The sequence below is a fragment of the Polyangium jinanense genome (assembly GCF_028435265.1).
Taxonomy (GTDB): domain Bacteria; phylum Myxococcota_A; class Polyangia; order Polyangiales; family Polyangiaceae; genus Polyangium; species Polyangium jinanense.
This window is the reverse complement of record NZ_JAGTJK010000019.1, coordinates 170,834-216,030: the sequence shown is the minus strand read 5'-3', so window position 1 is coordinate 216,030 and position 45,197 is coordinate 170,834. Positions and strand designations below refer to the sequence as shown.

Below are 45,197 nucleotides of genomic sequence, written 5' to 3'. Positions count from 1 at the left end.
GACTCGGCCTGTTCGATGAACTGCGCGTTGCGCAGTTCATCGACCCCGGGTCCAGCGCTTGCGCTGGTCCGGGTCCAGGGGCGGATAGCCCCTGGTGGGGCCTGGGGCAACGCCCCAGCGAAGCGCCTCTCAGGGCGCGTCCTCGAGGGGCGCCCTGCGCATCAGGGTGATGGCGCCGTGAATCGCGCCGGCGCAGAGAAGCCCGATCAGCGCGGCCGGAATGGCTCCGTAGGCCATCGTGAACACGAACGGCTTGCCGAAATAATCCCACGCCGCCTGCGCCAGGCTGAATCCGCGGTCGTGCTCGATCTGCGCGGCGCTCGCCAACGCGAGTGAAAATGCGGTGATCGCGAGGGTTGCGAGGCCGGCGAGTGGACCCCATGCCACGGCCGCGCCCCCGCGCTGCTCGATGGCGCGCCCCGCGAGTCCCCCGAGCCACCATACCGAGGCCCCGAGGCCGAGCAGCGTGGCCACGATGATCAGGCCGAAGCCGGGCTTGTACGGGATGCGGAAGTCGAACATCACGAGCACGAGGAGGAGCGTCGCCACGGCGAAGACCACCGTGACGGCGCGGCCGAGAAGGGTTCCGAGGGGGAGAGCGTCGTGGGGCTTCGTGGACGTCATGCCGCGTCGACATCGCAAGCGTGATGCCAACCCGCTCCGAGGCCGCGCGCCGCGGCCCAGCCGCTCTCCACGCGACCTGCCGTCAAGCTCGACTGTCCAGCGCGTGGACACCTCCCTCCAACGGCTGGACATCGCGGCCCGCGCTCGCGAGCGAATCCCGGGAGAACCGGCGTGGCACTGCCTTTGCGATGCGCCGCGGGGCAAAAGGAACCTGGGAGGGAACCGTGGGACGAATTCGCGTCACGTCGGAGGTCTGGAAGGGAGTCGCGCTCGGCGTGGCGACGCTCGTGGCCTACCTCGTCTTTTATGCCCTGTGGACCTTCTCGTACGGAGACACCGTCGGCGCGGATAGGGCTGAGCACCAGCAAACGGTCTCGTTCCTGGGGCGCATCCTGCTGGCCGCACTCCTGCCCGCGGCGCTCGTCGGAGGGCTGCTCGGCGCGCTGGCCCGAGACCTCCGCAAGGCACGCACCCTCACGCTCGCCGGGGCTGCGGTCTTCGGCTACTTCGGGGTGATGGCCGTGACGTTCGCACTCCTGTTCCTGTGGGAGGGCGAGCCCCTGCAGGGGGCGTGGTTCGGGTTCGTGCTGGGCCTCGTGCTCACCCCGTCCCTCGCACCGTTCGCGCTCGTCGCGGCGGTGATCCTCGAGCGCTGGACCCGCCCCGGCCGGCCGAGGGGAGCGCGCGGATAGCGCCTCCGTCAGCGCAGGCCGTATCGATCCAGCTTGTTCAGCAGACCCTGGCGTGACAGCCCGAGCCGCTGCGCGGCCTGGCTCCGGTTGCCCTGGCATTCGGCAAGGGCACGCGTGATCTCTGCGCGCTCCAGGCGCTCGATCTTCTGCTCCAGCGTGAGCGACGTGTCCTCCGCGGGCGCCTCGATGGCCGCTGCCGACCGCGAGCGACGGAGCGCCGGGGAGAGGTCCGCTTCGAGGATCTCCGAGCGGCCGGCCGCCATCACGAGGGCCCGCTGCATCTCATGCCGCAGCTCGCGGAGGTTGCCCGGCCAATCGTGGTCTTCGAGCCGCCGAAGGGCCTCTTTCGACAGCGTCGTGGGCCCGGCGCCCGGCACGAGCGCACGCGCCTCGTTGAGGAAATGCTGCGCCAGGACCGCGAGATCCCCGGTCCGATCGACGAGGCTCGGCAGCGTGATTTCGATCCCCCGGATGCGCCAGTAGAGGTCCTCGCGAAAGGTGCCCGTGCGGACCATCTGTTCCAGCGGCCGATGCGTCGCCGACACGATGCGGACGTCGACGCGGACCGGTTTTCCGGCGCCCACGGGCAAAACCTCGCCCGATTCGAGCGCGCGGAGGAGTTTGACCTGGAGCGCGAGCTCGAGATCGCCGATCTCGTCGAGGAAAAGCGTCCCGCCGTCCGCCTCGACGAAGAGGCCACGCCCGTCCGCGATGGCGCCCGTGAACGCGCCTTTCTTGTGGCCGAAGAGCGTCGATTCGAGCAGCGAAGGCGCGAGCGCCCCACAATTGACGGCCACGAACGGCCCCTCGCGGCGGCGGCTCCGCGCATGCACGCGCCGGGCGAAAAGCTCTTTCCCGGTGCCCGATGCTCCGGTGACGAGCACGGGTAGATCGGCCGGCGCGGCGCGCTCGGCAATGGAAAGCGCCTCGACGAAGGCCGGAGAGCTGCCGAGCAGGCCGGCTTCGCCCGTCGCCGCGAGCCTGTCTTCGAGCTCGGTGACGCGATCCTCGAGATCGAGCCGCGCCCGGGCCCGCGCGAGGACGGCGAGCAGCACATCGGGGTCGACCGGCTTTTCGATGAAGTCGTAGGCCCCCCGCCGCACGAGATCGAGCGCGAGCTGCGTCTCGCCCGTCCCCGACACCACCACGACCTTCACGCGTGGCTCGGCCGCGAGGAACACATCGAGCAGCGCGGCGCCCTCCTTCGGCAGGCCCGAGGGCGGCAGCATCAGGTCGAGCAGGACGAGGCGCGGGCGCTTCGCGAGGAACGTCGCGCGGGCCGGCTCGGCGGCGCCGGCCTCCAGCACCACGAGGCCCTCCGCTTCGAGGAGGGTGCGCCAGGCGCGCCGGAAGCCGGCGTCGTCGTCGACCACGAGAATCGAGGCGGAGGATCGGTTCATCGGGCGCGAGTCTGCTCCATGGGGGCGGCGTTGACCACGCGCGCCGTCCTCGGAAACCGGGCGATGAAGCGCGCGCCGCTGGCGCCTGGACGCTCGTGGCGGAGCGAGCCCCCGTGGCGCTCGGTCCAGCGCGCCGCGATCGCGAGGCCGAGGCCCGTGCCGGGGTGCGAGGCGTCGCGGCCGCGCCCCGTGACGAAGGGCTCGAAGAGGCGCGGCTCGATCTCGACGGGGACGCCGGGCCCGTCGTCGGTCACGCGTACGACGGCCTCGTCGCCCTCGCTTGCGACGTCGACGGTGACGCGACCGCCGGCGTCCGCGGTCGACAGGGCGACGAGCGCGTTGTGGACGAGCACCTTCACCACGTCGCCGAGCGCCGCGCGGTCGAGCTCGGCGCTCAGCGTGGCGTCGCCGGTGACGTCGACGGGCGCGGCGAGGTCGCCGAACGCGGCGCGCGCGGCCTCGGCGGCGCGTGTGACCTCGGCGAGCACCGGGGCGACGGCGAGATCGAGCGGGCGGGGCTTGCCGTAGCGCAGCAGATCGTCGAGGAAGCGCCGGGCGTTCGCGATTTCTTGCCGGAGCCCGGCGAGGGTCTCGGGGTCGGCGCCGCGGCGCTCGAGGATCTTGGCCTGCGCGAGCATGACGCCGAGGGGATTGCGGATTTCGTGGGCGACGGCGCTGACGATACGACCCATCTCGGCGAGCCGCTCGGCCTGGTCCGCGCGTGCTTCGCTGCGATCGACGGCCTCGGCGAGGTCACGCACGCCGATGGGGTTTTCGGCGACGCGCCGGCCGATCCCGTCGACGACGATCTGCCGCAGCGGATCGACCGGGAGGGCCGCGAAGAAGGTGACGGCGAGCGCGGCGGCGACGAACGTGATCGTCGATCCCTGCGCCGGCACGAGGTACGGCAGGGCGAACGCGTACGCCGTGACGAAGACCGTGGAGACGCTCGCTGTGATGACGGCGTAGACGATGCCGCTCCGCACGAGGGCCCTTGCTTTGCCCTGCTCGCGGCCGAGCGTCGCGTGCGCGGCGAGCAAGGTCGAGCCGAGCATGAGCGGGGCGGCGATCCAGAGGGGGCCGATGCCGAGGATGAAGGCGCTGATGGCCCCGCCGCCGCCGAGGCAGCCGAGGACCGCCGCGCCGAGCAGCGTGACGAGGGCGCGTCGCTCATCGCCGGCAGCGCTCTGCGCGCGGGCCGCGAGGTAGGCGAGCATCGCCACGGCCGCCGCGACGCCGAGGGCGGCGAAGGGGACGAAGGCCGGCCCCATGCCGCGTGCGCCGGGCCCGTAGAAGAGGCGAGGGGCCGCGGCGCCGAGTGTTGCGAACGCGCCGGTGGCCATCCAGGCGCCCGCGACGAGCTTGCGCCGGGGCTTCCCCGCGAGGGCCTCGGCGGCGTGGATGAAGCCCGCGCCCTGGACGATGCCCGACGGGAGCACGCGCTCGGCGATGTGGCTCGTGTTCGGCGTCGCGAACAGCACGAGGCCGGTCACCCAGACGCCTTGTGCGAAGCAGAGGAGCGGGAGCGCGTAGCCGCGCGAGCGGCCGAGGCGGAGCGAGACGAACCCGACGAGGAGGGCGAGGGCCCAGACGGGGTAGAAGGCGAAGGCGGAGAGGGCGCTCATGGGGGGCGGGGGCGCGACGATGCTATAGGCCCGCGCATCATGGAAGGGGGCGCCGGGGGCCGATGCCTAGAGCTCCGGATAGGCTGTCCAGATGCCCACGCGTTCGGGCGTGCGCACGGCGTAGACGACGCCGGGCTCGGGCCAGAAGAGCTCGCCGGATTCGGTGACGCCGGTATCGACGTCGAGCTGCTTTCCGGTGGCGGGGACCCAGGCCCCGAAGGTGCCTGCGCCGAGCGCGTCGTCCCAGTCGTGAATGTAGCGGAGGGTGCGCCCCTGGGTGACAAAGTCCGGGGTCATGCGGTGGACGCCCGGGATCCGGAGCGCTTCGGTCAGCGTCGTCGTGTCGAGCACGACGAGCGTCCCGAGATCCTCCTCGGGGTCCGTGAGCGTGGGGAAATAGCCCTTCATCCCTGCCCATCCATCCCAGAAGTTCTCGAGGAGCGGAGCAAAACCGCCCTCCGGCGTCCAGTTTCCAAGCGTGGCGGTCGCGCCGTCGTGATCGAGCTCGACCAGAAAGTCCTCCTTGCGCGGCCAAGCAAACCAGGTGGGGCTCGGATTCGTCCCGACGAGCATGGGCTCGCCGGCCCCCTGGATGGCCCAGAGCTCGCGCTTCTTCCCAGGCTCCTCGCGCTCGAAGAAGACCCACGACATCGTAATGTGGTTCGCGGCATACGCGGACGTGACCCCGCTGGAGAAGAGGCGTGTGTCCCCCGTCTCCCGGTCCAGAACCGCGAGCACGCCGGCCGCGCAGTCGTCCCGGTATATGAGCTTCAGCGGGGCCCCCCCCAAGCCGTATTGGGGTTTGCACGGCGCGGCCGTCGTGGGGATGGCGATGGGCCCGGGGTCCCCCGACTCGAGCACCCAGAGGCCCGTCGCATCCACATAAGCCGCCTCGTCTCCGGAATACGGGACCGCGACCTCGGTGACGCCCTCGCCCGCGGTTTGCAAGATGTTCCCATCGAGATCACGCACGACCAGGCGCCCGCCCTCGATCAACCAGAACTTGTCCTGCCGGTATTGCCAGAAGCTCGCGCTCTCGGCGATCGTGCGCACCGAGTCGGCCCAGGGATCGATCACCACGACCTCCCCGGACGTCGTCTGCGCGGTGTAGGCGCGGGGCGTGGACCCGCCGATGATCTGCACCGGCGCTTCGACCGAGGGCACGCGCATGCGCTCCACGCAGGACGCGTCGAAGACGCGCAGGTCCCCGCTCTCGGCCCCGAGCTCTCCTTCGAGCGTCAGGATACGTGTCGGGCGAGGGTCGACGAACGGCTCGCTCACGCCGAACTCGGGAGGGGGTTGCGGCTGGGCCGTGTGGTAAAAGAATGCCTTGCCCAGCGAGCAGGTGCGCTTTTCGCCCTCTGCGAGCGAGACCAGGACGAGCTCCTCATTCCCCGGCGCGAGCTCGTGCTGCGCCAGGACGAACGTCCCGTCGGGCTTCGATCCTCCGACGAAGAGCCCGCGATAGAGGCCGTCCGCGTGCATCGCGGGGCTGCGCTCGATCTCGACCTCAGCGCTGCACGCAGGGAGCAGCGCCGCGGCCAAGAAGCCGAAGGCGGCGAGCGCGCCCCGTCTCCGCGTTTCTCCCGACGCACCACACCAGAACCCTCGCGCCGTTCGTCCGTTCACCATGCGAAACCTCCACGGGAGCCATGAGTTGCCGCGGGGAGGGTGGTCATTCGAGTGCGCAGGAGGCGGGGGTGTGCTTTCGGGGGGCCACGGGGTCGTGGCCCCGACGTGGCGCGCGCGGGCCGATGCCTAGAGGTCCGGATAGGCTGTCCAGAGGCCCGCGCGTTCGGGCGCGCGCACGGCGTAGAGGATGCCGGGCTCGGGCCAGAAGATCTCGGTGAATTCGGTGACGCCCGTATCGACGTCGATCTGCTGTCCGTTGTAGGGGATCCAGACCCCGAGGGTGCCTGCCCCGAGCGCGTCGTCCCAGTCGTGGACGTAGCCGAGAGCGGCCACCTGGCGGGCAAAGGTCGGGGTCGAGCCGTGGACGCGCGGGACCCGGAGAGCTTCGGCCGCCGTCTGGCTGTCGTACACGACGAAAGTCCCGACATCCTCCTGCACGTCCGCGAGCGCGGTGAAATACTGGCTGTTCCATCCCCATGTCCCCGCGGAGTTCTCGAGGAGCGGAGAAAAACCGCCCTCCAGCGTCCAGGTTCCCAGCGTGCCGGCCGCGCCGTCGTGATCGAGGTCGAACAAAAAGCCCGCCGCGGACCGCCCAGGATACCAGTTGGGCCTCGGATTCGTCCCGACGAGCACGGGCTCGCCAGACCCCGGGACGGCCCATAGTTCGCGCTTCTTCCCAGGCTCCTCGCGCTCGAAGAAGATCCACGACATCGAAGGGTCGTAGCGGAAACGCGTGGACGTGACCTTATCGGAGAGGACGCGTGTGTCCCCGGTCGTCAGGTCCCGGACCGCGAGCACGCCGGCCGCGCAGTCGTCCCGGTAGGCGAGCTGTATCGAGCCCGTGTAGAAGTACTCGGGTTTGCACGGCGCGGCCGCCGTGGGGATGGCCGTGGGCTCGGGATCGCCCAGTTTCAGCACCCAGAGGCCTTTCGCATCCACATAAGCCACCTGGTCTCCGGAATACGTCGCGAGCTCGGTGACGCCCGAGCCTGCAGTTTGCAACGTTTTCCCATCGCGATCGCGCACGACCACGCTCCCGCCCTCGATCAGCCAGAATTTGTCGAGCATGTAGGTCGAGAAGCTCACGTTCTCGGCGATCGTGTGCACCGAGCCGGCCCAGGGATCGATCGTCACGACCTTCCCGGACGTCGTCCGCGCGGCGTAGCCCACGTGTTTGCCCTGGGCGCCGTAGAGCGGCCACAACCAGCCCTCGACCGAGGGCACGCGCATGCGCTCCACGCAGGACGCATCGAAGATGAGCAGGTCCCCGCTCTTGGCCCCGATGTCTCCTTCGAGCGTCAGGATACGTGCCGGGCGAGGGTCGACGGACGGCTCGTCATCGCCGTACCAGGGGGGTTGCGGCTGGAGCGTGGTGTACCAGGCTGCCTTGCCCAGCGAGCAGGTGCGCTTTTCGCCCTCTGCAAGCGAGACCAGGACCAGCTCTTCATCCCCCGGCGCGCGCTCGTGCAGCGCCAGGACGAACGCGCCGTCGGGCTCCGTTCCTCCGACGAGGAGGTGGCGATAGAGGCCGTCCGCATGCGTCGCGGTGCTGCGCTCGATCTCGACCTGGCAACCGCTGCACGCAGGGAGCAGCGCCGCGGAAAAGAAGCCAAGGGCGGCGAGAACGCCACGTGTCCGCTTTTCCCCCGACGCACCACACCAGAAGTTTCGCACCGTTCGTCCGTGCACCATGCGGCACCTCCACGGAGCCATGAGTTGCCGCGGGGGGGCTGGTCATTCGAGTGCGCAGGAGGCCTCACCCACCCCAACCCTCCCTCTCCACACAGTGGAGAGGGAGGGAGTTTTCGGCTTGAGCCAGCGCCTTTCGCCCCCTCTCCGCCGCGCGGAGAGGGGGTTGGGGGTGAGGTTGGTTCTGGGGAGCGGAGGCCGGCGACGCCTGTGGAACACCTTCTCACCCCAGGATCACGGCTCCCATTCCAACCCCCCTTGCCCCATTCGGGGTGGATCGTGGGTTTTCCCTCGACGAACCAATTCCACATTTGGTCGTTGAGTTTTCGCTCGCCTGACCCCGCCCCCGTTTGCGTTTGCGTTTGCGTTTGCGTTTGCGCCTCCGCCTCCGCCTCCGCCTCCGCCTCCGCACGCGCAAGCGCACGCGCCTCCGCCTCCGCCTCCGCACCCCCAGTCGTCCACGTGTCGGACACCGTCCGATTCGCGGAATTGACGCGTCGCTCGCCCGCTACGAAGGGGAAGACCGGCGGGCCCTCGCCGCGTTCCTCTTTGCTCTCACGACGCGTGCTGACCCCTCGATGTACGGAGGACCGTGATGCCCGACGACACCGCCCCGATCCCCGATGTCCACGAGGCGACGAGCGCCCCTGACGCACACACCCACCTCGGACGCCGCGTGCGAGGCATGTCGTGGTTCGTCGGCGCGGCGCTCCTCGGCCTCGCGGCTCGCGGCGTCCACCTGCAGATCGTGCACGGCGCAGAGCACGCGGCCCGCCTCGAAGCTGCCAGCGTGAAACGAGTGCGCCTCGCGCCGAGCCGCGGGGTGATCCGCGACGCGCGCGGCCGCGTCGTCGCCGAGGATCGCGTCGCCGTCGACGCCTACGTCGTCCCCGATCGGATGCTCGCCCGACCGGAGGAGAAGGTGCCCCGCCTCGCCGCCGCGCTCGGCCTCAGCGATGACGAGCAGAGCCGCCTCCGCCAGAAGCTCGACGCTGTGCCCGCAGCGAAGCGCGACCAGTTGCTCCTCGTGCGCCGCGACGTCCATCCCGAGCGACTTCAGGCGATCCGCGACGACCGCGCGCTCTCCTGGATCAAGCTCGTCGAACGAGCGGGGCGGCGCTACCCGTTCGGCCCCCTCGGCGCGCACGCGATCGGGTACATGAACGAGGTCTCGCCGGCCGACATCGCGAAAGATCCAGGCAAATTGCCGGGGGATCGCGTCGGCCGCACCGGCGTCGAGCGCGCGCGAGATCGCACCTTGCGCGGCTCGCCGGGCCACGCGTTCGTGGCCGCGTCGCGGCGGATCGTCGGCCCGGTGGCGCCCACGGGCGAGGCGCCGCGCGCCGGGCACGACGTGACGCTGACGCTCGACATGGATCTCGAGCGCGCGCTCGACGAGTCGTTCACTCGCCACGAGCAGCGCAAAGGCGCCGCGGTGCTGATCGACGTGCACACCGGCCGCGTGCTCGCGATCACGTCACGCCCCGCGTTCGATCCCAACCTGCTCGATCGCGGCGTGGCCGTCCCGGCGGGCTCCGAGCTCAACCGCGCGCTTCTGGAGAGTGAGCCGCCGGGCTCGACCATCAAGCCCTTCACGGCGCTGGCGGCGCTCGCCTCGGATCGCGCTGCCGCCGAGCATTCGGTCGAGTGCAAGGGTTATTACCCCCTCGGGCTCCGGTTGTTCCGCTGCACGCACACCCACGGTCGGGTCGATCTGGATCACGCTCTCGTCGAGAACTGTTCCGTGTGGCTCTACGATCAAGCCGCGCGCCTCGGGCTCGACGCCATCGTCGGCGAGGCCAGGCGATTCGGCCTCGGCGCGCCCACCGGCATCGAGATGGGCCGAGAGCTCGCCGGGCTCGTCCCGAGCCGCGCCTGGTTCGAGCGCGCCGATCCGGGCCCCTTTCGCGCGGGCCACAGCCTCAACGCCGCGATCGGGATAGGCGTCGTGCGGGTGACGCCGATCCAGCTCGCGGTGGCCTACGCGGCCCTCGCGAACGGCGGCACCGTGCGCACGCCGCAGATCGTCGTGAGCGACGTGCCAGCGCCCGCGCGGCAGGTGGACGTGGAAGCCGCGGATCTCGCGCGGGTCCGCGCCGCGCTGCGCGCCCGTGCGAGCGAGCTTCGCGGGTTGCAAGCCAACGTGGCCGGCACTCTAGGCGCGTCCGACTCGCGCGAGCTCTTCCTGATGCCCACGGCCTACATCGAAGCGGAGGACGCTCCACCGGACGACGAGCCGCCCGCGCGCCCCATCCGCATGCCGGAGACGAACGGCTGGTTCGCGGGCTTCGCGCCTGCGGACGCCCCCGAGGTGGCCATCGTCGTCCTCGTCCAGGGCCGGTCCTTCGCGGATCACCGCGTCGCGACCGCCATCGCGGACGACACGCTGCGCGCCTACTTCGCCGGCAAGGAAAGAGGCTCCCGATGATCCGCGCCGTGCGAAACCGTCCCCTCCTCGTCGTTGTCGGCGCCGCCGTCGCGCTCGCCGCCATCGGGCTCGCGACGGTGCGCTCGGCGGGGCTCGCCCTCCCCGAGCAAAGCGCACTCTGGCCCCGGCAGCTCGCGTGGCTCATCGTCGGTTCGGCCGCGGCGCTCGTTGTCGCGCGCGCGGATGTCCGCCGGCTCCAGGACCGCGGATCGCTGCTGATTCATGGCGCGCTGATCCTCGCCACGATCGCCACGTTCGCCGCGTCGGGGGTCCACGACGCGCACCGCTGGCTGCACCTCGGGCGCCTCAACGTGCAGCCGTCCGAGCCCCTCAAGCTCGGCCTCGTGCTCGCGCTTGCGAGCTGCTTTTCTCGTCCCGCCGAAGGCCCGCGACCGCTCCGCGATCTCGCGCTCCCGGCGGGGCTCCTCGCTTGCACGCTGATCCCCGTGCTGCTCCAGCCGGATCTCGGGACTGCGGTGGTGCTCGCGCTGATCGCCGCGTCGGCTCTTTCGCTCGAGCGCTTTTCGCGCGGCGCTCGGGTCACCCTGGCCATCGGCGCGATCGGCAGCCTCGCGACCGTGTTGCTCACCCTGCACGACTACCAGCGCGCGCGCCTCGCTGCGTTCGTTCACGGCGCCGATCCGATGACCACCGGCTACCAGAGCGACCACGCGTTGCGGCTCGTCGGCGCCGGCCGCCTCCTCGGCGCCAAGAGCTTCGCGGGGAGCGAGCCCTACCCGCTGCCCGAGGCCCACGGCGACTTCGCCTTCGCGGTCTGGGCGCACGAGCACGGCTTCGCCGGCACGGCGCTGGTGCTCGCGCTCTACCTCACGCTGGTGCTCGCCGCGCTGCGGATCGCCGCGGGCGCGCGCGACCGCTTCGAGGCCCGCGTCGCTGTGGGCGTCGCGGCGATCGTGTTCTGGCAGGCGGTGATCAACGCCGGCATGGTGATGGGCCTGCTCCCCGTGGTGGGCGTCACGCTGCCGCTGATCTCGTACGGCGGCTCGAGCGCGTTCACGTGCCTCGTGGGCGTCGGGCTGCTCGCGAGCGTGGCCCGGCGGCCCACCGCGGCGTAGGCAGGGCCCCTGAGCCTCGCCGGGCTGATCCGCCTCTCCACCACAGGCTCGGCGCGCTTGGGGTGAACAACCCGCCCATTTGACCTCGCGCACGAACACCGCCACCGCGACGCCACCGCCGCGGCAGTATCTTTGCACGGCGAGCACACCTATCGGACACACCGTCACGTCGATGGAAATACATGCCGCAGAAGCCACGCCCACGGCTTGCGGCGACCGTTCGCTTCAGGCACTCGACCTACCCCCTTCCTCAACAGCGGTCCGAGCGCTCAAGGCGTGGGGCACGTCGCCAAGCATTGCGACAAGCTTTTGCACGCGCTGTTTCCCTCCACGTGAATGCACGCGGATTGGAAATCGCTGCTTGCAACGCATGCGCCCTCGTCGCGCAGCGTTCCCTTGAGGCAAGCGACGCAAGTGTCCGTCTCGGGGCCTTGGCCGCCGCAGTACCTGCTATTGCTGCACGCGGATTCACACGGCATGCCCGCACCGCAGGCGCAGGCTTGGAAGAAGGGCACGGCATAGGTGCCCCCGGACGAACCCCTGCAGCAATCGGCGCAGGCGGCAGCCGAGCCCTTGAGGTAGCAAGCCTGCGATTTGCCCTGCTCGGTGCAATCGCTGCACGTGGTGAGATCGGGGCAGCCAGCCGTGACGACGTGATAAGCGCATGCCCCGCCCACGCAACCGGCAGCGAAGAAATCGGCCGTGTAGGTGCCGAGATCCACCACGCATTGGCCGTCGAGCGTGGTCGCGCAATCGGCATCCGCGGCGCAGGTGACGGACGATTGGCAAATATCGGTTTTGGGGCCGAAGAGGTTCACCTCGTCGCAAGACGGGCAGTCGAGCCCGCCGCAATCTCCGGTGCTCGTGGGGGCCGGGTCGCCGCTGCAGCCGAAGAAGGCGAGGATCGAGGCGTGGACGAGGAAGGCATGGACAAGGAAAGTGTGAATGCGCATCCCGAGAGCGTACCTGCTACGCCGAAGAATGAGCAAGGATCCGTAGCAAGTGCGGTCGCCGCGCCTGACAACACCCATAAGGCGCCGCTGGCGCACGACCTACCCTCTTGCTCAGAAACGGTAGACAACCGGATTTCGCTCGCCGCTCCCGCTCCCGCTTGCCGCTCCCGCCTCCGCCTTCGCTCCGCTGCCGCCGTTGCGGACATGGTACGGAACGGCTCGCCATGGGTTCTGTCATCGACGCCGAAGTAGACGGCGTGGGAAAAGAACGAAACCATGGTCCAGACCACCGCATCGGAAGCGCCCGAACGTTGACCGAAAGGTGAAATACATGGGTATTCGAGTGGGTCATCTTGGTTTCGTCCTCGTCGCTGGCCTCCTGGGTGTGGGTTGCGTGGCGACGGAGCAGCCGGAATGCAGCGGTGACGTCGCGTGTGAGAGCGAGGAGCAGGTTGGCGTGAGCGAGGAGGCGCTGGTCACGTGGACGGCGGCGATCTCGGAAGAGACGGCGCCGGCCTATTGTCCGGGCAATACGGTGGTCACCGGCGTGAGTTGCCAGGGAGCCTACTGCGACAACGTGGCCCTTCTCTGCGAGACGGTTTCCAACGCGGCCCACAACTATTCGTGGACGACTTCTTTCTCGGAAGAGGGCACCTACTATCGTATCTGCCCGAATGGCTTCGTGACCGGCCTGAAATGCAACGGCGGCTGGTGCGACAACATGTATCTGGAGTGCATGACCGTGTATGGTTCCCCGCTGTGGCCGTGTTACTGGGGCGGCGCCTTCTCCGAGGAGAATCCGCCCGCGATCGTGCCTGCGGGTTATGCAGTGGCAGGCATGGCGTGTAGTGGAAGCTACTGCGACAATATCAGTTTGTATTACTGCAAGCTGTGAGACCGGGGGGCGGTTCGGGGAGATTCTCCCTCGGCGAGACCATGGAACCGCGAGCACGCTGCCGAGGGCGCTCTAGCCCGTCGGCATCTCGGCCGTCGGCTCTCCCGCCTTTTTCGACCGTCGCGTCGCGCGGGCGGCGGCCACGGCTTTCGCGTGCGCCATGGCGTCCAACAGCGGAGCGAGGAGCGCCCGACCTTCGAGCGACCGCTTGACGTCCCCCGCGGACGCGCGGCTCTCCACGTACTTGCGCAGCCGACCCACCACATCGAGCCAATGGGCCTCCGCGTTCTTGCCGAGGTTCACGTGATGGCCGTCGAGCTGCAGGATGAACGCGTCGAGCGCAGGCTCGGCGGGGCCCGTCTGGGCGCGGGTGACGAGGTTGTCGTGGATCTTGCGGCAGATGGTCGCTTTTTCGGCGCGGGAGAGCTTGGCGGGGTGGTGGTCGTCGACATGGGAGAGACACCTCGCTGGAAACGGACGCGACGGGATGTCGCGCCGCGGGTTCGGGAGGCAGACCCAGCAAGGGGAATGCCAGCGGGAGAATGCCGGGAAATGCGCGTGAAAAGGGCAAAACGCACATGGGCACGGAGGCGAGGACGCTCCGGAATGGAGCGGAGGCGATCCGGAATGAAGCGGTGTGCCCGCGGAGAGGGCGCGACGAGGGGTCGGCGCGCGGGGAGGTGAGCTTGGAAGGGGCGCGAAGACAGGTCGGCGCGCGGGGAGGTGAGCTTGGAAGGGGAGCGAAGGCAGGTCCCCAAGCGGGGAGGTGGTCTTGGAAGGGGCGCGAAGGCAGGTCGGCGAACGGGGAAGTGAGCTTGGAAGGGGCGCGGAGACAGGTCGGCGCGCGGGGAGGTGAGCTTGGAAGGGGAGCGAAGGCAGGTCCCCAAGCGGGGAGGTGAGCTTGGAAGGGGAGCGAAGACAGGTCGGCGAACGGGGAGGTGAGCTTGGAAGGGGAGCGAAGACAGGTCGGCGCGCGGGGAGGTGAGCTTGGAAGGGGCGCGAAGACAGGTCGGCGCGCGGGGAGGTGGGCTCGGAAGGGGCGCAGGACGTCAGGGCAAACGCGCCGTCGCCTTGGCCGCCAGGCGCTCGAGTGCGTCGAACGCGCACGCCTGCTGCCGCGCATTGAGGGTCACGACCATGGTGACGCGGCCCTTCGCCACCGCCACATTGCACAACGAGTCCGTCACGAGACGTTGTGCCGCGTCGCCCAGGCCGGACAGGAGTTTCACCTGCGTCGCCTGCTCATGAGGCCTTCTGACCATGGCCGTGGCTTCCGTCGCGGTCCGGTGCGATCGAAGGTAAACCATCACGAACCGCCCATCCTCCGCGTGGAAGTCTCGACTGCAGTTGTTCTCCGTCGAGGGCGGCTCTTCGTCGTCGACTGACGGCCTCATCGAAATGCCGAGGTCCGCTTGGATATCCTCCGGCGTGAGCAATCGATCGCAATCGAGGGGAACGCTCGGAAAGGGGTGGCTTTCTTCGCAGGCGAGGACGTCGTCGCCCGTCTTCGCGGCGAGGAAGCAGGCCGCACGGCCTGCCCAGCGCTTCTCGCCATCAGCCCGTCCAGCAGACTCCTCCTCCAGACACTCCCGAATGAACTCTTGCTCTTTGCCTTCGTGCCCCCCGCGCCCGGCGGTCGAGAGCTCCTGCGAAATGACGGAATGCAGGTGCTCACATACCTTCTGGGGGCCAGGCGTTTCGGCTGTGGGACCGCCCGTCGCATCCGTGGCGTCCGCGGAGGGAGGGGGCGCAGCGCCGCCGCACGCACCAAACGCCGCGGGGAGCACGAGGACACACGAAAGGAACCTCCCGAGCGTTCGCCGACAGAAGCGATGAAAGAAGCCGTAGAAAAGGCTGTTCGTCATGGCGGCGCCATGGGTAGCACGGCACACGCAAAAAGGACACCTATCGATCTCCGCTGGGCCATCGCGCCGGGGCGCCGCCCCGGACCCCGCGGGGGCTGTTCGCCCCTCGACCCGAACCAGGGCAAGCCCTGGACCTTTGGTGGAAGAACTGCGCTGCGCGCAGTTCTTCCAACGGGCCCGTGACAAGACCACGGAGGTGCGGCTGTTCGATGAACTGCGCATCGCGCAGTTCATCGACCCCGAGTCCAGCGCTTGCGCTGGTCCAGGTCCAGGGGCGGATAGCCCCTGGTGGGGCCTGGGGCAACGCCCCAGCGAAACGCCTTTACGGCAGGAGATCCTACTTGTAGTAGCAGGCCGAGAAGGCTTGTTGCTCTGCCGCGCACACTGTGCTGTCGCAGTCGAGCTCATTGGCGGCGTTGCACGAGCACGCGGAGGTGTCCTGGGGGTGCGGCATGCAATCGACCCACGCCGCGAGCTCGTCCGCGCAATCGGGACTGCAGTCGCATTCGCCGGGATCACTGTTGCACCCGAACTCGGCTATCAGCGCCGCCGCTTTGTTACAAGCTTCTACACACGCCGCATCCCCGCCTCCTGCTCCGCCATGGCCGCCTGACCCGCTGCTCGTTGACGAACCGGTGCCTGAGCTCGCGGGCCCGTTCTCTTGGCTTCCTTCTCCACCGCCGCCTCCTCCTCCGGCAGGAGGCGACGACGTTCCACAGGCCGTGACCGTCAACAAGAGACAAACAGCAAACCTTGCCTTCTCGCCAAAACGCATTCCGTACTCCTTCGCTCCGTAGCAATACGCCCCTCTCCGGTTCGTCGGGGCGGCGAGCAACGCCGAGCCTCGACTGGCTCTTCCCGCTTGAACGGCCCACGCCATCGAACGGGCCGGCGGCGCTGACGTCTCCACGGAAACGAGTCCACCGGCCTGTTCGATGAACTGCGCATCGCGCAGTTCATCGACCCCGAGTCCAGCGCTTGCGCTGGTCCGGGTCCAGGGGCGGACAGCCCCGGTGGGGCCTGGGGCAAAGCCCCAGCGCAGCGGCCCCCAAGAAACAAGACACCCATGCTATAGGCCCGCGCATGCAGGTCTACATCAGCGTCGACATGGAAGGGGTCGCCGGGGTGGTCCATGTGGACCAGACGCGGCGGACGGGGGCTGATTATGAGCGGGCGCGCCGGTGGATGACGTACGAGGCGAACGCTGCCGTGACGGGCGCATTCGAAGGCGGCGCGACGAGCGTGCTCGTGAACGATTCGCATGGCGACATGCGGAACCTCCTGCTCGATGAGCTTGATCCGCGGGCGGAGATCGTCACGGGCTCGTTGAAGCCGCTCTCGATGGTGCAGGGCATCGCGCCCGGCTTCGGCTGCGCGCTTTTCGTTGGGTACCACGCGGGCGCTGGGAGTCGCGCGGGCATTCTGGACCATACGTTTTTTGGTCGGGTGGTGGCGCGCTGCCGCGTCGGTGGACGCGATTTCAACGAGACGGCCATCAATGCGGCCGTGTGCGGCGCGCTCGGGATCCCCGTGGCGCTCGTCACGGGGGATCAGACGGTGTGCGCGCAGGCGCGGGAGATCCTGGGCGAGGTGGAGACGGTGCAGGTGAAGGAGGCGATCACCCGGTATGCGGCGCGGAGCTTGTCCCCGGTTGCTGCGCGGGAGCGTGTTCGTGAAGGGGCGGCGCGGGCGGTGCGGCGGGCGCGCGAGGGGGCGTTTTCGCCGTTTCGCCCGGCTTTGCCGCTCGACCTGGAGATTGATTTCGTCAATTCGGCGTGCGCGGACGCGGCGGAGCTCGTGCCGTTCACGGAACGGCGGTCCGGTACGGCTTGCGGGTATCGGGCGCCGGATGCGGCCACGGTGGTGCAGGTGATCGAGGCGTGGACGATTCTGGCGGCGTCGACGATGGTTTGACGGGCGGGATCGCCGCGCGACGCCGAAAGTCAAGCTGCAAGCAGCCTTCGCTTCCGCATTCCACCTCCGCTGCGGTATGACGGCGGTGGTGCAATGCGGAGGCGGCCCTGGTTACTGATTCTCGACCTCGAGCCACTTCACGTCGCGCGCCGCGGTTGACCCGCCTCTTGTCGCTGGGTATTCAAACCCCCATGCGCAACATCGGCTCGTTTGCCATTTCGATCCTTCTTTATGCCTTGATCGCCGGATGCGGCAGCTCGAACGAGAATCCACCTTCGTCGACGGAGGGAAGCGGGGGGAATGGGGGCGCGGGGGGCTCCGTGGGCGAAGGCGGAGCCGGCGGCGCGGGCGGCGCCGGCGGCGAAGCCGGCGCGGGCAGCGTGTGGGGGACCTTTGAAAAACCCTTCGCGGCCGATTCGCTGTGGAACAGCCATCCCAAGAACCCCGTCCTGGGAGACTACCAGATCCCGCCGACGCCCAATCCCGCCTTCTATCCCTTGGTGGGCGGAGGCGCTTTCTCGACGACCATCTTCCGCGCGTCGGAGAGCGACCCGTCGATGCAGGTGCTCGGCAAAGGCGGCGCCGCGGGCCCGAGCTGCCCCGACGTCGGCGGATCGTGCGAGGTGGTGATCCCCCACTGGCCCGCCTCGGTCGAGGGCGCGTCGGGGAGCGATGGGCACGCGGACATCGTCGACGAGAAGGCGGGCATCATTCATTCGTTCTGGCAGCTCAAGAAAGACGCAGCGGGCGCCTGGACCGCGGCGATGTATTCATGGTCCCCCCTTGGCGGCTCGGGCTGGGGCGATCCCGCGCATTACTCCCAGGGGGCGCGCGCGTCCGGCGTGTGCACCGCCGCCGGTCTCATCCGCGTGCACGAAGCCGACGACGGGGAAGAGATGTTCCACCACGCGCTGGCCCTGTCGCTGGATGGCACCGCAATGAAGACCGGCTTCGTCTTCCCGGCGACCCTGGAGGACGGCGATAGCGCCTCGGGCTACAAGGGGCAGATCCCCATGGGCTCGCTGCTGATGCTGCCGCCGGACTTCGATACGTCGAAGGTGACGTCGCCGGGTTTGCTGAAGGTCATCAAGACGCTCCAGGTCTACGGGGCCCGTCTCGTCGACAGGAATACCGATACGCCGTTCGCGATCTACGTGGAGAACGGGAGCAAGTTCACGGTCTCGACGAAGCCGCCCGGCGAGTGGGACAGCGTGGTGGCGAATCAGTTGTTCGACGTTGCCCACGCGTTGCGCGTGATGACGAGCTCCGACGGTTTCATCGACGGCGACGGCAAGGAGTTCGTGCCGAACACGAACCTCAATCGCATGTCGATGCGCGGGCCCTGGAACGGCGCCGGTGGAGCCTTCGACTCCTGGCAGCAAGCGCTCGTGTTCGAGAGCACGGACACGATGATCAAGCTGGAGCACACGAACGCGACGTGGGACTATCGGGTGAGCTGGGCCCCGTGGACGGCCGGAGCGAGCTATCGGCTGACCGTGGTCGCGAGCGGCGGGGCAAAGCTCAACATGCAGTTCAAGGACGGCATGTACAAGACGATCCTCGAGACCGGGAGCCTGGGTGACGGCGAGAGCAAGAGCTTCGTCATGCCCGCAGACAATGGGTATCCAATTTTGATCGCGACGAGCGGCGTCGGGCAGGCGTCCACCGTGCGGGGGATTCTCGTCGCGGAGTGAGGGGCGCGGAGCAGCATCTGGTAGGCGCTTCGCTGGGGCTTTGCCCCAGGCCCCACCGGGGCTATCCGCCCCTGGACGCGGGGCCTGCGCAAGCGCTGGACCCGGGGTCGATGAACTGCGCGATGCGCAGTTCATCGAACAGGCCAGGTCAAGACCAACGACGATCCTGCCAACCAACGCTGACGGTTCAACGGGCAACGTGCCCGTCGCCAGCGTGCAACGCACCTTCCTGGTCTTGCCACCGGCCTGTGGGAAGAACTGCGCATCGCGCAGTTCTTCCCCAAATGGTCCAGGGCTTGCCCTGGTTCGGGTCGAGGGGCGAACAGCCCCCGCGGGGCCCGGGGCAGCGCCCCGGCGCGACGCCTCGCGATGAGACCAATGCTCAGGCTTCCGGGGGCGGCGCACCCGGATTCTCAAGGCGCCGGGATCATCTTCTCGCATTCCACGTTCAAGCGGTGCCATTCATAAGGCACGTCGATGATGTCCACCTTCGACACGTCGTCCACCGGCAGTGCGTACGAGGTTGGGTTCAGCGGCGGTGACGGCATCCCGCACCCGAAGCCGCACGGGCCGCATTGAGAGACCGGGTCGCGGTGAATCTGGGGGCTCAGGCGGAGGATCACCACCCGGCCGCCAGGGGCGGAGGCGAAGTGGTACTCCGGGCGGAGCTCGCAACCACAGGAGCTCCCGGCCGAGCATTCGGTCGTGGCAAACACGATTTTGGAGGGGGCATTCTCGGCTGCCGCCGTGGCCACGATGGACTCCTGCGCGTGCAGGCCACGCTCGGGGGCCTTGGCGAGTACCGTCGGCGGAGGACGGTCGGACCTGGGATTCTCTGGGGACAATCCGGGGATGAACTCAATGACGACGGTGGGCGTGATCCGCTCGTACCCCGGCGTGGCCAGGGCGCCCGCGATCGCCGATGCAAGGCTCTTGCGGTTTTTCGCGTCGAGTTCCTCCTGGAGCGCTCGAACCTCCGTGGGCTCCACGCAAGATGCGGCCGGCGACGCAGCGCCGCGGCATCCAGCAAGGGCGATCGACAGCAACAGGATCGAAGGGCGGAAGCGCATGTCACACGCTGTACACGGGTCCACGCCGGGATGCAATCGGGCGGCATACCCGTCAGCCCGGATGCTGTTGGGTCGTATCCATCAATGTTGTGGCCTGGTTCCAGAGGTCGCGCGAGCGCTCCTCGTCTCCGTGCTCGCTGACCCTGAAGGACATGTAGATGAGCGCGTCGATCTTGCCCCAATCGTTGCCGATTTGTTCATGGATCGCGATGGCTTGATTCAAGAGGTCGAGCGCGTGCTCCGCGTCGCCCTGCCGCGCGGCGGTGAACGCCATCGCGTTGAGCGTCAAGGCCTGGCCCCAGACGTCGCCCGTTTCTCATGGAGCGCGAGGCATTGTCTCCAGAGGTCGTTCGCGTACCCCAGGTCCTCCCGCTCCATGAACGCCGCAAAGTCGTACAGGATCGCCGCGCGCTCCCGCAGGGCCGAATCTGACTCCGCCCCGCGGGTCGCTGCGAGGGCCTGCTCGTAGCGCGCACGCGTCGGCGTCGTGTCCGGCGCGTCGCCGATCGATACCAGGGTCGGCTGTTCGTCACCCATGGTCGTCCTCCCTCTCCGTGGATGGGCTCACCGCCGTCGACGCAGCCCGGCAAAGCTCAGTCGGTCGGGCGTTCGCACTCGAAGACGTGCCCCCAGCGTGGATCGAGCGAGAGCCAGATCGGAGACGTGTCGGGGTGGAAGTTCCCTCCGCCCAGCGGGAGCGCGCCCTCCCAGACACGCTCCGTGATGCATCCTTCGAGGCCCAGGTCCGCAGGGCCCGCGCGGAAGGTCGATCCGTCGGGGCACACGAGCGTGAGGGGCATGCCCGACGTGAACGAAATCGTCGCGCCGGTCGGCCCCTCGAGGACGTGTACCCGGGGCGTGTCCGTCCTCGTCCCTGTCTCCGGGCCCGTGTCGCGATAGCGGAAGCAGGTCTTGTTCGCGACGCGCACCTCGATGTCGAGGGTCCAGGTGGGCGCGTTCGGCGCCTCGGGTCGAAAGAGCACCTCTGCATTCGAGGACGTGCAGGTTTTTGGGTCACGCGCGAGCGTGCCCTCGATCGGGAGAGGGCCGAGGCAGGCGCGGATCTCGCGCTTCATCGTCTGCCAGCAGTTGTCCTTTTGGCGGACCCATTCGCAATCGAGCCGCTTCGAGGCGTCGTTCGACGCCGAAGGCGCGGGCGCTTCGTCGGAAAGCGGGTTCGACGCGCTCGCTGATCCCTGCGGAACGGCGTCTCTCGTGCAGCCGGGGAGGGAAGCGGCGAGCCAGAGGATGGGGACGAGGAGGGCTCTGGGGCGCGGATGCATGGCGATGCCACGGCGTGGGCCAGGCGAGGGCACTCTACGGGAGGGAAGGCGAGGGGTTCAAGGGCGTCCGGCCGTAGCCGCCTCCGCTACCGTTTCCGCCGCCGTGGGCACGAATCCGCTAGAAACGAGGTCGGAACGTTCCTGGCGCCGTCCTCGTCGGGCTAGAAGGATGGGGGGAACGTTCTGCGGTGCGTCATCGCCAAGCTAGAAGGCAGCGGGGAACGTTTCCGGGTGCGTCATAGCGCGACGATGAAGAAGGGGAGGACGTTCCAGGATGCTTCGTAGGCAAGCTGCGACGACGGAGCGAGTGTTCTACGGCGCGTCATCGCCAAGCGAGAAGGAAGCGGGGAACGGTCCCGGCTGCGTTCTAGCGAAGCGATGAGGACGGGGGGAGCGTTCCGCGGAGCTTCCTCCCCTGGCGAGGAGGCCGCGGGGGCCGTTCTGTGCCGACTCGTCGCTCGGCGAGGCGGATGAGGGGAACGTTTCGAGCTCCTTTGGAGCGAGGCGGTCCCGCATGGCTGCCGCTTCCGCCTCCGCTCGCCTGTCGGATTTTTGACGCTCACGCATGGTGTTCGCGTATCGTGATCGCGTGTCCCGGGAAACGATGCGTGTTCCACCGAGCGAGCGATGGGAGCCCTTTGGCACGCACCTGCACAGGATCGAGTCTCCCGACCTGTACTACGTTCGCATGCGAGGGGATGTGCTGGGCGAGGACATGCGCTCGCAGATCAACGTGCTCCGAGCGCTCGCCAAGCGCACCGGGGACGGCGTCTTCTGGATGGCGGACGTCACGGCGATGGGCACCGTCACGACGGAGGCGCGGCGCGCGGTGGCGGCGAATGAATTCCTAGGTGTGCGCGAAAGCCTCCGTGGCTCGGCGATCATCGGCGCCTCGTTCACGGCGCGCGTCGTGTCGACCCTCATGATGCGCGCCGTACGCGCCCTGGAGCCGACCAGGATCCGGCCCGTGGCGTTCGTCGAAACGGAAGCCGAGGCGCGCGCCTTTCTCGAACAGTTCCGAATGCACGGAGCCGGCGTCGCAGGCGCGCTGTAGGCCCTAGCCCCGCGCCCCCGGAATCCGCGCCGCGATCCACCCGACGATATCGCGCAGCACGTCCTCCTTGCCGACGTCGGCCAGCAGATCGTGAAAATGCCCCTCGTACAGCTTGAGGGTCTTGTCCTTCGATCCAGCCTTCTCGTGGAAAAGCTGGCTGCCATGCGGCAACGTCACCTTGTCCAGGGTGCCGTGCATGATCAGCACCGGCAGCGTGATCAGCGGGAACTCACGCTTCAGCCGCTCGTCCGCGCGCACCATTTCGGCCACGGTCTGCGTCGGATACCCCATCCGCTCGATCAGCGGGTCGTTCTTCATCCGCTCGACGAAGCTCTTGTCTCGCGAAAAATCGTCATCCTCGAGCTTGAGCACGTGCGCATGCGGCGCGATGTGGCTCAGGCCCTTCAAAATCGCCAGCGCGAAGTCCGGCGCGGGCACCTCGTGCGCAAAGCTCTCGCAGATGAACCCCGCAAGCTCCTCGCCGTGCTCGAGCGTGTACACGCTCGAAATCACGCCGCCCGCGCTGTGCCCGAGCAGGAAGACCGGAAGACCGGGCTCCCGCGATTTCGCCAGGCGCACGAGCGTGTGCACGTCGTCCACGTACTCGGAAAACTTCTCGACGTAGAGCCGCTCGCCCTCCGAGCGCCCATGCCCGCGGTGGTCGAGCGCGTACACCGCAAACCCATGCTCGACGAACTGCTCCGCGGTCCACTCGTACAGGCCGCTGTGGGCCTTGAAGCCGTGGACCACCACGACCACGGCGCGCGGCGTCCCCGGGCGCCACGAGCGCATGAAAATCTTCAGCCCACCTGTGCCCTCGAACGTCTCTTCCTTCATCTCGAGCGTCCCTTCCGGTTCTCGCGTGGCGTATGCGCTCACGGGCGCGGGTATGGCCGAGATCCTCGGCGGAGGAAATCCGACCAAAGGTGGGTGTTGTCCCCCTCCATCCGGACGATCCCGTACAGCTCGGGAAGAAAAACAGGTAGGGTAGGGGGCGTAGATGCACCGCGGCTCGCCAGCAAAAGAAGCCCACTTGCAGGCCGGAGGCGAGCTGCGCGGCATCCTCGACGAGCTGCCCGGTCTCGTCTGGAGCGCCCGCCAGGACGGATCACTCGAGCTCTTGAGCCGCCGGTGGGGTGAGTACACCGGCAAGGCCGACGCGGAGCTCCTCGGGTGGGCGTGGGCGGAGACGGACCTGTTCCACCCCGACGATCACGCGAGGGTCATCGAGACGTGGGCCGCGTTCCGCGCCTCCGGCAAGGAGGGGCGCATGGAAGCGCGTCTCCGGCGCGCCGACGGGGTCTACCGGTGGTTCCAGATCCAGGCCGGGCCCGTGCTCGACGACCACGGCGACGTCGTGGCGTGGTGGGGCCTGAACACCGACATCGACGACCAAAAGCAGGCCCAGGCCCAGGCCGCAGGCGAGCAACGCCTCCTCGAGATGATCACCCGCGGCGAGCCGACCTCCGCCATCCTCGAAGGCGTCGTGCACCTCGTGGAGCGTGGTTCGAGTGGCCTCCGCGCCTCGATCCTCCTGCTCGACGAGGATGGGCTGACGTTGCGGCACGCCGCGGTGGTGAGCCTGCCGCGGAGCTACACGGTCGCCATCGACGGCACCCCGATCGGCCCGAGCGCATTCTCGTGCGGGACGGCGGTGTGGCGGCGGGAGCTCGTGGTCATCGCCGACATCGAGAACGATCCGCTCGGGGCTCTCTTTCGAGCAAACGCGCTGGCCCACGGCCTGCGCGCCTGCTGGTCGCTACCGATGCTCTCGTCCGACGGCCGCGTGCTCGGCGCGTTCGGCATCTACGCCACGGAGCCACGAACGCCGACGAAATCCGACCTCGATCTGCTCGAGCGATGCTCTCGCGTCACGAGCATCGCGATCGAGCGCAGCCAGTCGGAAGAGGCGTTGCGGCGCAGCGAGGCCTACCGCGCCGAGGCGGAGCGCTTGAGCCGCACCGGGACCTTCGGCTTCGACCTCCTGCGCCGCGACTTCACCATGTCCGACGGCATCTGCGAGATCGTCGGCTTCCCGAGCAAATCCAGGCCCACGTTCGCGGAGATCGCGAGCCGCATCCACGACGACGATCGCGAGCGCGTGGCGGATGTCGTGCGGCAGGCGCTGCGCGACGGCGGGACCTTCGATTACGAGCACCGCCTCGTGATGGAGGACGGATCCGTGAAGCTCGTCCGCGTCGTCGGCCGATCCCGCGTCAACGCCGCGGGGCAGCACGAGATCGTCGGCGCCGCGACGGACATCACGGCGAGCCGGCGCGCGGCCGACGAGCTGCAACGCGCGCAAGCGGCCCTCACGCACGTCTCGCGCGTCACGACGCTCGGCGAGCTCGCGGCGTCGATCGCCCACGAGGTCAATCAGCCGCTCGCGGCGATCATCGCCGACGCGAACGCCGCGCTGAACTGGCTCGCCACCGATCCGCCCAACCTCGAGCGGGTGCGCGAGTCGCTCACCGCGGTCATCGGCGACGGCGAGCGCGCAGGCATGGTGCTCCTGCGGATCCGCTCGCTCTTGTCGCGCTCGCCGCCACGCCATCGCGCGTGCTGCCTCAACGACGTCGTGCGCGACGTCGTCCCGCTCGTGGCGCCCGAGCTCGCGCGGCAGGGGCTCGTCGTGCAGCGGGTGTTGTCGCCCGATCTGCCGCAGGTGTCGGGGGATCCGGTGCAACTGCAGCAGGTGGTGCTGAACCTGATGCTCAACGCGGCCGAGGCCTCGAAGGACATGCCGGCGGAGCGGCGCCGCGTGGTGATACGGACGTTCGTCGAGCGGCGCGCGAGCGGGGACTTCGTACACGTCGCGGTCGAGGACGCGGGCGTCGGGCTCGACCCCGCGATCGACAAGGCACGCCTGTTCCACGCGTTCTACACGACGAAGGAGAACGGACTCGGCATGGGTCTTTCCATCAGCCGCTCGATCATCGAGCGGCACGGCGGCAAGTTGTGGGCTCGCCCGAACGAGGGCTTCGGCGCGACGTTCGCGTTCGCGATCGGGGCATTGCCATGAACTCGAAAGATCCGGTGGTCTTCATCGTCGACGACGACGAGTCCGTACGTGACGGGATCGGGCGGCTCCTCGGCTCGATCGGGCTCGCGGTCGAGACCTTCCCGACCGCGGAGGCATTTCTCGATGCGCGGCGAGACGACATCCCCGGTTGCCTCGTGCTCGACGTGCGGCTGCCGGAGCTCGGCGGGCTCGAATTGCAGCAGCGGCTGCTCGAGGCCGAGGTTCCACGGCCGATCGTGTTCATCACCGGGCACGGCGACATCCCGATGTCCGTCCGCGCGATGAAGGCCGGCGCGATCGAGTTCCTGACGAAGCCGTTCCGCGCCGAGGAGCTCATCCGCGCCATTCGCGAGGCGCTCGCGCAAGATCGGGTCGCGCGGGAGGAGGCGGAGCGGCTCGCGGAGCTTCGGCGCCGGTACGAGAGCCTCTCGGCGCGCGAGCGCGAGGTGATGGCGGGCGTCGTGGCAGGGCGCTTGAACAAGCAGATCGCCGCGGATTTCGGGACGCGCGAGACGACGGTGAAGGAGCAGCGGGCGCAGGTCATGCAGAAGATGCAGGCCTCGTCGGTCGCCGAGCTCGTGCGATTCGCCGCGCAGCTTTCGGACGACGCGCGGCGATCCCCGGCGTCACGGCGCGGGTAGCCTTACATGGACACCCGACTTTGGTCGGGTTTCTGGGCCGGTTCGGTTGCGATACACGCTTCTCTCGCTGATTGCTTCAGGAAGGAGCCCAACCATGACTACGGCCACTGCCATCACCACGCCCAACCAGTTCGTCGAGTCCAATGGCCGGCGGATCGCTTACCGCTCGATCGGGACGGGTAAGCCGATCGTGCTGTGCACGCGCTTCCGCGGCAACATGGACGTCTGGGATCCGGCCTTCCTCGACGCCCTGGCGGCGCGTGGCTTCCAGGTCATCACATTCGATTACAGCGGCCTCGGGCTCTCGACGGGCGAAAAAGATTATTCGCCCGTCGCACTCGCCAAGGACGCGCGGGATCTGATCGAGGCGCTCGATTTGAAGAGCGTGGTGATCAGCGGCTGGTCGCTCGGCGGGCTCGCCGCCCAGGTGGTGGTGGCCATGTTTCCCGAGCGCCTGAGCCACGCCGTCCTGATCGGCACCTCGCCGCCCGGCCCGAACGTCAAGCCCGCGGAGCAGCTCTTCTACGACACGGCGGGGAAGCCCGTGAACAGCTTCGAGGACGAGATCATTCTGTTCTTCGAGCCGCGGTCCCAGGCGAGCCGGGAGGCCGCGCGGCGCTCGGCGGATCGGATCGCGCAGCGCACCGAGAATCGCAGCGTCCCCGTCCCCGCCGACTGGGCCGCGTCCGTTCTCGGCGATAAGCCGAAGAGCCCGCTGTTCCCCGCCGATCCCATCCTTCAGGCCTTGAAGGCCACGACGTTGCCGATCCTGCACGTCGCCGGGGATCACGACATCATCTTCCCGGTCGAGAACTGGTACGCGCTGAACCAGGAGCTCCCGACGGTCCAGCTCTTGACCTACCCGCGCGCCGGCCACGGGCCGCACCACGAGCACCCCGAAGCCACGGCCGAGCACATCGCGACCTTCGTGCGCAGCACGTCCTGACGGAGCGGATACCATGACCACGAAGGTGTATCCCGCCGACGCGACCGGGATCCTGTTCATCGACCCGTACAACGACTTCCTCAGCGAAGGCGGGAAGCTCTTTCCGCGCCTGAAAGAGACAATCGAGGCGAACAACGTCCTCGAGCACCTCCGTCAGATCGTCGCGGCCGCGCGGGGCGCCGGCATTCGCATTTTCGTCGTGCCCCACCACAAGGCCGAGCCGACGGACTTCGCGACCTGGAAGCATCCGACCCCTTATCAGCTCGCGTCCGCGAAGATGCAGGTCTTCCAGAAGGGCTCGTGGGGAGGTGAGTGGCACCCGGATTTCGCGCCGAAGGAAGGTGACGTCGTCATCAAGGAGCACTGGGCGCAAAACGGGTTCGCGAATACCGACCTCGACCAGCAGCTCAAGCAGCACGGGGTTTCGCGGGTCATCGTCATCGGCATGGTGGCGAATACGTGCGTCGAGGCCACGGGGCGATTCGCGATGGAGCTCGGCTATCACGTCACGCTGGTGACAGACGCGACGGGCGCCTTCGGGCCCGAGATGATGCACGCCGCCCACGTGCTCAACGCGCCGACGTTCGCGCACGCGATCGTCAACACGTCGGAGCTTCTGGCCTCGCTTTAGTACGCCTTTTCGGAGAGCTCCGACTCCGGATACCCCACGCCGGCCCGGTGATACAGGGCCGGCCCGGCATTCTCGAGCAAGCACTCCCGCGTCCAGCCGACTTCGAGGAGGAAGCTCCCCCAGAGCTTTCGGCTCTTCTCGTCCGCGAGCAGATCCGACCGCTGGAAATGCCACCACTCCATGCCGATCGGCTGCCCCGGCGCGGGCACGGTGATCGCGTCGCCGGGCATGATCAGCACGCTCGCCGGCACGCTCGTCGAATCCGCCGGCGCCGCGTAACCGATCTCGAAGATCGGGTTCAGCGTCACCGTCCAGCTACTCGTCTTCGGTTTGGCCGAAGGCACCGTCGCCCCGGTGTTTTGCTTGACGTTCTGATTCGCGGGCGCCTGCTGTTCCAGCGCTTGCGGCCGCTCCTCGATGTATTTGGCCCACGCCTCGCCCGATTGCACCGGCGGCTGCGACTCGTCGGAGACGACCCCGTAAAACTGCTTGTCTCCGTATTCGCGCAGCTTCGCCGCGACCTTCTTCGCGTCCTCGATCTTCGCCGCCGACCAGGAGAGCGTCACCGTGAGCTGCGGCGTGTTCGTCTTGACGCTCTTGGCGATCTCCTTTTTCGCGTCCTTGAGCGTTCCGGCCCATCGGCGCATGAAATCGGCGTCCAGCGCGGGCACGGTCGATTTGAGCTTCGTCGATTTCCCGCGGGACACCGTCACCACGTCGTCGTCCGTCTTGCTCGTCTTCGCCTTGTCGAGCGCGTCGGCGAGCGTGACGAGCTCGGTCGCCTTCACCGTCTTCGTGGCCTGTCCCCAGCCCGATTTGAACGAGCTGATGCGGCCGAGGTGGAGGAGCTCGCCCACGGCCGTGATGTCGAGGTACGCGCCATGGTCGCCCGCCTCTGCCGCCTTCCCCGGCTCGTGCTCGGCGAAGAACTCGGACGCGGTCATCGTGGCGCCCTTGATTCCGCCTTCCGGGTGCCAGGCGTCGTACATCCACCGCTCGATCGAGGCCCGGTAATATTTGGCAAAGAAGCCCGCGGGGTTCGCCTGGATCTCCGCGAGGAGTTTTTCGATGGCCGGCAAGAGCATCGCCGCCGCGATGGGCGTCTTCGATTGCTCGTCCCGCAGCACCACGAGCCGCTCCACAAGGGGCGCCGCGTGCGCCGCCGCATCCGCCGCGCCGGGGAGCGATTGCTTGGCCGAGCCGTGAAGCCGCCATTTCACACGACCATCCACGACCTCACGCGTGTACGCCACCGGCCAGCCCGAAACCGTGTCCACGAAGCCGCTCGCGATGCCGAGATCCATGGCGAGGCCCGTCTTGTGAATGGACCGCGCGCTCCGCCCATACCCGGCCTTGCCGATGTCGACCTGCGCGCTGCGGAACGTGTGGTTCACGCAGATCCCGTGCTCGAATCCGAGCGCCTTCACGAGCTCGCTCCAGCCGTGCAGCGATTGCGCCGCCTCGGGCCGCATCCAGTTCAGCCAGCCCCGCGGATCCATCATCGAGACCAGGATCGCCCCCGGCTTGCGCAGGCCCTGCAAAAGCCACGTCTTCAGCGCTTTGCCCGTCGCCGCCGTCACCACGCCGTCGGCCGCGTCCGGTTTGTCCGCCGGCGCCGCGATCTCGCTGCCGTCGAGGTAGGCCCACGCATTCGCGATGTTCGTCGCGGTCTTCACGTCGGCCTGCTCGGCCTTGATCTTCCCGTCGAGCGTGATCTTTTGTTTCTTCTGATCCTCGGTCAGCGCCTTCTGCTTCTTCAGCGCCTTGAGCTCCGCCTGCATCGCGGAAAGCGCGCCGCGATCGACCTTCGGCGCGAAGTTCGCCCCGTAATCGACGTACGCCGCATGCGGGCCCGACGCGCCGCCGCCATTCACCTGGAACGCCCGCGACCGCGCATCCTGCTGGTATCGATAGACCGCGTTCATCGTGCGGACGTCGAAGATCCCGTCGTTCACGCCGCCGGATTTGTCGGCATCCGTGCCCGCGTCCGGCAGGTAAGGGAAGTTCGACGTGCCCACCATGTACCGGAGCGCGCCGAGGTGCGCTTGCAATCGCTGCACCTGCTTTTTCACCGGCTCGCACGCCGCGAAAGGCATGTCCCGGAAGAGCACCCAGCCTTCATAGAGATCCGCGCCGGCCGGCAGGAGGCCCTTCGATTCCTCGGGCACCTCGAGCGTGGGCGCGTCCGCGCGTACCGTGAGCGCCCTGGGCTCGCCGAAGGCCTTCGATCCCGCGTTGAGCTCCGCTTCGATCCGCAACGCGAGGTCGAGGCTCGGGTGCTGGATCAAATACACGTCGTACGATTGCCCCTGCTGGAGCTTGTACGCGTCGGGGACCTGATCGAAGCACGTGGGCGAGGCGTGATCGATGGGTGGGCCGAGGTACCCGGTCGCGTCCGTCATGCCGAGCACGTACGGCGGCACGGGCCCCGCGGGCGTCTCCTCGCTCGTCCACATCGCAGCGATTTTGCTACCAATCGTGGGATCCCCGGGTTTGGGTGGAGTTTTTCGGAAGAGGACGAAGAGGTTCGGCAGCACGTGGCCAGCGGTGCACGCGACCTTCGTGATCTTCAGCGTCGGGACGCAATACGTCGTCACGGCGCTCGACGCGCCGCCGCCGGGGGTTCCGCCGTCGCCGCTCATCGCTCACCCTCTTCGAAAAAGCCGTCGTTCACGTCCACGAACTCGCCGAGCTCTTCCTCGTCCGGCGCCTCCTCGGGCGGATCCTCGGCGGGCGCCTCGGCCTTCTCCTCGGCCACGCTCTCGGGCTCGGTCCCGAGCTTCTTGTCGCCAATGAAAGCCCCCTCCTTCGACACCACGAGCCCCGTCACCACGTCGAGCCATTTCTCGGCCCCGATCCGTACCGAAATGCGATACGCGCCTGGCGGCACGAGGCGGAACGTGTAAAGGACGATCCGCCTGGAAGGGTCGGGCTTCGCGTCCGCGTCGCTCGCGAGGAGGATTTTTTCGTAATGGCCGTCCTCGCTCCGGAGGCGGACCTCGTCGTCCTGGAGCGGATCGTCGTCGAGGTCCATCTCCAGGGGGACCGTGAGATCCACCCCGGAGAGGACGATCGTATTGAAATCCTTGCCCCGCGGGTTGCCGAACGCGACGTCGTGGGTTCGCTCCATGGTGCGTGCCTTTGGGTTCCCTCAGGAGCCGTGTTTTTCCTCGAGCGTTTTTTTCGTCGCATCGTCGAGCTGGCCCGTGATCTCGAGCTTCTCGTCGTGCTGGAAGAGCGCGAGCGCCGTGCGTGTGCGTTTGCCAAGCACGCCGTCCGCAGGGCCCGGATTGTATCCGAGGTTCGCGAGCCGCCCCTGCGCCCCGGAGACGCCGCCGTCCTTCGCGTCGAGTGGGTTCAGGTGCCCGAGCCGGAGGTGAATCACGCGCCCCGCGATCGTGAGTTTTCCGGTGGTCTCGGAGACGGGGACCTTCTGTTCGAGTTTCCCGTCGCCGTCAGTCTTGCCTTCGTGCTTCTCGCCCCCGACCTCGAGCACGTACGCCTCGCCCGCGAGGGGTTTCCCGTTGTGGCCTTCGAGCTTCAAGCGAAGCTCTTTTTTCGGCTGGCGCAGGCGGAATCGATGGAGCTTGCCGGTCGCGAGGCCCTCCTCGACCTTGAGCTCCTTGTCGGGGATCACAATCCTGTCGCCGGGCTCGAGCACGTTCGGGTTCGCGCGCTTCTTTTTCAGCTCGGCGTTGTCGGGGTGATCGTAGAGGACCCGATAATCACCGAAGCCATATCGCTCGGCGATCTTCGAGAAGCATTCGCCTTGCTGAACGACGTGAATCGGCATGGTTTTTCCGCTCGCGAGCCGGGGGGCGAGGCTGTTCACGGTATCATGCCCACGTCTCGGTCGTAAACGATCGGGGTGTGATCCGCCCCGCGTGGACGAGCCCCGGCGTCAGGTGCGTCGGAAGGAATGTGTCAGGAAGCCCCCGGTGCGAACGGTCCGTCGCACCGCTTGTACAACACGGGGGAAACATTGTAAGGGATGACGAGGGCATGCAGACCTTGCCGGTGATGCACGACGCGCCGACCGAGCTTGACGACGCTGTGTCGCGTCGTGCGCAGGCGCGTATCGGCACGGTGCTGCGATCCAAGTGGCGCATCGATCGTGTGCTCGGCATCGGCGGCATGGCCGCGGTCTACGAGGGCACGCACAGGAACGGCAAGCGCGGCGCCATCAAGATGCTCCATCTCGAGCTCTCGGTGGACCCCGAGGCGCGCGCGCGCTTTCTCCGCGAAGGGTACGTCGCGAACAACGTCGGCCACCCCGGCGCCGTGAGCGTGCTCGACGACGACGTGGCCGAAGACGGCTCGGTCTTCGTCGTGATGGAGCTGCTCGAAGGCAAGACCGTCGAGGCGCTCGCCGGGCAGAGGCCCTCGGGTCGCCTCGGGATCACCGAGTCGTTCCGCCTCGCCGATCAGCTGCTCGACACGCTCGCCGCCGCGCACGACAAGGGGATCGTGCACCGCGATCTGAAGCCCGAGAACATGTTCCTCACGAAGGACGGCGTGCTCAAGGTGCTCGACTTCGGGATCGCCCGCATGCGCGAGGTGCAGTCGTCCGCGAAGATGACGAAGACGGGCAACGCCATGGGGACGCCCGCATTCATGCCGCCGGAGCAGGCCCTCGGCGAGTGGAACCGCGTCGACGCGCGCTCGGATCTGTGGGCCGTGGGCGCGTCGCTGTTCACGCTGATCACGGGCCGTCACGTGCACGACGCGCCGACGCTGAACCAGCTCCTGCTCAAGGCGATGACGCAGCCGCCCCCGCCGATCCGCGTGGTCATGCCAGGTGTGCCCGCGGAGGTGGCCGAGGTGGTCGACAAGTCGCTCGCCTTCGACATGAACGCGCGTTACCAGGACGCGCGCAGCATGCAAGCCGCCGTGCGCAAGGCGATCGCGTGGCTCGACAAGCACGGCGAGCCGCAAAACCTCGCGCCCGTCGCCGCGGTCGGCACGACGAACCCCGGCGCGGTCGACAGCCACATGGTCACGCTGAGGCGCGATCCCTCGGCGCCGATGCTGACGCCGACGTCCGCGACGCCGGCGCGGGGGGTGATGATCGGCGGCGCGGTCGGCACGCTCGTGCTCGGCGGCGTGATCGCGTTCATGGTCTTCGGGCGTGGATCCGCGGAGGAACCAGTGCCCACGCCGGTGCCGTCTTCGACGACGACCGCGAGCAGCGCGCGTGTGGAGGCAGCGGCGCCGAGCGCGCCGCCCTCGGTGTTGCCGGTCGGTCCGGCGCGCGTGGTGAACGAGGACGCGGGCGCCCCGCCGCCCGTTCCTTCGGCCACGGCCAGCGCGACGAAGAAGGGGCCGGCCGTCAAGAGCGGGGCGGACTTCGGCGAATGGGGAAAATGAACACACCCGTGCGGAGCCTCTTCCGGGGCGCGTGTTTCGTCGCGGCGCCGCTCGCGCTGGCGATCGTGATCGGCGGCGCCGCGCACGCGGACGAGAAGGCCGACAAGGCGCGCGCGCAGCAGCTCTTCGTCGAGGGGCGCAAGGCGATCGAGGCCGGCGACAAGGCCACGGGCTGCGCGAAGATGCGCGAGAGCATGGGGCTCTTCGCCGTGGCGAACACGCTCTTCAACGTGGCGCAATGCGACGAGGGCGAGGGGAAAATCGCCGGGGCGCTCGAGCACTGGGAGCGCGGGCTCGCGCTGATCGACGCCAAGGATCCACGCGCGAAGGTGGCGAAGGAGCGCATCAACGCGCTCTCGCCGCGCGTGCCGCGGCTGCGCATCGTGGTGCCGCCGGGGCAGCCGGTGTCTGCCGTCGTGCTCGACGGAACGGAGCTCTCGCCGACGACGCTTTCCGCGCCGCTCTACGTCGAGCCCGGGAGTCACACGATCGTGGTGCGCGCCGAGGGGCGCCCGGACCGCAAGCACGAGCTCACGCTGGCCGAGAAGGAGCGCACGGAGTTCGTGGCGACGCCGGCGGCGCCGGGGCCTTCGGGGTCATCGTCGGCGAACGTGGTGCCCACGGCGACGGCGTCGGCGACGGGGGGCGGGACGCCGCCGCCGCCTTCGAGCTTCCGGCGCACGGCGGGGTTCATCGTGGGCGGCGTGGGCGTGGCGGGGCTCATCGCGGCGGGGGTGACGGGCGGGGTCATCATGTCGAAGGCCAGCGGCTTCGACGCGTGCAAGAAGACGCGCGATGATGGCGGGTCGTGCACGATCGAGCAGGCGGACGTCGACACGTACAACAACCTGCTCGTGCCGAACGCGGTCGCGTGGGGCGTGGGGATTGCCGGCGTGGGCGTGGGCCTCGTGCTCGTCTTGACCGCGCCGTCCTCGAAGGAAGGGGAAGCGGGCAAGGCGTCGTTCGTGCCCGTGCCGATCGTGGTCCCGGGCGGGGGAGGAATGGGTTTGTCCGGGAGGTTCTGATGCGGAATGTTCTTTTTATCGCGGCCACTTGGAGCATCGTGGCGCTTGGTGGTTGCCTTCTTTCTTATAAGAGCGGGGAGTACGACGGGCTCGTCGGCGATGGGCGGGACGGCGGCGCGGCGAGCGGTGGAATGGGCGGGACCGGTGGCACGGGCGGCTTGGGCGGCTTGGGCGGCTCGGGCGGCGCGGACGCCTGCCATCCGGCGTTGTGTGACGCGACGTCGACCTGTTCTTCCAACCCGGGGTGTCCATCGCTCGCGTGGTCGGCGCGATGGGGGGCGGGCAATCAGCAACGGGTGCACGCGATCGCAAGCAACGGGACGCAGATCGCGCTGGCCGGGGAGTACAACGGGGAGAGCTTCCAGATCGGCGAGGGGTCTCCGAGGACGTTGGGGCTCGAGTCACCCAACACCGGCTACGAAGCCTACGTCACGCTTCTCGATGGCAATGGAGTCGCGACGTGGGCGGCGCCGGTCGCGCTCGGCATCGGGTATCAACCGCGAACCGCGCGTGCGGTGGCGTTCGCGGGCAGCGACATCGTGGTCGCCGGGTCGCGCGCTTCGGCCGAGGGCGGGGACCCGGATATCGACGTGTTCGTCCGGAAGTTCACGCCCGGCGATAACAACGGCATCCTCGAACAAGCCACGTTTCAGTTCGGGGGCGATGGTCGGGACGAGGCCGTCGCCGTCGTCACCGACTCGACGGGCGCGTTCTACGTCGCGGGCACGATGACCGCATCCTCGTCGAAGCCCGTCATTTGCGGCATGTTGACCCACACGCCCAAGAACGGCATGTTCGTGGCGGGATATGATCCGACGGGCTCTTGCATGTGGTTTTTCCAGGCGGGGGTGGAGGGCAACGTCCAGCCGACGGCCCTGGCCCTCGACGAGAAGCTCGGGCTCCGTGTCGTGGGTCATTTCGAGGGCACGCTGACGCTCGCGAACGACAACGTTCTCACGGCCGAGTCGGGCAGAACGGATTCGTTCGTCGCCGGGATCGATATGTTCAACGGCAGCCTCACGACGGCGACGCAGATCAAGGCGGAGCCGGGAGGGGCCGTGCGGGTAACGGCCGCGGCCATGGGCAGCCTTGACGGTACGGTGTACATCGCCGGGCAGCTCGAAGGAAAAACCTCGGTCGAGCCCGCCCTCTTGGGCGACAAGGAAACCGCGGCGTTCGTCATGGCCCTCCGGACGGGGAGCTCCTGGAGGCAGGTGTTCACCGGTGGGAATCCGCTGGTGTTCGAAAAAGCCGCTGGGACGAGCCTCACGCTCGTTTCGGACAGTCTGCTCTTCGGTGGCCTGTTCAGTGGCGTCATCGATATCGATCCGTTGTCGTCGTCGGGCACATTCGAACGCGCAGGGGCGAACCCGTTCCTCGCGAAGCTCGCCACGATCGATGGCTCGCTCTCGTGGTTCGACATCTACGACGGGAAAGAGCAGACGCACCTCCCGGCGTCCTTCCACGTGACGGCCCTCCAGAATGAGGTCGTGCTGGCCGGGAACTGGATCACCTGGTTCGATTTCTCCAAAGACGGGAGCAAAACGCTGCTTCCCAAGGGCGACGGCGTCAGCGACGACGACATCATCGCCGCGAAGATCACCCCCGAACCCTGACGCACGCCACGCGCGCGGGCGGCCGCGTCGTGGTGGACGACGGCAATCGGCGCGGGACGAGAGGAGATTCCCATGAGAACGGTTTTCTCGGTCCTGGCTGGTTGTGGCCTCGTGGCGCTCGGCGGCTGCATCCTCGTCTACGATTCCGGTGCGTACGACAATTCCGTCGGGATCACCGGCGGAGGTGGTTCTGGCGGTGGCGACGAGGCGGGCGGCGCGGGCGGCGCGGGCGGCGCGGGCGCTGCGGGCGGCACCGATGCGTGCCGGATTGAGCTCTGTCACACGCAGGAGACGGAGGCGAATTGCACCCCGGTCACCTGTCCGACTCTGACGAGCCGCAGAATCGAGGCTCCCAACGAGCAGGATACGCGGGCGCTCGCGGTGAGTCAGGTGACGGGGGACGAGCGGATCTACCTCGCCGGGCGATTCCGAGGCTCCATGACCGTCGGCAGCTCGACCATCACGAGCGAGGGCGGGATGGGCATCGACGACGCATTCGTGGTGGCGTTTGATCCCCAGTTCGTCGGCAACTGGGCGCGGTCGGTCGGCAAGGCGCTCGATCCCGCGCCAGCGATCGGGTACCACCCGCGCGTGGCGAATGGGGTGGCGTTCGGCGCTGGGAACGCCGTGGTCGTCGGCGGGACGTACCGGCAAAACGATCCGCTCGACGTGGACGAGGACCTCAACGCCTTCGTGCGGGCGTTCGACCCGCATCTCGACACCGTGAAATGGTCGAGGACGTTCGGCGGCGCAGGGCTCGACAAGGTCGTCGGGGTGGCTGCGTCTCCGCAAATGGCTTATGTCCTCGGGTCGCTCGCGCCGTCGACGGTGGGCCCGACCGACGTCACGATCATGTGCGGGGTGACGAGCAGCGGTATCATCCCGACCAATGAGCAGAATACCGTGCTCATTCAGTTCGATCCGATGGGCAATTGTCCCTGGATCCTCCGCTTCCACGGCGGGTTCCACAGGCCCACGGCCATCGCGGCGAGCTCGACGAATGACATCTACATCGCCGGCACGTATTCGGGGAAGCTCGACGGGACCGGGAAGGCGCCGCCGGAGATCACCGAGGGGACCGCGATGTTCGTCATGAAGGTGGGATCCAACCAGAATGTCGCGTGGGTGAAGACCTTCCACAACCTGAGCGGCACGGCGATGCCCAGGGCCATTGCGGTCTCCGGCAGCGACGAGGTCTTCGTGACGGGATCCCTCCAGGGCGACATGGATTTCGGGGACGGTCTCCACCAGGTCAAACAAGATTCGCCGTTTGTCCTCGTGCTCGATGCCGGCGGAAACGCCCCGCGGACCCTCGTATTGCCAGGGGCCATGGCGACCGGACTCGGCATCTCCGTGACCTCGCCGGGCGATCAAGCCTTCGTGACGGGGACGTTTTTCCCCACCCTCGACATCGATGCGAGCTCGCCCGGGTTCGAAATGGATGAATCCACCGGAATGAGCGCGTTTCTCGCGAAGATCGACCCGCAGGCCGCGCTCCTCGGCTTCGATTTGCTCGGGACCGGCGAGGCGCCCATCCCCCGCTGGCTTCCGCTCGCGTCGTTTGGATCGAGCGTCTATCTCGCGGGCGGTTGGACGAAGAGGCTGCGATTCGAGGGCGAGAGCGTCATGCCCACGGACCTCGACCTCCTCCTCGCGCGTATTCAGCCCTGACCGACGTTCCGTCCGGCACGCCGCTGGGGATGCACCCATGGTAGCCTGCCTCTCCGTCAAGGAGGTGGCAGATGCGCGTGGATGCGGCTCGTGTGGCGTTTGGTCTGGGATTGTCGATTTGGCTGTTCGGAGGGTGCCTCGGGCCGCTACAGACCACGGGCGGTCAAGGCGGGGCGGGCGGGGCGGGGGGCAGCGGGAGTGGCGGGAGCGGTGGGGAGCCCGGCGGAGTGGCTTGCCATCCGGCGTTCTGTGACGCGACGTCGGCGTGCTCGCCCAACGCGTCGTGCGCGCCGCTCGCGTGGTCGGCGCGGTGGGGGACGATCGATCAGCAACGAGTGTTAGCGATGGCCAGCAACGGGACGTCGATTGCGCTCGCCGGGACGTACAACGGGCAGAGCTTCGAGATTGGCGAGGTTCCTTCGAGGACGTTGCCGCTCGAAGGCCCCAACTTCGGCTTCGAGGCGTTCGTCGCGTTGCTCGATGGCAACGGCGTCGCCACGTGGGCGGCGCCGGTTGCGCTCGGGATCGGGTATCAGCCCCGAACCGCGTATGCCGTCGCGTTCGCGGGGAATGACGTCGTGGTCGCCGGGTCGCACGCTTCGAGCGACGGCGGGGACGCGGATCGCGACGTCTTCATCCGGAAGTTCACGCCCGAACCGAACAATGGCATCGCTGAAAAAGCCTCGTTTCAGTTCGGGGGCGATGGGTCGGACGAGGCCGTCGCCGTCGCCGCTGCCGCGACGGGCGAGTTCTACGTGACAGGCACAATCACCGCGTCAGCCGGTAAAACCGTGACCTGTGGCATGACGACCCATACCCCGAAGAACGGCATGTTCGTGGCGGGGTACGATTCGCTGGGCAAATGCCAATGGTTCGTTCAGGCAGAGGGCCACGTCCAGCCGACGGCCTTGAACTATGATGAGAACACCAGGCTCCGTGTCGTTGGTCATTTCGATGGCACGCTCATGCTTCCGGATGGCAGCACATTCTCGGCCGACGCGGGCGCGACGGATTCGTTCATCCTCACGCTCGAGATGAGCACCGGCCTTCTCATGACCAAGACGCAACTCGAGGCGGGGCCGGGGGGGGCCGTGCGGGCAGTGGCCGCGACCATAGGCAGCGACGGGACGCTGTACATTGCCGGGCAGCTCGAAGGAAAAACTTCGGTCGAGCCCAATCACGTGGAGGATGGCCAGCTCGCGGCGTTCGTCATGCCTGTAGGGTTGGAGGCCGCCTGGAAGCAGGTGTTTCCCGGCGGGCAGGCAAAAGAGCTCGGACAGGCGACCGGCACGAGCCTCGCGCTCGCGGCGGACGGTTCGCTTTATGTCGGCGGCACGTTCAGGGACCTCATCGATATCGATCCGGCCTCGCCGTCGGGCACATTCGAACGTGCCGGGGTGAACCCGTTCCTCGCGAGGCTCGACCCCACCACCGGCACGGTTCGGTGGTTCGACGTCTACAACGGGAAGGGCCAGGTGCAGTCCACGGAATCCTTCTACGTGACGGCGCTCAAGACGGATGTCGTGCTGGCCGGGAACTGGATCCCCGATTTCAACTTCTCCGAGGACGAGAGCAAGACGCTGGTTGCCAAGGGCAGCGGAATCGTCGACGAAGACATCATCGCCGCCAAGCTCACGCTCGAGCCCTGAGGCCGCGCATCACCCAATCCGCGTTCCTCGCCCTCAGCGCGCGGCGAACGTCATGTTGAAGACGGGCAATTCCTTGTCGCCGCCTTCGTGCTTCACCGTGCGCTTCGTCGCGTAGAGCGCATCGAGCACCGCGACGATCTCCCGGAACGGCGTGCGGTTGTCCGTGTGCAAGATCGCCTGATCGAGCTTCTTGTCGCTCGGATCGCGGTGATTCGCGTTCGCCTGCCACTCCGCCGCGAGCTTCTTCTCGAGGTCGGGGTATTGCACGAGCTCGCCCACCTGCTGCGAACTCTTCGGAATGCGGACCTCGCTCACCACGGTCGCGCCCTGCTTCCACACGAGCGCGAAATCACTCTCGCCGATGTGCACGTTCAGCACTTTTTCCGGCGGGATGACGGTGAGCGGGTCCGGGCTCGGAGGCCCGGGGACCTGCGCGTCCGCATTGATGCGCGAATTCGTCACCCAGACGGCCGTGATGAGCAGGAACGCGATCGTGCACATCAAGAGGTCGATGAACGGGACCATGTTGATCTCCGCATTCGTCGCCTTCTTCTTGCCGCCCTCGCTGCCAACGTCGACGCCGCCCATGGTGAATCTCCTTCTCCTCCGTCGTGCGCGACGTTCGGGGTCGCGCTCGGGGAACGGCGAGAAGACATCGACCTCGGCGCGAGGTTCCGAGTTTTTTCGACATCGGCGGGCCGGGAGGTGTTTCCGGTGCGGCTACGATTTTCCGCTCGGTCAGGATCGATGCATGTTGGCCATGATGCGGGCGCCATCCATGTCGAAGCGGAAACGCAGCGGGCGCAGGCCCCGGGCGATCATGGTCTCGAGCACGCGGCGTCGATCCTGGGGGCGGACGTAAAACATGAAGAAGCCGCCGCCGCCCGCGCCCATCAGCTTGCCGCCGATCGCCCCGGCGTTCCGCGCCGCCTCGTAATGCTCGTCGATGACCGAGTCCGTCATCTTCGAGGCGAGCTTGCGCTTGTGCGACCAGTGCACGTGCAAGAGCTCGCCGTACTGATCGATGTCGCCGCTCGTGAGGATCCGGTAGGTCTCGTGGCCCATCTCCTTGATGCGGTGCATCGACTCGATCACGGGCGGCTCGAGCTCGCGGAGCCTCTGGCCCTGCTCGCTGAGGACGATACGCGCCGGGCGCTCGATGCCGGACCAGATGATGACGAGGTTCGATTCGAGCTCGTCGAGCACCTCGTCCCGGACGGGCACGGGCTCGACGTGCACGGTGCCGTCGGGGTTGAAGCGGAAGGCCGTGACGTTGCCGAAGGCCGAGATGTACTGGTCCTGCTTGCCGATGGGCTCGCCGAGCCGCTCGATCTCCAGGGTGCACGCCTCCTCGGCGAGTTTTTCCGAGGAGACGAACTCACGCTTGTACGTGTGGAGCGCGTTCAAGAGCGCGACCGTGAACGCGCTCGACGAGCCGAGGCCCGAGTTCGCCGGAAGATCGGCCACGCTCGTGAGCTCGATCGAATGGTCGATGCCCGTCATTCGCAAGGCTTCGCGAAAGATCGGGTGCTCGACGCGATCGACGCTGGAGACGATCTCGGTCTTCGAATACGCGAGGCGGATGTCGCGGTGGAACCGCTTGTTCGCCGTGACGTAGATGTATTTGTCGATGGCCGCGGAGACCAGGTATCCCCCGAAGCGCGTCGAATACGCCGGGAGATCGGTACCTCCGCCGCCGAGCGAGAAGCGCACGGGCGCGCGAGAAACGATCACGTGGAGACCTCCGCCCGGGCGCCGAGATGCGCTTCGAGCTCCTGATAACCGGATTCCGATCCGATTTCGTAAAACCTTTGCGTCACGACGAGCGCCCGGAGCGCGCCCTCGGCGGCGAGCCGGGTGAGCACGGGGGCGAGGTCGCTCGGACCTTCGGGCAGCGCCGCGATGACCTCGCGGCGGAGCGCGATCGCGCCGTAGTCGATGTGATCCAGGGCGGGATCTCGCGCCTCGCCGGGCTTGCGTTTCTGGTAGCGGAGGACGCGGCCGCCTCCGATCTCGCAGTTCGAATCGTCCCAGCGATCCGCATTGCGGTAGACGGACATCGTGCCGCGCGCCTCGGGGTGCGCCTCGAGATCGGCGAGCGGCGCGGCGTAGTCGAAGGGCAGGTACGAGTCGCCGTACGTCACGAGGAACGCCTCGCCGAGATGCGAAAGCGCGCGCCGGATCGCGCCCGCCGTGCCGAGCCGAGTTTCGCCCTCGTCGGCGTAGACGACGCCGAGGCCGAACGTCGCGCCGTCCCCGATGGCCGTGCGGATCACGTCGCCGAGGTGTCCGATGCAGAGCACGACCTCCTCGTAGCCTGCCTCGGCGAGCCGCGCGAGCAGGTGATGTCCGAACGGACGGCCCGCGATCGGGAGGAGGAACTTGGGCATCTCGAGCGTGCGCGGGTACATGCGCGTGGCGAGGCCTCCGCAGAGGACCACGGCTTGTCGGCGCGCGGGCGGCGCGAGGGGAGCGTTCGAAGGGACGTTCGGCACGGCGCGGGCGGGAGCTTAGTCGGGTTTGGCCGCCGAGGAAAAAACACGCGGACGCCCGGAGCGGTGAAACCCCGTCCGGGCCACATTCCCGTAGATTTTTCGCTTCGGGGGTCGATACGCGGTGCGGCAAACCGGGAGGGTCGGGCATCGAACGAGAGCGCATAGGCTAGAGAGAGCCCCGGGGGACGGGAGCGCGGTTCGGCTTTCCGAGCAAAGCCCCCGAGGGTCGAGAGGGGGGACGTGTACGATGAACGAGCCGTCGTTCGCGCGTGTATCGGTGGGAGACGTGCTCTTTGGGAAGTACCGGGTCGAGCGCGTCCTCGGCGTCGGCGGCATGGGGATCGTGGTCGCGGCGAGGCACACCCAGCTCGACGCGCTCTACGCCGTGAAGCTGATGCATCCCGCCGAGATCGGGAACCGGCAAGCGCTCGCGCGCTTCTTCCGGGAAGCCAGGGCCGCCGCGAAGTTACGTAGCGAGCACGTGGCGCGTGTCTTCGACGCAGGGAGGACGCCGAGGGGCATCCCGTACATCTTGCTCGAGTACCTCGAAGGCAGCGATCTGCAGCAGATCGGCAAGAAGCGCGAGTGTTTGCCCGTGGCAGAAGCCGTGCTCTACGTGATGCACGCGTGCAACGCGCTCGTCGAGGCCCACGCGGCCGGCATCATTCACCGCGATCTGAAGCCGGCAAACCTCTTCCTCACCCACAGACCCGACGGATCGCCCTGCGTCAAGGTGCTCGATTTCGGCATCTCGAAGCGCTGCGACGCCCGCGCGCCCTCGGGGATGACCCGGACGACCGACATCCTCGGCTCGCCGCTTTACATGTCGCCGGAGCAGATGCGCTCGACGCGGGACGTCGACGCGCGGACGGACATCTGGGCCCTCGGCGCCATCCTGTACAGGCTGCTCGCAGGAGAAGCGCCTTTCGCGGCGCGCAGTCTCTCGGACGTGTACGAGGGGATCCTGGAGCGAGAGCCACGGCCGCTCTCGGTGCGTCGGCCCGACGTGCCGCCGGCCCTCGACGCGGTGGTGCGCCGCTGTCTGCGGAAAAACCCCGACGATCGTTTTCCCTCGGCGCTCGAGCTCGCCGCCGCGCTCGCGCCGTTCGTGCCCGAGGAGGAGGCGCCGCGCAGCCTGCGCAAGCTGAGCCGGGCGTCCTTGCCCTCGTCGCCGGCCGTGACCGTCCTGCCCGCGACGCTCCCCACGGATCCAGCGCCGGACGACGTGCCGACGTCGCCCGACTGCCGCGCCGCGATGAAGAGCGTGCCGACGCTCCGCTCCATGCAGGAGCCGCCTCCGCCGAGCTCGACATCCGAGCCGACGGGAGCCGCGTGGGGCGGGACGTGGACGGTTTCCGCGAGGGCGCGGGAGCACGGGTCGCGCGTGGTGGTCGCGGCGCTGCTCGTCGCGGCCCTGGTGGGCGGCGGGACGGGCATCTGGGTGTCGCGAGAGGACCGGATCCTCGTGGCGCGTGCACACCCCGCGAGCGCCGCGGTCGATGATGGGGCGCAGGCGACCCCGCCGAACCTCGCGCCCGTCGCCAAGGCGCTCGCCGCGCCCGCGGTCCCGTCCGAGAGCCCGAAGGTGCCCGCGCCGCAGGCCATCGCCGGCCTCGAAGGATGCGCAGACGAGGCGGAAGCCCCGCAACGCGACGACGCGCAAGCCCGCAAGAAAGAGCCGCCCAAGCGAGCGGCCGATCCTTTTGGTCGTTCACGCAAATGAAACTTCATCTTCGGAAGAGTTCGATCCTCCTGGTCTCGGTCGTCTCGATGATCGCATCGTTCGCGGGGCCCGTGGCGGCCGAGGGAACACGCGAGCCGCTCGCGGAGGAGCGGGCGGAGGCCTTGTTCCGACGCGCGCTCGAGCTCATGGACGAGGGCAAATTCGCGCGGGCCTGTCCGATGCTGGAGGAGAGCCGGCGGCTCGATCCAGCGATGGGGACGATGTTCCGTCTGGCCGAGTGTTACGAGCACACGGAGCGGCTCGGCGAGGCGTTCATGCTCTACCAGGACGTGGCGAACCAGGCGCGGCAGCGTCACGCCGAGGATCGCGCCGAGGTCGCGCGGGCGCGGCTCTCCGCGCTGAGCCCGCGGGTCGCCGTGGTGAACATGAGCGTGCCCGAAGAGGCCCTGCGCGATCTAGGGTTCGCCATCACCTGGGATGAACGCTTGATCGATCGGACCCTGTGGAACGCGGGCATCGTCGTCACCACAGGAACCCACGTGCTCGAAGCAACCGCGCCGGGGAAGCGGCCGTTCCGGCGCGAGATCGCGGTGGCAGAGGCGGGGACGCTGGTCGACGTGGAGGTGCCTCCGCTCGTGGACGAGGTCACGCGGCAGCTCATCGTGCTGCACCCCGAGCCGCTGCCGCGGCCGATGACCTTCGAGGATCGGCGGTTTCTCTCGCTCGGGGCGCTCGTCGTGGGCCTCGGCGGGCTCACCATGGCCTCAATCGCGGGGCTCTCGACGTGGTTCGAGACGAACGGAACGGCCGGCGAGCCAGAGGCAGCGGGGGCGCCCGTGTCGAACACGGCAGCGATCGTGGGGATGAGCCTCGCAGGGGCGGGGCTGTTCGCGGCGGGGACGCTCTGGCGCCCGGCGCCGGCCGGGGACGTGCGGTTCGCGATCGCGCCCGGGCCGGGCGGCGGGGCAGGGGTGGTTCAGCTTTCCTTCTGAAGCGTAGCGCCGGGGTTTCACCCCGGGCCCGACCAGGGGCTATCCGCCCCTGGACCTGGACCAGGGCGCAGCCCTGGACCTTTGGTGCATCGGCCGCGATGCGGCCGATGCAAAGGCGTCTGCGTCAGGGGGCGGGGAACCTCGCGAGATAAATGTCGCAGTCGCCCGCGGTTTCGAGCGGTCCCTGGCCGAAGTCGATCGTCCCGTAAAACGAGCCAGTGATGGCCGCGGCGCCGGTCCGATCCACGGCGACGCCGCCGGCGAGCTGGTAGCTCGCATCGCCGATCGCGCGGCTCTGGACGTGTTTGCCCGTGGCGTCGTACCGCGCGAAGTAGACGTCGGTCTGTCCGGCCGCTTCGAGCGCCAGGCCGCCGAGGTTCACCGCCTCGGTGAACGTCCCCGTCATGACGAGCCCGCCCTTCGGATCGGCCGCGATCCGGGGCGCCGAGTCGTCCCACTCGGCCGAGGTGAGCCGGAACGTGCGCGTCCAGAGCTCGGCGCCGGTAGGATCGAGTTTTCCGAGGAAGAGATCACGTCCCTGGCTGGCGAGCTCGCCGCTGCCGAAGTCGAGCCGACCCTCGAAGAGCCCGCCGAAGAAGATGTTTCCCTGCGCGTCGGTGGCCACGGCCTGGATGACCTGGTCCGCGACGTCGCCGAAGGTCTTCGTGAAGACGTGGTTGCCGTTCGCGTCGAGCTTCACGAGCACCGCGTCCACGCCGCCCGCGATCGTGGTCGGCCCGCCGCCGAAATCGACCGGCGCGAGCATGCCGCCGCCGAGGAGGACGTTTCCGCTCGCATCCACGGCCACATCCATGCCGGACTCGAGGCCCGCGCTGCCGAACGCTCGGGCCCAGACGACCGCGCCTTTCCCGTCGAGCTTCGCGACGAACACGTCCGTCGCGCCCACGCTCGTGAGCGTTTCGCTGCCAAGGACGAGCGTGCCGCTGAAACTGCCCGTGACGACCAGCGTGTCGCCTCCGCCGGCGGCCATCCCGGACACGGTCGCGCCGAGCATCGTGCTGTAGACGTGCTTCCCGTCCGCGTCGAGCTTGCCGATCGCCGCGCCCGCCGCACCCGCGGGCGTGAGCAGCCCGCCGCCGAGATCGATCTCGGATTGCGTGTTCACCGCGACGACCCACGCACTCTCGCCGGCCGCGACGATCCGCGGGACGCCGTCTTGCGAGGCCGATCCGAAGCGCACGCTCGTGCCGGGTTTGCCTTCGGCGTCCCACGTGGCGAACGCGATGTCGGTGCTGCCGGCGGAGACGAGCGGGCCACCGCCGAAATCGACCGTACCCTCGAACGTCCCGACGAGGGCGACGTCGCCGCTCGCGCTCGTGGCCACCTCGATGCCGCGGTCGCAGCTCGCGCCGCCCGCGCGGAGGCTGAAGGCGTTTCCTGCGGGCGGAGCCTCTTCGGTGGGGGTGCAGCCGACGGCGAGGGCCGCGCAGGCGAGAAGCAAGGTCGGTATCTTCATCATGCGTATCCTTTCGGAAGAAGTGGGGGCGTGTTCGGCCCCGCGACCGAAGGATACGCGTTTCTCGATGCCCCTCAGGGCGCGGGG

General features: G+C 68.3%; 39 protein-coding genes (1 of these 39 cut by a window edge). 18 read left to right on the top strand and 21 right to left on the bottom strand.

The window, feature by feature from the left end:
- Nucleotides 1-129: 129 nt before the first annotated feature.
- On the bottom strand, nucleotides 130-624 hold the full coding sequence (locus tag KEG38_RS29730) for a hypothetical protein (RefSeq protein ID WP_272423279.1): 495 nt from the start codon (nucleotides 622-624) through the stop codon (nucleotides 130-132).
- Nucleotides 625-848: 224 nt separating this feature from the next.
- On the opposite strand from KEG38_RS29730, the gene KEG38_RS29725 reads away from it, so the two are divergent.
- Entirely contained in the window at nucleotides 849-1,316 is a 468-nt protein-coding gene (locus KEG38_RS29725; protein WP_272423278.1) for a hypothetical protein, read from the top strand.
- 8 nt (nucleotides 1,317-1,324) lie between these two features.
- Here the strand turns inward: KEG38_RS29725 and KEG38_RS29720 are convergent, their stop codons facing one another.
- From KEG38_RS29720 to KEG38_RS29705, 4 genes are all read right to left on the bottom strand, one after another.
- On the bottom strand, nucleotides 1,325-2,716 hold the full coding sequence (locus KEG38_RS29720; RefSeq protein ID WP_272423277.1) for a sigma-54-dependent transcriptional regulator: 1,392 nt from the start codon (nucleotides 2,714-2,716) through the stop codon (nucleotides 1,325-1,327).
- The gene (locus KEG38_RS29715) at nucleotides 2,713-4,341 is read right to left on the bottom strand and encodes a sensor histidine kinase (RefSeq protein ID WP_272423276.1); all 1,629 of its coding nucleotides are present in this window, start codon (nucleotides 4,339-4,341) and stop codon (nucleotides 2,713-2,715) included. The genes KEG38_RS29720 and KEG38_RS29715 overlap by 4 nt, the downstream gene beginning before the upstream one ends.
- 66 nt (nucleotides 4,342-4,407) lie before the next feature.
- On the bottom strand, nucleotides 4,408-5,973 hold the full coding sequence (locus KEG38_RS29710) for a hypothetical protein (protein WP_272423275.1): 1,566 nt from the start codon (nucleotides 5,971-5,973) through the stop codon (nucleotides 4,408-4,410).
- A gap of 126 nt (nucleotides 5,974-6,099) precedes the next feature.
- Complete coding sequence (locus KEG38_RS29705; RefSeq protein WP_272423274.1) at nucleotides 6,100-7,665, bottom strand: hypothetical protein; 1,566 nt, start codon at nucleotides 7,663-7,665, stop codon at nucleotides 6,100-6,102.
- A gap of 592 nt (nucleotides 7,666-8,257) precedes the next feature.
- Between KEG38_RS29705 and KEG38_RS29700 the strand changes: the two genes are divergently transcribed.
- Together KEG38_RS29700 and KEG38_RS29695 are read left to right on the top strand one after the other, a co-directional pair.
- Entirely contained in the window at nucleotides 8,258-10,090 is a 1,833-nt protein-coding gene (locus KEG38_RS29700; protein WP_272423273.1) for a penicillin-binding transpeptidase domain-containing protein, read from the top strand.
- Between the two features lie 8 nt (nucleotides 10,091-10,098).
- On the top strand, nucleotides 10,099-11,166 hold the full coding sequence (locus tag KEG38_RS29695) for an FtsW/RodA/SpoVE family cell cycle protein (protein WP_272423272.1): 1,068 nt from the start codon (nucleotides 10,099-10,101) through the stop codon (nucleotides 11,164-11,166).
- A 269-nt stretch (nucleotides 11,167-11,435) separates the two neighbouring features.
- Here KEG38_RS29695 and KEG38_RS29690 read toward each other — a convergent pair whose 3' ends face one another.
- A complete protein-coding gene (locus tag KEG38_RS29690; RefSeq protein ID WP_272423271.1) occupies nucleotides 11,436-12,119 on the bottom strand; it encodes a hypothetical protein in 684 nt (227 codons plus the stop codon).
- A 331-nt stretch (nucleotides 12,120-12,450) separates the two neighbouring features.
- On the opposite strand from KEG38_RS29690, the gene KEG38_RS29685 reads away from it, so the two are divergent.
- Nucleotides 12,451-13,014 (top strand): hypothetical protein, encoded by a 564-nt coding sequence (locus KEG38_RS29685; RefSeq protein WP_272423270.1) that lies wholly within the window; start codon nucleotides 12,451-12,453, stop codon nucleotides 13,012-13,014.
- A 72-nt stretch (nucleotides 13,015-13,086) separates the two neighbouring features.
- Here the strand turns inward: KEG38_RS29685 and KEG38_RS29680 are convergent, their stop codons facing one another.
- Together KEG38_RS29680 and KEG38_RS29675 are read right to left on the bottom strand one after the other, a co-directional pair.
- On the bottom strand, nucleotides 13,087-13,317 hold the full coding sequence (locus tag KEG38_RS29680) for a hypothetical protein (RefSeq protein WP_272423269.1): 231 nt from the start codon (nucleotides 13,315-13,317) through the stop codon (nucleotides 13,087-13,089).
- Between the two features lie 746 nt (nucleotides 13,318-14,063).
- A complete protein-coding gene (locus KEG38_RS29675; protein WP_272423268.1) occupies nucleotides 14,064-14,879 on the bottom strand; it encodes a hypothetical protein in 816 nt (271 codons plus the stop codon).
- A 1,083-nt stretch (nucleotides 14,880-15,962) separates the two neighbouring features.
- On the opposite strand from KEG38_RS29675, the gene KEG38_RS29670 reads away from it, so the two are divergent.
- Nucleotides 15,963-16,793, top strand: a complete 831-nt coding sequence (locus KEG38_RS29670) for a M55 family metallopeptidase (protein ID WP_272423267.1) — start codon at nucleotides 15,963-15,965, stop codon at nucleotides 16,791-16,793.
- Between the two features lie 191 nt (nucleotides 16,794-16,984).
- On the top strand, nucleotides 16,985-18,487 hold the full coding sequence (locus tag KEG38_RS29665) for a hypothetical protein (protein WP_272423266.1): 1,503 nt from the start codon (nucleotides 16,985-16,987) through the stop codon (nucleotides 18,485-18,487).
- A gap of 413 nt (nucleotides 18,488-18,900) precedes the next feature.
- On the opposite strand, the gene KEG38_RS29660 is transcribed toward KEG38_RS29665, so the two are convergent.
- Genes KEG38_RS29660 through KEG38_RS29645 form a run of 4 tightly spaced genes read right to left on the bottom strand, consistent with a single transcriptional unit; the run spans nucleotide 18,901 to nucleotide 20,840 of the window.
- Nucleotides 18,901-19,557, bottom strand: coding sequence for a hypothetical protein (locus KEG38_RS29660; protein WP_272423265.1), 657 nt, complete (start codon nucleotides 19,555-19,557; stop codon nucleotides 18,901-18,903).
- 52 nt (nucleotides 19,558-19,609) lie between these two features.
- Nucleotides 19,610-19,846, bottom strand: a complete 237-nt coding sequence (locus KEG38_RS29655) for a hypothetical protein (RefSeq protein WP_272423264.1) — start codon at nucleotides 19,844-19,846, stop codon at nucleotides 19,610-19,612.
- Nucleotides 19,843-20,094, bottom strand: a complete 252-nt coding sequence (locus tag KEG38_RS29650) for a hypothetical protein (RefSeq protein WP_272423263.1) — start codon at nucleotides 20,092-20,094, stop codon at nucleotides 19,843-19,845. The genes KEG38_RS29655 and KEG38_RS29650 overlap by 4 nt, the downstream gene beginning before the upstream one ends.
- A gap of 56 nt (nucleotides 20,095-20,150) precedes the next feature.
- Nucleotides 20,151-20,840: a hypothetical protein gene (locus tag KEG38_RS29645; RefSeq protein WP_272423262.1), complete on the bottom strand. Its 690-nt coding sequence runs from the start codon at nucleotides 20,838-20,840 to the stop codon at nucleotides 20,151-20,153.
- Between the two features lie 604 nt (nucleotides 20,841-21,444).
- On the opposite strand from KEG38_RS29645, the gene KEG38_RS29640 reads away from it, so the two are divergent.
- Entirely contained in the window at nucleotides 21,445-21,894 is a 450-nt protein-coding gene (locus KEG38_RS29640) for an STAS/SEC14 domain-containing protein (protein ID WP_272423261.1), read from the top strand.
- A 3-nt stretch (nucleotides 21,895-21,897) separates the two neighbouring features.
- On the opposite strand, the gene KEG38_RS29635 is transcribed toward KEG38_RS29640, so the two are convergent.
- Nucleotides 21,898-22,731: an alpha/beta hydrolase gene (locus KEG38_RS29635; RefSeq protein ID WP_272423260.1), complete on the bottom strand. Its 834-nt coding sequence runs from the start codon at nucleotides 22,729-22,731 to the stop codon at nucleotides 21,898-21,900.
- A 163-nt stretch (nucleotides 22,732-22,894) separates the two neighbouring features.
- On the opposite strand from KEG38_RS29635, the gene KEG38_RS29630 reads away from it, so the two are divergent.
- The 4 genes from KEG38_RS29630 to KEG38_RS29615 all read left to right on the top strand — a co-directional run bounded on the left by KEG38_RS29630 (nucleotide 22,895) and on the right by KEG38_RS29615 (nucleotide 27,134).
- A complete protein-coding gene (locus KEG38_RS29630; RefSeq protein WP_272423259.1) occupies nucleotides 22,895-24,916 on the top strand; it encodes a PAS domain-containing protein in 2,022 nt (673 codons plus the stop codon).
- Entirely contained in the window at nucleotides 24,913-25,557 is a 645-nt protein-coding gene (locus KEG38_RS29625; protein WP_272423258.1) for a response regulator transcription factor, read from the top strand. The genes KEG38_RS29630 and KEG38_RS29625 overlap by 4 nt, the downstream gene beginning before the upstream one ends.
- A 94-nt stretch (nucleotides 25,558-25,651) precedes the next feature.
- Nucleotides 25,652-26,503, top strand: a complete 852-nt coding sequence (locus tag KEG38_RS29620) for an alpha/beta fold hydrolase (protein WP_272423257.1) — start codon at nucleotides 25,652-25,654, stop codon at nucleotides 26,501-26,503.
- A gap of 13 nt (nucleotides 26,504-26,516) precedes the next feature.
- Nucleotides 26,517-27,134, top strand: coding sequence for a cysteine hydrolase family protein (locus tag KEG38_RS29615; protein WP_272423256.1), 618 nt, complete (start codon nucleotides 26,517-26,519; stop codon nucleotides 27,132-27,134).
- On the opposite strand, the gene KEG38_RS29610 is transcribed toward KEG38_RS29615, so the two are convergent.
- Genes KEG38_RS29610 through KEG38_RS29600 form a run of 3 tightly spaced genes read right to left on the bottom strand, consistent with a single transcriptional unit; the run spans nucleotide 27,131 to nucleotide 30,966 of the window.
- Nucleotides 27,131-29,776 carry a hypothetical protein gene (locus tag KEG38_RS29610; RefSeq protein WP_272423255.1) on the bottom strand — a complete coding sequence of 882 codons (2,646 nt, stop codon included), beginning with the start codon at nucleotides 29,774-29,776 and terminating at the stop codon, nucleotides 27,131-27,133. The genes KEG38_RS29615 and KEG38_RS29610 overlap by 4 nt on opposite strands.
- Nucleotides 29,773-30,264, bottom strand: coding sequence for a hypothetical protein (locus KEG38_RS29605; RefSeq protein ID WP_272423254.1), 492 nt, complete (start codon nucleotides 30,262-30,264; stop codon nucleotides 29,773-29,775). Before KEG38_RS29605 ends, KEG38_RS29610 begins: the two co-directional genes overlap by 4 nt.
- A gap of 21 nt (nucleotides 30,265-30,285) precedes the next feature.
- Nucleotides 30,286-30,966, bottom strand: coding sequence for a PGRP and LysM peptidoglycan-binding domain-containing protein (locus KEG38_RS29600; protein ID WP_272423253.1), 681 nt, complete (start codon nucleotides 30,964-30,966; stop codon nucleotides 30,286-30,288).
- Between the two features lie 170 nt (nucleotides 30,967-31,136).
- Here KEG38_RS29600 and KEG38_RS29595 point away from each other — a divergent pair, with 170 nt between their 5' ends.
- The 5 genes from KEG38_RS29595 (at nucleotide 31,137) to KEG38_RS29575 (ending at nucleotide 38,462) form a co-directional block, all read left to right on the top strand.
- Nucleotides 31,137-32,501, top strand: coding sequence for a serine/threonine-protein kinase (locus KEG38_RS29595; RefSeq protein WP_272423252.1), 1,365 nt, complete (start codon nucleotides 31,137-31,139; stop codon nucleotides 32,499-32,501).
- A complete protein-coding gene (locus KEG38_RS29590; RefSeq protein ID WP_272423251.1) occupies nucleotides 32,498-33,526 on the top strand; it encodes a hypothetical protein in 1,029 nt (342 codons plus the stop codon). The genes KEG38_RS29595 and KEG38_RS29590 overlap by 4 nt, the downstream gene beginning before the upstream one ends.
- On the top strand, nucleotides 33,526-35,142 hold the full coding sequence (locus tag KEG38_RS29585) for a hypothetical protein (protein WP_272423250.1): 1,617 nt from the start codon (nucleotides 33,526-33,528) through the stop codon (nucleotides 35,140-35,142). Before KEG38_RS29590 ends, KEG38_RS29585 begins: the two co-directional genes overlap by 1 nt.
- Before the next feature lie 72 nt (nucleotides 35,143-35,214).
- Nucleotides 35,215-36,813, top strand: coding sequence for a hypothetical protein (locus KEG38_RS29580; protein ID WP_272423249.1), 1,599 nt, complete (start codon nucleotides 35,215-35,217; stop codon nucleotides 36,811-36,813).
- Nucleotides 36,814-37,157: 344 nt separating this feature from the next.
- On the top strand, nucleotides 37,158-38,462 hold the full coding sequence (locus tag KEG38_RS29575; RefSeq protein WP_272423247.1) for a hypothetical protein: 1,305 nt from the start codon (nucleotides 37,158-37,160) through the stop codon (nucleotides 38,460-38,462).
- Between the two features lie 33 nt (nucleotides 38,463-38,495).
- On the opposite strand, the gene KEG38_RS29570 is transcribed toward KEG38_RS29575, so the two are convergent.
- From KEG38_RS29570 to KEG38_RS29560, 3 genes are all read right to left on the bottom strand, one after another.
- Entirely contained in the window at nucleotides 38,496-39,050 is a 555-nt protein-coding gene (locus KEG38_RS29570) for an ExbD/TolR family protein (RefSeq protein WP_272423246.1), read from the bottom strand.
- 150 nt (nucleotides 39,051-39,200) lie between these two features.
- A complete protein-coding gene (locus KEG38_RS29565) occupies nucleotides 39,201-40,196 on the bottom strand; it encodes a GHMP family kinase ATP-binding protein (RefSeq protein WP_272423245.1) in 996 nt (331 codons plus the stop codon).
- Entirely contained in the window at nucleotides 40,193-40,957 is a 765-nt protein-coding gene (locus KEG38_RS29560) for a sugar phosphate nucleotidyltransferase (protein ID WP_272423244.1), read from the bottom strand. The genes KEG38_RS29565 and KEG38_RS29560 overlap by 4 nt, the downstream gene beginning before the upstream one ends.
- Nucleotides 40,958-41,204: 247 nt before the next feature.
- Between KEG38_RS29560 and KEG38_RS29555 the strand changes: the two genes are divergently transcribed.
- Together KEG38_RS29555 and KEG38_RS29550 are read left to right on the top strand one after the other, a co-directional pair.
- Nucleotides 41,205-42,680, top strand: a complete 1,476-nt coding sequence (locus KEG38_RS29555) for a serine/threonine-protein kinase (RefSeq protein ID WP_272423243.1) — start codon at nucleotides 41,205-41,207, stop codon at nucleotides 42,678-42,680.
- Complete coding sequence (locus KEG38_RS29550) at nucleotides 42,677-43,633, top strand: tetratricopeptide repeat protein (protein WP_272423242.1); 957 nt, start codon at nucleotides 42,677-42,679, stop codon at nucleotides 43,631-43,633. The genes KEG38_RS29555 and KEG38_RS29550 overlap by 4 nt, the downstream gene beginning before the upstream one ends.
- A gap of 124 nt (nucleotides 43,634-43,757) precedes the next feature.
- Here the strand turns inward: KEG38_RS29550 and KEG38_RS29545 are convergent, their stop codons facing one another.
- Nucleotides 43,758-45,113 (bottom strand): hypothetical protein, encoded by a 1,356-nt coding sequence (locus KEG38_RS29545; protein WP_272423241.1) that lies wholly within the window; start codon nucleotides 45,111-45,113, stop codon nucleotides 43,758-43,760.
- Nucleotides 45,114-45,184: 71 nt separating this feature from the next.
- Nucleotides 45,185-45,197: the 3' end of an alpha/beta hydrolase family protein gene (locus KEG38_RS29540; RefSeq protein ID WP_272423240.1), read on the bottom strand. The gene runs 1,382 nt beyond the window's last position; only the last 13 of its 1,395 coding nucleotides appear in the window; its start codon lies off the right edge, out of view — the gene reads right to left on this strand; the stop codon is at nucleotides 45,185-45,187.

What these genes read in the sequence shown, in the direction of transcription:
- KEG38_RS29615 (WP_272423256.1), top strand. Translation starts at nt 26,517, where the DNA reads ATGACCACGAAGGTGTATCCCGCCGACGCGACCGGGATCCTGTTCATC.
- KEG38_RS29580 (WP_272423249.1), top strand. Translation starts at nt 35,215, where the DNA reads ATGAGAACGGTTTTCTCGGTCCTGGCTGGTTGTGGCCTCGTGGCGCTC.
- KEG38_RS29675 (WP_272423268.1), bottom strand. Translation starts at nt 14,879, where the DNA reads ATGACGAACAGCCTTTTCTACGGCTTCTTTCATCGCTTCTGTCGGCGA.
- KEG38_RS29570 (WP_272423246.1), bottom strand. Translation starts at nt 39,050, where the DNA reads ATGGGCGGCGTCGACGTTGGCAGCGAGGGCGGCAAGAAGAAGGCGACG.
- KEG38_RS29630 (WP_272423259.1), top strand. Translation starts at nt 22,895, where the DNA reads ATGCACCGCGGCTCGCCAGCAAAAGAAGCCCACTTGCAGGCCGGAGGC.
- KEG38_RS29710 (WP_272423275.1), bottom strand. Translation starts at nt 5,973, where the DNA reads ATGGTGAACGGACGAACGGCGCGAGGGTTCTGGTGTGGTGCGTCGGGA.
- KEG38_RS29715 (WP_272423276.1), bottom strand. Translation starts at nt 4,341, where the DNA reads ATGAGCGCCCTCTCCGCCTTCGCCTTCTACCCCGTCTGGGCCCTCGCC.
- KEG38_RS29645 (WP_272423262.1), bottom strand. Translation starts at nt 20,840, where the DNA reads ATGCATCCGCGCCCCAGAGCCCTCCTCGTCCCCATCCTCTGGCTCGCC.
- KEG38_RS29550 (WP_272423242.1), top strand. Translation starts at nt 42,677, where the DNA reads ATGAAACTTCATCTTCGGAAGAGTTCGATCCTCCTGGTCTCGGTCGTC.
- KEG38_RS29650 (WP_272423263.1), bottom strand. Translation starts at nt 20,094, where the DNA reads ATGGGTGACGAACAGCCGACCCTGGTATCGATCGGCGACGCGCCGGAC.
- KEG38_RS29635 (WP_272423260.1), bottom strand. Translation starts at nt 22,731, where the DNA reads ATGAAGGAAGAGACGTTCGAGGGCACAGGTGGGCTGAAGATTTTCATG.
- KEG38_RS29605 (WP_272423254.1), bottom strand. Translation starts at nt 30,264, where the DNA reads ATGGAGCGAACCCACGACGTCGCGTTCGGCAACCCGCGGGGCAAGGAT.
- KEG38_RS29730 (WP_272423279.1), bottom strand. Translation starts at nt 624, where the DNA reads ATGACGTCCACGAAGCCCCACGACGCTCTCCCCCTCGGAACCCTTCTC.
- KEG38_RS29705 (WP_272423274.1), bottom strand. Translation starts at nt 7,665, where the DNA reads ATGGTGCACGGACGAACGGTGCGAAACTTCTGGTGTGGTGCGTCGGGG.
- KEG38_RS29585 (WP_272423250.1), top strand. Translation starts at nt 33,526, where the DNA reads ATGCGGAATGTTCTTTTTATCGCGGCCACTTGGAGCATCGTGGCGCTT.
- KEG38_RS29590 (WP_272423251.1), top strand. Translation starts at nt 32,498, where the DNA reads ATGAACACACCCGTGCGGAGCCTCTTCCGGGGCGCGTGTTTCGTCGCG.
- KEG38_RS29720 (WP_272423277.1), bottom strand. Translation starts at nt 2,716, where the DNA reads ATGAACCGATCCTCCGCCTCGATTCTCGTGGTCGACGACGACGCCGGC.
- KEG38_RS29665 (WP_272423266.1), top strand. Translation starts at nt 16,985, where the DNA reads ATGCGCAACATCGGCTCGTTTGCCATTTCGATCCTTCTTTATGCCTTG.
- KEG38_RS29545 (WP_272423241.1), bottom strand. Translation starts at nt 45,113, where the DNA reads ATGATGAAGATACCGACCTTGCTTCTCGCCTGCGCGGCCCTCGCCGTC.
- KEG38_RS29620 (WP_272423257.1), top strand. Translation starts at nt 25,652, where the DNA reads ATGACTACGGCCACTGCCATCACCACGCCCAACCAGTTCGTCGAGTCC.
- KEG38_RS29575 (WP_272423247.1), top strand. Translation starts at nt 37,158, where the DNA reads ATGGCCAGCAACGGGACGTCGATTGCGCTCGCCGGGACGTACAACGGG.
- KEG38_RS29555 (WP_272423243.1), top strand. Translation starts at nt 41,205, where the DNA reads ATGAACGAGCCGTCGTTCGCGCGTGTATCGGTGGGAGACGTGCTCTTT.
- KEG38_RS29640 (WP_272423261.1), top strand. Translation starts at nt 21,445, where the DNA reads ATGCGTGTTCCACCGAGCGAGCGATGGGAGCCCTTTGGCACGCACCTG.
- KEG38_RS29685 (WP_272423270.1), top strand. Translation starts at nt 12,451, where the DNA reads ATGGGTATTCGAGTGGGTCATCTTGGTTTCGTCCTCGTCGCTGGCCTC.
- KEG38_RS29700 (WP_272423273.1), top strand. Translation starts at nt 8,258, where the DNA reads ATGCCCGACGACACCGCCCCGATCCCCGATGTCCACGAGGCGACGAGC.
- KEG38_RS29660 (WP_272423265.1), bottom strand. Translation starts at nt 19,557, where the DNA reads ATGCGCTTCCGCCCTTCGATCCTGTTGCTGTCGATCGCCCTTGCTGGA.
- KEG38_RS29690 (WP_272423271.1), bottom strand. Translation starts at nt 12,119, where the DNA reads ATGCGCATTCACACTTTCCTTGTCCATGCCTTCCTCGTCCACGCCTCG.
- KEG38_RS29670 (WP_272423267.1), top strand. Translation starts at nt 15,963, where the DNA reads ATGCAGGTCTACATCAGCGTCGACATGGAAGGGGTCGCCGGGGTGGTC.
- KEG38_RS29625 (WP_272423258.1), top strand. Translation starts at nt 24,913, where the DNA reads ATGAACTCGAAAGATCCGGTGGTCTTCATCGTCGACGACGACGAGTCC.
- KEG38_RS29610 (WP_272423255.1), bottom strand. Translation starts at nt 29,776, where the DNA reads ATGAGCGGCGACGGCGGAACCCCCGGCGGCGGCGCGTCGAGCGCCGTG.
- KEG38_RS29595 (WP_272423252.1), top strand. Translation starts at nt 31,137, where the DNA reads ATGCAGACCTTGCCGGTGATGCACGACGCGCCGACCGAGCTTGACGAC.